General features: G+C 63.2%; 55 protein-coding genes and 1 pseudogene (1 of these 56 cut by a window edge). 27 read left to right on the top strand and 29 right to left on the bottom strand.

From position 1 onward, the window contains the following. The 4 genes from ltrA to EN859_RS31185 all read left to right on the top strand — a co-directional run. Window positions 1–1023, top strand: partial view of a group II intron reverse transcriptase/maturase gene (gene ltrA / locus EN859_RS31200; protein WP_127856448.1) — the 3' portion only. It extends 498 nt beyond the left edge of the window; the window shows 1023 of its 1521 coding nt (coding positions 499–1521); the start codon falls outside the window, past its left edge; the stop codon is at window positions 1021–1023. A gap of 57 nt (window positions 1024–1080) precedes the next feature. Next, entirely contained in the window at window positions 1081–1926 is an 846-nt protein-coding gene (locus EN859_RS31195; RefSeq protein WP_281015645.1) for an IS1380 family transposase, read from the top strand. Between the two features lie 845 nt (window positions 1927–2771). Beyond that, on the top strand, window positions 2772–3161 hold the full coding sequence (locus EN859_RS40570; protein ID WP_127856447.1) for a transposase: 390 nt from the start codon (window positions 2772–2774) through the stop codon (window positions 3159–3161). Next, entirely contained in the window at window positions 3158–3391 is a 234-nt protein-coding gene (locus tag EN859_RS31185) for a hypothetical protein (protein ID WP_127856446.1), read from the top strand. The genes EN859_RS40570 and EN859_RS31185 overlap by 4 nt, the downstream gene beginning before the upstream one ends. Window positions 3392–3454: 63 nt before the next feature. On the opposite strand, the gene EN859_RS31180 is transcribed toward EN859_RS31185, so the two are convergent. Both EN859_RS31180 and EN859_RS31175 read right to left on the bottom strand, forming a co-directional pair. Further along, window positions 3455–7696, bottom strand: coding sequence for an autotransporter domain-containing protein (locus tag EN859_RS31180; RefSeq protein ID WP_127856445.1), 4242 nt, complete (start codon window positions 7694–7696; stop codon window positions 3455–3457). Between the two features lie 316 nt (window positions 7697–8012). Then, complete coding sequence (locus tag EN859_RS31175; RefSeq protein ID WP_127856444.1) at window positions 8013–8975, bottom strand: AraC family transcriptional regulator; 963 nt, start codon at window positions 8973–8975, stop codon at window positions 8013–8015. Between the two features lie 188 nt (window positions 8976–9163). Here EN859_RS31175 and EN859_RS31170 point away from each other — a divergent pair, with 188 nt between their 5' ends. Next, window positions 9164–10312 carry a LuxR family transcriptional regulator gene (locus tag EN859_RS31170; protein WP_245525799.1) on the top strand — a complete coding sequence of 383 codons (1149 nt, stop codon included), beginning with the start codon at window positions 9164–9166 and terminating at the stop codon, window positions 10310–10312. A 399-nt stretch (window positions 10313–10711) separates the two neighbouring features. Then, on the top strand, window positions 10712–11572 hold the full coding sequence (locus EN859_RS31165; protein ID WP_245525798.1) for an outer membrane protein: 861 nt from the start codon (window positions 10712–10714) through the stop codon (window positions 11570–11572). Between the two features lie 110 nt (window positions 11573–11682). Here the strand turns inward: EN859_RS31165 and EN859_RS31160 are convergent, their stop codons facing one another. From EN859_RS31160 to EN859_RS31150, 3 genes are read right to left on the bottom strand one after another with little or no spacing between them, the layout of a single operon-like run. Further along, window positions 11683–14004, bottom strand: a complete 2322-nt coding sequence (locus EN859_RS31160) for a xanthine dehydrogenase family protein molybdopterin-binding subunit (RefSeq protein WP_127856443.1) — start codon at window positions 14002–14004, stop codon at window positions 11683–11685. After that, on the bottom strand, window positions 14001–14984 hold the full coding sequence (locus tag EN859_RS31155) for a xanthine dehydrogenase family protein subunit M (RefSeq protein WP_127856442.1): 984 nt from the start codon (window positions 14982–14984) through the stop codon (window positions 14001–14003). The genes EN859_RS31160 and EN859_RS31155 overlap by 4 nt, the downstream gene beginning before the upstream one ends. Continuing rightward, window positions 14981–15460: a (2Fe-2S)-binding protein gene (locus EN859_RS31150; protein ID WP_127856441.1), complete on the bottom strand. Its 480-nt coding sequence runs from the start codon at window positions 15458–15460 to the stop codon at window positions 14981–14983. Before EN859_RS31150 ends, EN859_RS31155 begins: the two co-directional genes overlap by 4 nt. 510 nt (window positions 15461–15970) lie before the next feature. Between EN859_RS31150 and EN859_RS31140 the strand changes: the two genes are divergently transcribed. Further along, window positions 15971–16582: a TetR/AcrR family transcriptional regulator gene (locus EN859_RS31140; protein WP_189502361.1), complete on the top strand. Its 612-nt coding sequence runs from the start codon at window positions 15971–15973 to the stop codon at window positions 16580–16582. A 45-nt stretch (window positions 16583–16627) separates the two neighbouring features. Here the strand turns inward: EN859_RS31140 and EN859_RS31135 are convergent, their stop codons facing one another. Next, a complete protein-coding gene (locus tag EN859_RS31135) occupies window positions 16628–18073 on the bottom strand; it encodes a PLP-dependent aminotransferase family protein (protein WP_127856439.1) in 1446 nt (481 codons plus the stop codon). 268 nt (window positions 18074–18341) lie between these two features. On the opposite strand from EN859_RS31135, the gene EN859_RS31130 reads away from it, so the two are divergent. From EN859_RS31130 to EN859_RS31100, 7 genes are all read left to right on the top strand, one after another. Then, a complete protein-coding gene (locus EN859_RS31130; protein WP_127856438.1) occupies window positions 18342–18818 on the top strand; it encodes an SRPBCC family protein in 477 nt (158 codons plus the stop codon). Between the two features lie 24 nt (window positions 18819–18842). Next, window positions 18843–19259 carry a GFA family protein gene (locus tag EN859_RS31125; RefSeq protein WP_127856437.1) on the top strand — a complete coding sequence of 139 codons (417 nt, stop codon included), beginning with the start codon at window positions 18843–18845 and terminating at the stop codon, window positions 19257–19259. Window positions 19260–19387: 128 nt separating this feature from the next. Next, entirely contained in the window at window positions 19388–20014 is a 627-nt protein-coding gene (locus EN859_RS31120; protein ID WP_127856436.1) for a LysE family translocator, read from the top strand. A gap of 99 nt (window positions 20015–20113) precedes the next feature. Further along, entirely contained in the window at window positions 20114–21118 is a 1005-nt protein-coding gene (locus EN859_RS31115; protein ID WP_127856435.1) for an NAD(P)-dependent alcohol dehydrogenase, read from the top strand. A 283-nt stretch (window positions 21119–21401) separates the two neighbouring features. After that, window positions 21402–22484, top strand: coding sequence for a substrate-binding domain-containing protein (locus EN859_RS31110; RefSeq protein ID WP_127856434.1), 1083 nt, complete (start codon window positions 21402–21404; stop codon window positions 22482–22484). Between the two features lie 85 nt (window positions 22485–22569). After that, the gene (locus tag EN859_RS31105; protein WP_127856433.1) at window positions 22570–24825 is read left to right on the top strand and encodes an ABC transporter permease; all 2256 of its coding nucleotides are present in this window, start codon (window positions 22570–22572) and stop codon (window positions 24823–24825) included. Continuing rightward, window positions 24818–25600 (top strand): ATP-binding cassette domain-containing protein, encoded by a 783-nt coding sequence (locus tag EN859_RS31100; RefSeq protein ID WP_127856432.1) that lies wholly within the window; start codon window positions 24818–24820, stop codon window positions 25598–25600. The genes EN859_RS31105 and EN859_RS31100 overlap by 8 nt, the downstream gene beginning before the upstream one ends. 272 nt (window positions 25601–25872) lie before the next feature. On the opposite strand, the gene EN859_RS31095 is transcribed toward EN859_RS31100, so the two are convergent. From EN859_RS31095 to EN859_RS31070, 6 genes are all read right to left on the bottom strand, one after another. Then, window positions 25873–26673, bottom strand: a complete 801-nt coding sequence (locus EN859_RS31095) for a class I SAM-dependent methyltransferase (RefSeq protein WP_189502359.1) — start codon at window positions 26671–26673, stop codon at window positions 25873–25875. Between the two features lie 684 nt (window positions 26674–27357). Next, the gene (locus EN859_RS31090; protein WP_127856430.1) at window positions 27358–28557 is read right to left on the bottom strand and encodes a hypothetical protein; all 1200 of its coding nucleotides are present in this window, start codon (window positions 28555–28557) and stop codon (window positions 27358–27360) included. Beyond that, window positions 28554–29642: a nucleotidyltransferase family protein gene (locus EN859_RS31085; protein ID WP_127856429.1), complete on the bottom strand. Its 1089-nt coding sequence runs from the start codon at window positions 29640–29642 to the stop codon at window positions 28554–28556. The genes EN859_RS31090 and EN859_RS31085 overlap by 4 nt, the downstream gene beginning before the upstream one ends. A 73-nt stretch (window positions 29643–29715) precedes the next feature. After that, on the bottom strand, window positions 29716–30291 hold the full coding sequence (locus EN859_RS31080; protein WP_127856428.1) for a dihydrofolate reductase family protein: 576 nt from the start codon (window positions 30289–30291) through the stop codon (window positions 29716–29718). A gap of 77 nt (window positions 30292–30368) precedes the next feature. After that, on the bottom strand, window positions 30369–30902 hold the full coding sequence (locus EN859_RS31075) for an SRPBCC family protein (protein WP_127856427.1): 534 nt from the start codon (window positions 30900–30902) through the stop codon (window positions 30369–30371). Then, the gene (locus EN859_RS31070; RefSeq protein ID WP_127856426.1) at window positions 30899–31285 is read right to left on the bottom strand and encodes a metalloregulator ArsR/SmtB family transcription factor; all 387 of its coding nucleotides are present in this window, start codon (window positions 31283–31285) and stop codon (window positions 30899–30901) included. Before EN859_RS31070 ends, EN859_RS31075 begins: the two co-directional genes overlap by 4 nt. A gap of 206 nt (window positions 31286–31491) precedes the next feature. Between EN859_RS31070 and EN859_RS31065 the strand changes: the two genes are divergently transcribed. Continuing rightward, window positions 31492–32346, top strand: a complete 855-nt coding sequence (locus EN859_RS31065; RefSeq protein WP_127856425.1) for an aldo/keto reductase — start codon at window positions 31492–31494, stop codon at window positions 32344–32346. A gap of 99 nt (window positions 32347–32445) precedes the next feature. On the opposite strand, the gene EN859_RS31060 is transcribed toward EN859_RS31065, so the two are convergent. After that, a complete protein-coding gene (locus tag EN859_RS31060) occupies window positions 32446–32751 on the bottom strand; it encodes a hypothetical protein (protein ID WP_127856424.1) in 306 nt (101 codons plus the stop codon). A gap of 168 nt (window positions 32752–32919) precedes the next feature. Between EN859_RS31060 and EN859_RS31055 the strand changes: the two genes are divergently transcribed. Then, window positions 32920–33243 carry an amidase family protein gene (locus tag EN859_RS31055; RefSeq protein WP_281015646.1) on the top strand — a complete coding sequence of 108 codons (324 nt, stop codon included), beginning with the start codon at window positions 32920–32922 and terminating at the stop codon, window positions 33241–33243. 75 nt (window positions 33244–33318) lie between these two features. Here the strand turns inward: EN859_RS31055 and EN859_RS31050 are convergent, their stop codons facing one another. After that, window positions 33319–33507, bottom strand: coding sequence for a hypothetical protein (locus EN859_RS31050; protein WP_127856422.1), 189 nt, complete (start codon window positions 33505–33507; stop codon window positions 33319–33321). Between the two features lie 489 nt (window positions 33508–33996). On the opposite strand from EN859_RS31050, the gene EN859_RS31045 reads away from it, so the two are divergent. After that, entirely contained in the window at window positions 33997–34821 is an 825-nt protein-coding gene (locus tag EN859_RS31045; RefSeq protein ID WP_127856421.1) for a methyltransferase domain-containing protein, read from the top strand. A gap of 37 nt (window positions 34822–34858) precedes the next feature. Then, on the top strand, window positions 34859–35248 hold the full coding sequence (locus tag EN859_RS31040) for a hypothetical protein (RefSeq protein WP_127856420.1): 390 nt from the start codon (window positions 34859–34861) through the stop codon (window positions 35246–35248). An 18-nt stretch (window positions 35249–35266) separates the two neighbouring features. Here EN859_RS31040 and EN859_RS31035 read toward each other — a convergent pair whose 3' ends face one another. Next, window positions 35267–37375, bottom strand: coding sequence for an acyltransferase family protein (locus EN859_RS31035; protein ID WP_127856419.1), 2109 nt, complete (start codon window positions 37373–37375; stop codon window positions 35267–35269). Between the two features lie 237 nt (window positions 37376–37612). Beyond that, window positions 37613–38815 (bottom strand): MFS transporter, encoded by a 1203-nt coding sequence (locus EN859_RS31030; protein ID WP_127856418.1) that lies wholly within the window; start codon window positions 38813–38815, stop codon window positions 37613–37615. A 237-nt stretch (window positions 38816–39052) separates the two neighbouring features. On the opposite strand from EN859_RS31030, the gene EN859_RS31025 reads away from it, so the two are divergent. Then, a complete protein-coding gene (locus EN859_RS31025) occupies window positions 39053–39472 on the top strand; it encodes a VOC family protein (RefSeq protein WP_127856417.1) in 420 nt (139 codons plus the stop codon). A gap of 73 nt (window positions 39473–39545) precedes the next feature. On the opposite strand, the gene EN859_RS31020 is transcribed toward EN859_RS31025, so the two are convergent. The 9 genes from EN859_RS31020 to EN859_RS30980 all read right to left on the bottom strand — a co-directional run bounded on the left by EN859_RS31020 (window position 39546) and on the right by EN859_RS30980 (window position 49127). Then, a complete protein-coding gene (locus EN859_RS31020; protein ID WP_127856416.1) occupies window positions 39546–40439 on the bottom strand; it encodes a carbohydrate ABC transporter permease in 894 nt (297 codons plus the stop codon). Between the two features lies 1 nt (window position 40440). After that, window positions 40441–41379: a sugar ABC transporter permease gene (locus EN859_RS31015; protein ID WP_127856415.1), complete on the bottom strand. Its 939-nt coding sequence runs from the start codon at window positions 41377–41379 to the stop codon at window positions 40441–40443. Between the two features lie 112 nt (window positions 41380–41491). Then, a complete protein-coding gene (locus EN859_RS31010; protein ID WP_127856414.1) occupies window positions 41492–42817 on the bottom strand; it encodes an ABC transporter substrate-binding protein in 1326 nt (441 codons plus the stop codon). Between the two features lie 27 nt (window positions 42818–42844). Then, window positions 42845–43927 (bottom strand): sn-glycerol-3-phosphate ABC transporter ATP-binding protein UgpC, encoded by a 1083-nt coding sequence (ugpC, locus tag EN859_RS31005; protein ID WP_127856413.1) that lies wholly within the window; start codon window positions 43925–43927, stop codon window positions 42845–42847. A gap of 196 nt (window positions 43928–44123) precedes the next feature. Beyond that, complete coding sequence (locus EN859_RS31000; RefSeq protein ID WP_127856412.1) at window positions 44124–44357, bottom strand: hypothetical protein; 234 nt, start codon at window positions 44355–44357, stop codon at window positions 44124–44126. Window positions 44358–44485: 128 nt separating this feature from the next. Then, complete coding sequence (locus EN859_RS30995) at window positions 44486–45076, bottom strand: DUF922 domain-containing protein (RefSeq protein WP_127856411.1); 591 nt, start codon at window positions 45074–45076, stop codon at window positions 44486–44488. Between the two features lie 87 nt (window positions 45077–45163). Further along, a complete protein-coding gene (locus EN859_RS30990; protein WP_189502357.1) occupies window positions 45164–46726 on the bottom strand; it encodes a winged helix-turn-helix domain-containing protein in 1563 nt (520 codons plus the stop codon). Between the two features lie 308 nt (window positions 46727–47034). After that, on the bottom strand, window positions 47035–47769 hold the full coding sequence (locus tag EN859_RS30985; RefSeq protein WP_127856409.1) for a gamma-glutamylcyclotransferase: 735 nt from the start codon (window positions 47767–47769) through the stop codon (window positions 47035–47037). A 152-nt stretch (window positions 47770–47921) separates the two neighbouring features. Next, window positions 47922–49127: an NAD-dependent formate dehydrogenase gene (locus EN859_RS30980; RefSeq protein ID WP_189502355.1), complete on the bottom strand. Its 1206-nt coding sequence runs from the start codon at window positions 49125–49127 to the stop codon at window positions 47922–47924. Between the two features lie 597 nt (window positions 49128–49724). On the opposite strand from EN859_RS30980, the gene EN859_RS30970 reads away from it, so the two are divergent. Next, window positions 49725–50846, top strand: a complete 1122-nt coding sequence (locus tag EN859_RS30970) for an NAD(P)/FAD-dependent oxidoreductase (RefSeq protein WP_127856408.1) — start codon at window positions 49725–49727, stop codon at window positions 50844–50846. Here EN859_RS30970 and EN859_RS30965 read toward each other — a convergent pair. Then, window positions 50837–51250, bottom strand: a complete 414-nt coding sequence (locus tag EN859_RS30965; RefSeq protein ID WP_127856407.1) for a BA14K family protein — start codon at window positions 51248–51250, stop codon at window positions 50837–50839. The two genes, EN859_RS30970 and EN859_RS30965, sit on opposite strands and share 10 nt — an antisense overlap. A gap of 304 nt (window positions 51251–51554) precedes the next feature. Here EN859_RS30965 and EN859_RS30960 point away from each other — a divergent pair, with 304 nt between their 5' ends. The 5 genes from EN859_RS30960 to EN859_RS30940 are packed head-to-tail and all read left to right on the top strand — an operon-like array spanning window position 51555 to window position 53916. Continuing rightward, on the top strand, window positions 51555–52019 hold the full coding sequence (locus EN859_RS30960; protein WP_127856406.1) for a signal transduction protein: 465 nt from the start codon (window positions 51555–51557) through the stop codon (window positions 52017–52019). Window positions 52020–52048: 29 nt separating this feature from the next. Next, window positions 52049–52426 (top strand): hypothetical protein, encoded by a 378-nt coding sequence (locus EN859_RS30955; protein WP_127856405.1) that lies wholly within the window; start codon window positions 52049–52051, stop codon window positions 52424–52426. Window positions 52427–52445: 19 nt separating this feature from the next. After that, window positions 52446–53042 (top strand): sigma-70 family RNA polymerase sigma factor, encoded by a 597-nt coding sequence (locus EN859_RS30950; RefSeq protein WP_127856404.1) that lies wholly within the window; start codon window positions 52446–52448, stop codon window positions 53040–53042. Then, complete coding sequence (locus EN859_RS30945; RefSeq protein ID WP_127856403.1) at window positions 53039–53515, top strand: hypothetical protein; 477 nt, start codon at window positions 53039–53041, stop codon at window positions 53513–53515. Before EN859_RS30950 ends, EN859_RS30945 begins: the two co-directional genes overlap by 4 nt. Then, on the top strand, window positions 53515–53916 hold the full coding sequence (locus EN859_RS30940) for a periplasmic heavy metal sensor (protein ID WP_127856402.1): 402 nt from the start codon (window positions 53515–53517) through the stop codon (window positions 53914–53916). The genes EN859_RS30945 and EN859_RS30940 overlap by 1 nt, the downstream gene beginning before the upstream one ends. Before the next feature lie 52 nt (window positions 53917–53968). Here EN859_RS30940 and EN859_RS30935 read toward each other — a convergent pair whose 3' ends face one another. Further along, window positions 53969–54499, bottom strand: coding sequence for an Hsp20/alpha crystallin family protein (locus EN859_RS30935; protein ID WP_127856401.1), 531 nt, complete (start codon window positions 54497–54499; stop codon window positions 53969–53971). Window positions 54500–54541: 42 nt separating this feature from the next. Next, on the bottom strand, window positions 54542–55006 hold the full coding sequence (locus EN859_RS30930; protein WP_127856400.1) for an Hsp20 family protein: 465 nt from the start codon (window positions 55004–55006) through the stop codon (window positions 54542–54544). Window positions 55007–55207: 201 nt separating this feature from the next. Here EN859_RS30930 and EN859_RS30925 point away from each other — a divergent pair, with 201 nt between their 5' ends. Together EN859_RS30925 and EN859_RS30920 are read left to right on the top strand one after the other, a co-directional pair. Beyond that, window positions 55208–55426, top strand: a complete 219-nt coding sequence (locus tag EN859_RS30925; protein ID WP_189502353.1) for a hypothetical protein — start codon at window positions 55208–55210, stop codon at window positions 55424–55426. Window positions 55427–55550: 124 nt separating this feature from the next. Continuing rightward, complete coding sequence (locus EN859_RS30920) at window positions 55551–55811, top strand: DUF982 domain-containing protein (RefSeq protein ID WP_127856398.1); 261 nt, start codon at window positions 55551–55553, stop codon at window positions 55809–55811. Window positions 55812–55862: 51 nt separating this feature from the next. On the opposite strand, the pseudogene EN859_RS39765 reads toward EN859_RS30920, so the two are convergent. After that, window positions 55863–56086 (bottom strand): annotated as a pseudogene (locus EN859_RS39765) (ISAs1 family transposase); the annotation flags it as partial.

Here is a 56086-nt window from a genome sequence, read left to right as displayed (position 1 = left end):
CAAAAGATCGGCAAGGACGGTCGCCGGGAGGGCATGCCGTACAACTGGGTCATCGAAGGGGACATCAAGGGCTGCTTCGACAATATCAACCATCATCACCTGATGAACCGGCTGCGCGCACGCATCGCCGACCGGCGGGTGACGGGGTTGGTGGGGCAGTTCCTCAAAGCCGGCGTTCTGGCGGAAGATCAGTTCCTCCGCACGAACAGCGGAACCCCTCAGGGCGGGATTGTGTCGCCATTGCTCGCCAACATCGCACTCAGTGCGATCGAGGAGCGTTACGAGCGGTGGACATGTCAACGCTCTAAGGCCCGGCCCGATAATCCCGAACTCGGGGTGATCGCGGCACGCAAAGCGCGGAGCCGGGACCGTGACGCTGGTCGCTGCGTGTTCCTGCCGATCCGCTATGCGGACGACTTCGTGGTTCTGGTCTCCGGTACGCAGAAGGATGCCATCGCGGAAAAAGCCGCGCTGGCCGAGTATCTGCGGGCGATCACGGGCCTCGAATTGTCACCCGAAAAGACAAAGGTCACGGCCATGACAGATGGATTCGAGTTCCTCGGATTCCATGTCGCCATGCGATGGGACAAGCGCTACGGCTACGACCCGCGCGTAGAAATCCCCAAAGCGAAAGCCGTCGATCTGCGTCGCAAGGTCAAGCAACTCACCAAGCGCAACTCGGTGATGGTCGGTCTTGGCACAAAGCTCCGGGAGCTCAATCCCATCCTGCGCGGATGGGCGAATTACTACCGCTACTGCGCCTATGCGGGCTGGGTGTTCACCGGTCTCGACTGGTACGTCCGGGATCGTATGTGGCGTTGGCTGCGGATGAAACGCCCGAAGGCGGGACTGCGCGACATGCGGGATGCGTTTTTGCCCAGTCGCGTGCGCCCGACATGGCGGGTCTGGCGGGAAGGGTCGGTCGAGCAGTATCTGCTCGCGTGGACCCCGGTCTGCCGATACCGCCTCGCATGGATGGGGAAGCCTGATTTTGCCATGTCTTCTGGAGAGCCGGATGCGTAACGAAAGGCGCACGTCCGGTTCGGGGAGGGGCGACGAGAAACCGACCGCTGAAAGGCGGTGTGGCGCTCGTCGCCTACTCTACCCAACTGCTACTGCTACCTGCCACTCTACGTCTTCTGCGGCCGGCACCTTTTGGCGGCCAAGCTGCGACGCTCCAACATCGACGCCAGCAAGGGCGCGGTCGAGCAGGTTGAGCGGATCGTGACCCAGATCCGCAAGAAGTGGCGCGCAGTGCGCATCATCCTGCGCGCCGATTCTGGCTTTGCCCGGGAAGAGCTGATGGCCTGGTGCGAGGCCAACGGCGTCGACTATGTCTTTGGCCTTGCCCGCAACGAGCGGCTGGAGAAGAAGATCGCTCCAGCCTTGCAGGAAGCTCGCCTGGCATCCAGGAAAAGCGACCAGGCCGCGCGCGTGTTCCGCGACTTCATGTGGTCGACGAAAGACAGCTGGTCACGCCGACGGCGGATCGTCGCCAAGGCCGAGTGGACGACGCAAGGCGCCAATCCGCGCTTTGTCGTGACCTCGCTCAAGCCAAAGCGTTGGGCGGCACGGGGGCTTTACGAGGATCTCTACTGTGCCCGCGGCGACATGGAGAACCGCATCAAAGAATGCCAGCTCGACCTTTACGCTGACCGCACCAGCGCCCACACCATGCGCGCCAATCAGTTGCGGCTTTGGTTTGCCTCGTTTGCCTATGTCCTGATCTGCGCCTTGCGTCGCCTCGGTCTCGCCCACACCCGGCTCGCCGAGGCCACCTGCGGCACGATCAGGCTTAAGCTGCTGAAGATCGGCGCACAGGTCCGCGTCTCGGTGCGCCGCATCAAGGTGGCGATGGCCTCGGCGTGTCCCTATGCCGACGAATTCGCACTGGCACACGCCCGAATACGCGCCGCGGCCCGATGACGCCGCAGGACGCGAACCCTTCCCGCCAACAACAGAGGATACATTGCACAAGCTCAAATCGCCGCACGCACGCGGCGCCGATTGCGCTCGTCTTCGGGATCGGGGCACCATGCCAGCACCTGGCCAGGCCAAAACACCGCCTAACGCCAGATGCGGTGAGAAAAGCGGGCTAGATGCGAACGAATGATTCCATCGAAGCCGACTGGCAGGCTCTGATATCGAGGCTGTCGCAATCCGTTGATCTTGACGCGACGGCGCGGGCGACGGGAGCGCTCCTGCGCCATCGCAATGTTGCGGACGCAGCGACATTGCTGCGCCTGGCGTTGGCTTATGGCCCCGGCGGGATGCGCCTGCGCTCGGCTGCCGCATGGGCCGGAGTGAACGACGTTGCGAGCCTTTCGGATGTTGCGCTTTTGAAGCGCTTGCGCGGAGCGGCCGATTGGCTCGGCGGCATTGCAGGCGCCTTGCTCGAAAACGCTTGCGCCAAAAGCGCCGCGCCGACAGGCGTCGGCTGCGCATTGCCGACGGCAGTTCGATCTCGCGTCCCGGCAGGGCCGGCACAGACTGGCGGCTGCATGCCACCTACGAACCTGCGCTTGCGCGCTTCACGCATCTGGAGATTAGCGACGTCCACGGTGGTGAAAGCTTCTGTGTTCCGCTTCGCCAAGGCGACATCGTTGTGTTGGTGATCGCGCCTACGCCCGCGCTCCGTCCCTTGAAAAGGTGGCGTCGGTGGGCGCCGACTTCATTGTACGCACGGGCTGGACCAGTGTTCGGCTGACTACACTCGACGGGCAACCGGTGGACTGGAACGCCATCTATGAGCCCATGCAGCCCGGTGAGGTTTGCGAGATGGACGTGCTCGTGGAGCATTCGGGCCGCCGCCGCAAGGGCCGAGGCAAGCCGCTCTTGCGGGCAAGGCTCATCCTCAAGCGCAAGGATGCGAAGGCCACGGAGAAAGCACAGAAAGTGGCAAGGCGGGGCATCAGCGACGCCGCTGTAACAACACACTGCAGCCGATGACCGTCACCGCGGCAGGCTTCGTCATGCTGCTGACGTCAATCTCGGCCGACGAGATGACGGCCGACAAGGTTCTGCAAACCTATCGGCTGCGCTGGCAGGTCGAACTCGCCTTCAAGCGGCTCAAGAGCGGAATGGGCATCCATAATATTCCCGCACGCGATGAGCGGCTCGCCCGAAGCTGGCTCATGGCCCATCTGATCCTGGCGCGATGATCGACGAGGCCGTCAACGACGTTCTCGACTCTCCCCCTGTGAAGACGAAACCACGGATGGCGCAATCGCTGTCTCTTTGGAGGCTGCATAGCCTCCTGCGTCCTGCCATCCTCAACGCCATACTGATGATGCTGCGACCGGCAAGTATCTCTGCGCGCTTCACCGAAATCATTCGTCACTCTGCGATCCGCCAAGACGGCGCAAAAGCCAATCCGCTGCAGCAAGGATAGCCGTCATGCCTTAAGTTAGCGCCTATGGGGCGCTGTCCCTCCAGCTTGTCAAATCTGTCCCTATCAGAACCTGACGTTGAGGTTGGCCTTGGCGCCGTTGTCGGTGGCGTGGGAGCCGAACTGGCCGGCATAGTACAGGCCGAGTGTGGCATTGGCCGACATCTGCAGGTCGAAGCCGGCCTCGATCACCGCGCTGTCCCTTGCGACAGGCACGCCGCCGATGGTGAAGGCATCGCCGCCGGCGAAGGCGAATGTCGAGGTCGGCGTGACATCACCGAAGGCGTGGCGCCAGCCGAGAGTGCCGCGCGCCGTCGCCTTGATCTCGCCGAGCCCCAGATCAGTGGAGGCACGCAGGCCGAGCGTGGTGAAGGTGACGTCGGTGTTGCTGCTCTGGCTGGTCAGCGCCGCGGCGCCGCCCTGTTCGGTGAAGCCGTCGGTCTTCACGTCGACATAGGTGAGATTGGCGAACGGCTCGAAGTGGAACCGGTCGGCATCCATCTTGTAGGCAAGTTCGCCGAAGACCTGCGCCGTGGCGGCGTCGTAATCGGCCGACAGGGCGTCGGCAAAATCGTTGAAGGCGACGGAGCGTTTCGTCGACATGCTGCTCCAGCTATAGGCAGCGCCGGTGCGGAAGGCGATCGCCCGCCAATTGGTGCCGCCATAGAGGCCAAGATGGTAGTTGTCGCTGGCGCCGCTGGACCGGCGTGCGTCGGCGTCGAAGGACGAATGGCTGTAGCCGCCGAGCAGGCCGACGCGCCAGTCGCCGACCAGGCTGTCGGCGCCCACCAACAGGCCGCCGGTCGAGCGGTCGAAGGCGGCGGCGTTGCCGTCGCTGTCGGTTTTTGCTCGCGAGCCGAAGGCCTGGCCCCAGACGGCGAAACGGTCGGTGTCGGCGGCGGCCATTTCCGGCCCGCCCTCGCCATAGGCCATGACCGGCAAGGCGGCAGTGCTTACATCGCCGAAGGCGGCGCTGATGCGGCTGGTGGCGGCGTCGCGGATGAAGCGGCTGTCCTCGATCAACATGCCCTTGGCCGAGGCATGGATTTCGCCAGAGACCGCGTCGTAGGCGGCCTGTGCTTCGGCCACGGTGCCAAGTGCATAGATTGCATCATAAAGCGCATTGCCGGCGCCGAGCGATTCCGCGCCTGCCGCGGCGGCCTTCTGGTTCGCCGTCAGCCCGAGATCGGCGAAGTTCAATTTGGCCAAATCGAGATAGACGTTGTTGGCGTCGTAAGTGAGCGTCGGTGCGATAAATATCGTGCCGCCGGCAAAGGCAGCGCTGTCGAAGCTGCCGGTGACACCGCCTGCCGCCGTCACGATCGTATAGGTGGTGCCGAGCGCGTAGTCGGGGTAGGCAATGACGTTGACCGAACCGCCATCGATGGTGACTGCGCCGCTGGCATTGATCAGATCCGACGTACCGCCGCTTTCCACTTCGACGGCATAGACCGAACCCGCCGAAAAGCTCGCGTTGGCGACATTGATCGTGCCGATGGAATTGCCCGGCGCAAAGGTCCCGCCAGAAGCAAGGGTGACGTCGCCTACCGTGCCCGACCCGCCAAGCAGGCCACCGGTGACATCGATCGCACCGCCGAGCGATCCGTTGACATAAAGCCCGCCGCCGGAAACGTTCGTCGTGCCGGTGAAGCCGGAGGAATTGCCGGTCAGCTTGGTCACGCCGGCGAGCTGATTGATCGCGCCTGCACCGCTGATGTCCGAGGCAAAACCGTAGTTCGTTTCGGAGTGGTTGAAGTTGAGCGTCCCCGTACCTGGGCCGAACTGTATTGCCGAAGTCATTACCGTTCCGGCTGCCGCAGCCGCCGATCCGGCCGCGCCGCCGATGTTCACTGTGCCGGTGGACCCGGCCTGATCAGCGATAAACAGGTTTCCGGCAACCGTAACCGCACCATCATTGGCGACGGTCAGGGTGCCAGTGCCGGCGATGCCGACGTAAAGGTCCGCACCGTTCGTCCATTTCGACCCACTGCCATCAACCATGACAGTGCCGATCTCACCGCCATTTGTCCCAACCTTGCCATTGGTATCGGTGATCTCGCCGCCATTGGTGACGGACACCGTGCCGACGCTTAAAACCGATAAATCGCCGCTGTTTAGCCACTTGGACCCAGAACCGTCGACTGTTGCCGAGGCGCTGGAACCACCGTAGTATCCGACAAATCCATCGACATCGGACACCAGGCCGCCATTGCTGATGGCAAGGACACCGTCCCCGGCCACTCCCAAGATCAAACTGTTGGTGATGGTCCAATTCGAGCCGACGCCATCGATGGCGGCCGTGCCGGTCGTTCCCGGATTGCTGCCTACACTGCCGCTGCTGCTGGTGACCGTGCCGCCCTGGGTAATGGCGAGGGTGCCGTTGCCGTCTACCCCAAGATAGCCGCTGTTGGTCCAGGTCGATCCCGGGCCATCCACGGTTACCACGCCTGAGGAATTGATATCAAACGCAACAAGTCCATTGACGTCAGACACAGCACCGCCGTTTGAGACATGGAGCGTGCCGGCGCCGCCCTCACCAACATGCAGATCGCCGCTACTGGCCCAGGTCGAGCCGGCGCCGTCGACCGTCGCCGTGCCGGCAGAGCCGACTTCGAGGCCAAGGTAGCCCGAGATATTGCTGACCGTGCCGCCGTTCGAGACTGTCAGCGTGCCCGTGCTGGCACGGCCGACGTAGAGATTGCCGTTATTCGTCCACTTCGATCCCGCGCCGTCGACCGCCACCATGCCGGTCGAGCCCGCCGTATTGCTGACATAGCCCGAGTCATTGCTGACAACACCGCCGTTGGTAATCGATAAAGTGCCGGTGCCGAGATCGCCGACACCCAGATTGGAACTGTTGGTCCAGGTCGAGCCGGCACCGTCGACGAATACAATGCCGGTCGAGCCTGCTTTCGCGCCGATAGTCGCCCAGCTGTCGCTGACAGCGCCGCCCTGGGTTATCGCCAGACTACCGGCCCCGAAATCGCCGACAAGCACGTTGGAGCTGTTTGTCCAGGTCGAGCCCGCACCATCGACGAACACTGTGCCGTTGGAACTGGCGTACGTGCCCACGGTCCCGTCAGCATTGCTGACCGTGCCGCCGTTCGAAATGTTCATTGTCCCGATGCCGTTAAAGCCGACGTACAGGCTGGAGTTGCCGGTCCAGTTCGACCCTGCACCGTCAACCATCGCGGTGCCTATTGAGCCTCCGACATAGCCGAGAAAGCCGGTGCCATAGCTGACCGCGCCGCCGTTTAGGATGCTCAGCGTGCCGGTGCCGTAGTTGCCGACGAACAGGTTGTTGGTTGTCCACTTCGAGCCCGCTCCATCGACCGTTGCGGTGCCAGTGGAGCCTGCATTCTCGCCGAGAAAGGCATCGTGATTGGTGACCACACCGCCATTGGAAACGATCATCGCGCCCGTGCCGCTCTTTCCGACCGTCAAATCGCCCGTGTTCGTCCATGTCGACCCTGCACCGTCGACCATCGCCGTGCCGTGGGAGCCGGCATTCGCAGCGACGATGCCGGTCACATCCGTTACGGTTGCGCCGCTGAAGACGTCCAGAAACCCGGTGCCCTGATCGCCGACGGTCACCTGGGAAGCGTTCGTCCACGTCGATCCCGCACCTGTAACCACAACGGCGCCTAATGCTGAGGAACCCCCGCCGATATTTGCAAGATCATCCGTCAACAGGCCGCCATTTGAAACGGTCACCGAGCCGATGCCGCCCAGACCGACATAGAGATTGCCCGTGCTGTTCCATTGCGACCCGGCTCCATCAACCGTGGCCGTACCGGAGGAGCCGGAAACGTAGCCGACAAAACTATTGAGATCATTCACAACACCGCCGCTGGCAACGTCCAGTGTACCGGTGCCGCCATATCCAACTGCGAAATTGGCGAAAGTACTCCACGAGGAGCCGGCACCCGTGACCGTTGCCGACGCATTGGCGGTTGCTGAATACGCCAAGGTGCCATCTTGGCTGGTGAGAGTGCCGCCATTCGAAATGGTTAGATTGCCGGTTGAAGAAAAGCCATCGGCTATGGTGAGACCGGCGGCAAAAGCATTTCCGGCGTTGATGACGGTCGGGTTGATGGCGATTGTGTCGATGGTGACATTATCGGCCGCTGACGGAACCGATGCGGGGTTCCAGTTTCCGGCGGCAAACCAATCCGTGGAGGCAGCACCGGTCCAGATCTCGGCAGCCGCTGCGGCGATCGGCTGGCCAAGACCGACTAGCGCGGTCGACGTCAGCAACAGATACTTCAATCCCGTCGCCTTGCGGCCTGCAAATGTATTCTGCGGCATCTAATCCCCTGACATGACTGTCGTTTCGCCCTGAGGCTGACATGTCATCGGAACCGGCTGCTGTCTTGGGCAGGACCGCACCGGAATTGGACTGGAGAGAACTGCCGTGCCTTTTCCGCGCACTGTGGTGATTTGGCACCATCGATCGCTTTGATACATGTCGCCCAAAAAAGCGGCTTTGCGACAATGACATAAAAACAAAGGCTTAACGCACGTCACATGAACGCCTTCCGACGCGACGCGCTTTAGGGAGCGGTGCGGTATCGGCCTCGCAGCAGGACAGTCGATTGCGGTGTCGAAAAAAACCGGCCGGCTTCTACCTGGCGCCGGTCGGCGTATAGCCGAAGCGACGACGGAAGCAGCGATTGAAATACGACACGTCGCTGAATCCACATATCAGGGCAATTTCGCTGACCCGCATGCCGACGTTGCGTCGCTGCGAGAGCATCTTGTGTGCTTGCTGCAAGCGCAGTTCGAGCACGCGCTCGGCAAAGCTGATGCCGGTTTCCTGAAGGAGATCATGGACATAGCGCGCCGACAGGCCGAGTTCTTCCGCCACGCGTTGCGCCGAGATGCCAGGGTTGGCAAAATTGTCCGCGATCTTCGCCAGAACAGCCTGCAACCTGGCCGCTCGCACACCGCGCAGGCCGGCCAATTCCGCCGCCTCGCCTTTTGCCCCGGTCGCCAGGCCGATCAGATCGACGATCGTTTCCGTGGCATGGGTTATCAGTTCCGGGGCGACGAGAGGATCGCCGGCTTCGAGAAACTGGCAGTAGCGCTTGAGCAGCGCCAGGGCCTCGTTTTGACTGTCGATCTTCAGCGCCAGCCTGTCATCGATGTGCGGGAAGGCATGTGTGAGGATGGCACGCGGGATCACCACGTTCATCCACACGTTCTTGTCGCTGCCGATCATTTTCAGAGGCTCTGCCGCCGTGACCAGGGCCGCTTCACCCTGTCCGACACCGTAGTCACGGCCGACCTGGGCTCCGGTCAGTATGGTGTCGGCCTTGTTGATCAGCAGAAGGTAGCCGTCATTATCGTCATCGGCGATGTTGTTCGCCTTCCGCGTCGCATGCTTGATCGTTCCCGACATCTGGCCAAGAACCACCGGCCCGATCGCTGAGGCTTCGATCGTCGCCTCGAAAGGCAGATTGTCGGAAATTCCGTATTCGACGGACCATATCTCCGAGACATGGATGTCTTGCCAGAGGGAAAATCGATCGCGTTCGTTAAGATGCGGGGGCAATTGAGCAGATGAAAACACCGTCTTTTGTGACAATGGCGTACCCCTGCGGCTTCAAAAAAATATCGAACGCGATGCTTTCCATTCCAGGAATAACCGGCGACATTGATCGCGGCGTTCAACTGACCGAATTCAATCCTTAATCGAGCTCAACCACACGTGGCGTCACCCAAAAGTGTGACGCCGCGAAATCCTCCGAAGCGGGGCTGTAAGGAATAGGAGGCGTGGTGGAGAGACTGAGCAGCGAAGTACTTGGTTCGATTATCGGTGATATCTATGATTGCGTGTTGAATCCGGAAGGCTGGGCCGGGGTAATGACCCGGGTCACAACGGCCGTCGACGCGGCCTATACCACCATCGCGCTTGCCAGCACCGCCGACAATCATGGCCGGTTCACGGCTCAATCGCCGTGGGATCCGATGCAAATGCGCGCGCTCCAGGAGGACTATGACTTTGATGGAATTCCTGGGCTGAAGGCAGCGGTCGTCGGCGACATCGACACGCCCGTTGCGACCCTGTCGCACATGAGTGAAGCCGAACTCCAGCAAACGCCATTTTATCAGAATTGGGCCAAACCGCAGGGATTGCGCGAGGCTTGCATCACCAAATTCGTCCACACACCAGACCGGATCGGGCTCATGGGCTGCACCACCCGGGCCAGCAGGGGGATCATATCAGTTGAAGAGCAGCGTTTCCTGGCATTGCTCTCGCCGCATCTGCGCCGTGCCTCTCTGATTGGAGATCTGCTCGATCAGGCCCGCGTTACCGCCAATCTTTATCGCGAGGCCCTCGACCACCTCGCTGTGCCTGTCGTTCTTACTGGCGCCAATGGAGCAATCCTGCATGCGAATGGGGCTGCCGGTCAGATGTTCTCCATGCAAGGTCCTATTCTTTCCAGGAAGGGCCTGCTCCAGGCGCAGAACCCGGCCGTGGCACGCGCTCTGCTGGAAGCAATTGCCAGTGCCGCGGGCGCAGATGCCTCGCTTGGCTCCCGCGGCATAGGGTTGCCCATTTCAGCCCCCGGTCAACCGCCCGCCGTCGCCTATGTATTGCCGTTGACCGAAGGAACAGCGCGCGCGGCTTTCCGGCCCGCCTGTGCGGCTGTCTTCGTGTCGACCACGACGTCGTCTTCTCCGCTCCCGGAGGCCGTTCTCACAACGCTATTCGACCTCACTCCTGCAGAGGCGCGTGTCCTCCTGCGGATCGGTGGCGGATTGACTGCGTCCAAAAGCGCGTTGTCGCTCGGTATCGGCGAAAACACTTTGAAGACCCACCTCAACCGTATCTTCGCCAAAACCGGCACGAGGCGCCAAGCCGATCTCGTCAAACTCATTTCGGACATCGGCACGCCCCTCGCACCTGGCGGATCATAATGGTGGGCCCGGAGGCCGATCAGCAGCTTCATTGGTCGCGCCCTTCCGGCAACGTTGGAGATTGGCGAAAATATCGACGACGGCCGATCTCCCCCAAGTGGGGGAGATGTCCAGCAGGACAGAGGGGGCGCTGTCCTGGGCGCTGTCCCTCCGGCCTGTCAGCGAATCCCAATTTTGCGTCCTACGCCGGTCTCAGCTGGTCATCGGTTGACCAAGGGCTGGCGATCATTCGCGCCCCCTCTGCCCTGCCGGGCATCTCCCCCACATGGGGGGAGATCGGCCGTCACCTTGGCTTTCGCCAATCTCCAACGCCTAGCAGTTCCAGCCTCTCGCTCCCCCTGAATCAGCTCCGCCAGTGTCATCGGCAGGCCGCGCAGCCTTTTGCCGGTGACGTGCGGAATGAACCGGTCGACTGAGGCCGCAAGGCCACACCGGCCGGGAAATTTCCGCGGCGCGTTCCAGGACAATTCGGGTGCGGTGCTGCCGAAGACGCGGGTGGCGGACAATGCCACACCGGGTCTCCACAACAGCTGGATCTCCACGGAGCATTTCCGCGGTGGGGAACGCAACACCTTTTGGGGCAGCAAACGAACAATGAAAATTCTTCTCGCTACAGCCTTCATTCTCGTGCCTGTCGGAGTGGCATGCGCGGCGGACATCAACGAAACTCTGCCTGTTGCCGCCGCCTATGACTGGTCCGGACTCTATGCCGGCGTTCACTTCGGTTACGCCGCCGGAAAATCCAATTTTTTCCTCGCCGGCACAGGCGATAGTTCTCTAGATCCGGACGGTTTTATTGGCGGCATCCACATCGGGTTCAATCAAGAAATGGCGAACCGCTTCGTGCTCGGTGCCGAGGCTGACATTGCGTACAATGATGTAGATGGACTATCGGTCTTCCCCGATGGCAGCGCGCTGCTTAAGAGCGAACTGAAGTGGTCGGGGTCGGCGCGGCTGCGGGCCGGCTATGCTTTCGATCGGACGTTGCCTTACATCACTGCAGGCGTGGCCGCCGCCAAGTATGAAGTGACTGGGATCACCGGCAGCGGCAGCAGTGAAATTCCACTCCACGACGAGACCCATATTGGCTGGACGGTTGGAGCCGGCGTCGAGCACGCCTTCACCGACAAGTGGATCGCTCGGGTCGAGTATCGCTACTCCGACTTCGGCAGCCAAGATCTCTCGGTCGGTCTTGGCACGGTGGCGACCGTCGACCTCAAGACGCACGACGTCCGGGCTGGCCTTAGCCACAAGTTCTGATCTGCCAGACGGAACAAAACCCCGGCGTTTCCCGCCGGGGTTTTGTGTGTGCGGGCGCATCTAATACCGACCCCGGGCTCGTGCCGGGGTGCCGCAGCCCGCCTGTCGCCCTAGATCAGCTTCTCCAGCGTGATCGGCAAATCCCGCACCCTCATGCCGGTGGCGTGGAACACCGCGTTGGCGATCGCAGGCGCTACGCCAACGATGCCGAGTTCACCCACCCCCTTGCCGCCGAGCGCCGAGGAGTGCGGGTCGGGGATGCCGACCGAGATCACCTCGATGTCGGGAATGTCGGCATTGGTGGCGATGAGATAGTCGGCCAGGTTGTTGTTGACGATGCGGCCATGGCGGCGGTCGACGATGCCTTCCTCCAGCAGCGCCTGGCCGATGCCCATGATGATGCCGCCCTTCCACTGGCTTTCGGCGAGCTTGGGATTGTAGAGCCGGCCCGAATCCAGCGCCGACACCACGCGCGACACGCGAACCGTGCCAAAATCCTCGTCAACGCGCACCTCGATGAAATGCGCGCACCAGCTGTGGCGGGAATAATCGCCCTCGGTGTGCGGTAGCGCCATGGCGATGGTGGTGTAGTTCTTGTAGCGCTCCTCCGGGGTGGAGTTGGCGGGCATGGTATCGCCCTTCGCCTCGATGCGGTCGCGTCCGACGCTGCCGAGCAGCTCGGCGATTGGGACATCCGGTCCGTCGCCGCGCGGCGATGAGATGCGGCCCTCGGTGACGACCAGCGTGTTGGGCTGCAGCGCATGGAACGGCGAGCGCGGATCGCTGATGGCCAGCCCGACCAGCTGGTCGAGCGCGGCGGTCGCCGCCTTGTGCACGGCGCCGGTCATCACCCCGGCAAGCCGCGAGCCGCCGGTGACGCCGGCGCGGGCATAGCGCGAATCGCCAAGCTTGACGACGACATTGTCGGCCGGCACGCCCAGCGTTTCGGCGGCGGTCTGCGCCAGGATCGTATAGGTGCCCTGACCCATGTCGATGCTCGAGCTTTCGACCTCGACCGAGCCGTCTGCGAGGATGCGCACGACCGCCTCGCCATAGGCGCGCCGCACCGGATAGGTGCCGGCGGCAACGCCCCAGCCGATCAGCTGGTTGCCGTCACGCATCGAGCGCGGCTCTGGGCTGCGCTTCGACCAGCCGAAGGCTTCGGCGCCGGCGGCGAAAGCCTCGCGCAGCTGCCGTGTCGACCACGGCTTCTTCGCCTCCGGATCCTGTTCGGCATAGTTCCGGAGCCGGATCTCCAGCGGGTCGATGCCGACCTCGTAGGCGAGCTCGTCGATCGCGCATTCGATGCCGAACGCGCTCGGGTTCTCGCCCGGCGCCCGCAAGGCCCCCGGCACCACCGAATTGACCCGCACGACATTCTGTCGCGACGAGAAATTCGGCGTCGCATACATGATCGAGGTGACCGAGCCCAGCGGCTCGACCCACATGCCGTCGACGGAGGTTTCGTTGACGCCGCGATGCACGATCGACTGGATCTGTCCCTCTGCGTTGGCGCCGAGCGCCACCGTCTGGCGGGTCGCCGCCCGGCCGCCATAGGCGGTGAAGGTCTGCGGCCTGGTGACCGCCAGCTTCACCGGCCGTCCCAGCATTTTCGCGGCCATGGCCGCCACCGCGCCGTAGCCGTAGGCGAACGCCTTGGAGCCGAAGCCGCCGCCAATATAGGGCGAGACCAGGCGCACATTTTCGAACGGCACGCCGAACCATTCGGCATAGGTTCGCGCCATGCCGTCGAGCCATTGGCTGGGCTCCCACACCGTCAGCTGGTCGCCCTGCCATTGCGCGATCAGTCCGTGCGGTTCCATCGGCGCCTGGTATTCGCGCGGCGTGTTGTAGGCGGCGCAGATCCGCACCGGGGCGGCGGCAAAAGCGGCTTCCGCGTCGCCCCACTCTTTGGTCATCGCGTCGACCGGAATGCCGTCGCCGGCCTTGGCATCGCTGAGGTCGGCGATAACAGGCGCCTCGTCATAGCTGACCTTGACCAGCGCCGCCGCCGCGACCGCCTGTTCGAAGCTCTCGGCGACCACTGCCGCGACATGCTGGCCGCTGAAGGTGATGTCGCGCGCCAGCGGGCAATAGGGGACATCCGGCGGCGGCGTGCCCAGCCAGTCCGTCGCGGTGTTGAGGCGCAAGGCATTGTCCGGCGTCAGCACCTTGAGCACGCCGGGTGCGGCTTGTGCTGCCGCCGTATCGATCGAACGCACCCGGCCGGCGGCAATCGTGCTCTCGACGAGCACGGCATGGCTGAGCCCGTCGAGCTGCTGCTCGACCGCGTATTTTGCAGCGCCGGTGATCTTGGCCGGGCCGTCGACGCGCGATAGCCGCCCGCCAACCTGGCCTGCGAGGGCGCCGCCGTCGGAAGCGTCGCCACGTTTGGAATCAGCAGGTCGGGTTCTCAACTCGTGAACGGTCATGCCGTTTCTCCAATCTTGAGGATGGCGCGGGCGACGACGCGCGGCGCCAGTTCGATCTTGTAATGGTTGGCGCCATGGTCGACGGCGCCCTCGACAGCAAGCAGGCTGGCGCGCCGGACGGCGTCCGGTTCCAGCAGCTTGCCCTTCAGGGCTTCTTCCACGGCCCGCGCACGCCATGGCTTGGTGGCGACGCCGCCGAGTGCCACGCGCAGGTCGCGGATCGTGCGGCCGTCGGCCTCGAACTCGATGCCGACGGCGGCACTTGCGGCAGCGAACTCGTAGGACTGCCGGTCGCGGACTTTCAGATAGGTCGAGCGCCTTGCTGCGGCCGAAGCCGGAATGCTGATCGCGGTGATCATCTCGCCTGGCTCGATCGCATGTTCGCGCTCGGGCGTGGCGCCCGGCAGGAGAAAGAAGTCGTCGACCGCAAGCTGGCGCTCACCGAGATGGACTGTGGCGTCGAAGGCGACGAGTGCGACCGTCAGATCGCCGGGATAGGTGGCGATGCAGGCCTCGCTGGTGCCGAGCACGGCATGGCCGCGGGTGACGCCGCCGATCGCCGAGCAGCCGCTGCCGGGCGAACGCTTGTTGCAGGCGGGGAAATTCGCCGGGTCGCGGAAATAGGGGCAGCGGGTGCGCTGCATCAGATTGCCGCCGATGGTTGCCATGTTGCGCAGCTGCGCCGAGGCAGCCTGCCACAGCGCTTCCGAGACGGCGGGGAATCGGCTCTTGATGTCGGCATGATCGGCGACGTGGCTCATCTTTGCCAGCGCGCCGATGGTGGCACCCGCCCCATCGACCGAGATCCCGTCCAGTCCCTTGAGATGGCTGATGTCGACCACGGTCTCGGGCTCGGCGACGCCGCATTTGGCGAGATCGATGAGCGTGGTGCCGCCGGCGAGCAGCATGGCGCCCGGCAGCGCCCCCGCCTGGCGTGCGGCATCGGCGGTATCGGCACGGAGATAGGAAAAGTCCCTCATGATGCGGCCTCCATGGCGGCCTGGCGCACGGCGGCGACGATGTGCGGATAGGCACCGCAGCGGCAGAGATTGCCGGCCATGTATTCGCGGATCTCGTCATCCGAGCCGGCATGGCCCTCGCGGATGCAAGCCACCGCCGACATGATCTGTCCCGGCGTGCAGTAACCGCACTGGAAGGCGTCTTGTTCGAGGAAGGCGGCCTGCACCGCGTGAAGCGTGCCGTCCTGTTCGGCAAGCCCCTCGATGGTGGTAATGCTGCGGCCCTGAGCTTGAGCCGCGAGCGTCAGGCAGGCCAGCACGCGCTGGCCGTCGACATGCACGGTGCAGGCGCCGCATTGGCCCTGGTCGCAGCCCTTCTTGGTGCCGGTCAGCCCGAGATGGTCGCGCAGCGCGTCGAGCAGCGTGACACGTGGCTCGACCTCCAGTTCGTGGTCGTGGCCGTTGATGGTGAGATGGATGGAAGTTCGGCTGGTCATGGGCGTCTGGCTCCAGTTGCTTGACGCGAAGTCGGAAGGGGAATGATCTGGCACCCGGCGGGGAGGGCAAGATCACCGGATGGCTAGGTGTGAAATGCGAAGGCGTTGGTGACGGCCAATCTCCCCCCTCGTGGGAGAGATGCCCGGCAGGGCAGAGGGGGGCGCGAAGGGTCGCCGACTTTGCAGTTTAGCCCAGATGGAAACCGGTCCGACGAAACGACTGCGATTAGCTGACAGGCTGGCGGGACGGCGCCCCCCTCTGTCCTGCCGGACATCTTCCCCACTTGGGGGGAGATTACGCGCTCGTCTGTCTTCGCCAATCTCCAGCGGGCAGGGGAGGCTGTAGGCTTGCAAGCTCTCAGGACGTGACATACTCGATCCCGTGACTATATTTGTCGAAGGCGCTGATGAAATCGGAGGAGCCTCCGCTTACTTACCTAGGAGCTTGCCGTATCCGCTTCAAGCCCCGGATCGATATTGGAAAAAAAATTGACCTCGCAGCCGCCCGCAATGTCCGCCGACAAGGCCGAAGCCGCCGCGTCAAAACCGCTGCGCGCCGACGCCCAGCGCAACCGCGACGCGCTGGTCGAGGTCGCGGCGACGGCCTTTGCTGCGCATGGTGTCGATGCCTCGCTGGAGGAGATCGCGCGCCAGGCCGGCGTCGGCATCGGCACGCTCTACCGGCACTTTCCGACGCGCGAGCACCTAGTCGAGGTCGTCTATAGGCGCGAAGTGGAGGGGCTGTGCGCGGCCGCCGACGAACTCGCTTTGCACCACCCGCCCGACGTTGCGCTGGAACAATGGATGCAGCGCTTCGTCGACTACATCGCCACCAAGCGCGGCCTGGCGACCAGCCTGCGCATCCTGCTCAACACCAACTCAACCCTGTTCTCCGACACCTCGGGCAGGGTGTCGCTCGCCTTGCGGCGGCTGGTCGAGGCGGCGGTTGTATCAGGCTCGATCCGCAGCGACATCGACAGCTCCGACGTGCTGCATGCGCTGGGCGGCATCTATTCGGCGCCCGACACCAAGGACTGGCGCGACCGCTCGCGCCGGCTGGTGTCGCTGCTGATGGACGGTTTGAGGTTTGGAGCTGGCAAGCGCGCCAAGGGCAGCGATTGAAGGGGCAGCCGGCATTCGCGACGGTCCTCAATTGACATGGATCCTTCAAGCAGAGCTGCTCGGTACCATGGCTTTCGCCAACTCTCCCACGCGCCGCAGCGCGTGACGATGCGCATCGTCCCAGCGGCCGCCAAGCCCAAGGCGAATGCAGTGGCGGAAGTGGTCGGTGGCACTGAACATCTTGCCCGGGGCGATCACGATGCTCTCCGCCAGGCAGGTCTGAAACAGTTCGAGGGTATCGATTCCATGCGGTAGCTCGACCCACAGAATGAAACCTCCCTGCGGATCGGTGACACGCGTGCCTTCCGGAAAGTGTTGCGCGATCAGCCCACGCGCTTCGTCGACCCGCGCTGCGATCGTTGCGCGGATCTGACGGTACCCGGCTTCGATGCCGGGTTGCGCCAGCAGATCGGCCAACGCGCGCTCAATTATCGCCGTCTGGCTGCCGCTGGTCGATTCCTTCATGCGCACAAGCTTGGCGCCCCAGCGTCCGGCGTCGACCCAGCCAAGACGAAGCCCAGGCGCGACCGTCTTGGAGAACGAGCCGCATATCATCACGTGGCCCGACGTGTCGAACGAGCGCACCGCCTGGCGCTGGTCTTCGTGTTCGGCAAGATCGTTGTAGAGAACATCTTCGATCAGCGGGATGCCGCGTTCGGCGATCATTTGCGCGAGGCGGCGCCGATCGGCCAGTGGTATGCTCGATCCGATCGGATTGGAGAGCGTGGGCACCGCAAGCACAGCCTTGATCGGCTGCGTGTCAAAGGCGAGTTGTAGGGCGTCGAGCGAGAACCCGGTGCGCGGATGCGTCGGAATCTCGAGCGCGCGCAGATGCAGGTTCTCGAGGATTTCCAGAAAAGCGAAGAGGGTCGGCGATTCGAGCGCGACGATGTCGCCGGGTCGCGTCACCGCGCGCAGGCACAGCGTAATCGACTCGAGGCAGCTGTTTGTCACCACGACGTCGCGCGGGTCGATCTGGCACCCCATGCGCAGCGCATGCCGTGCAATTGCCCGGCGCAGGCTCTCGTCGCCGTAACCGGTCGTGTACCGACACAATGTCGCGCGATGGCGTTGCACGGCGCGGCTGACCGCACGGCGCACCCGCTCCTCGGCGAACAGGTCCGCGCCCGGACAGGCAGCGCCGAACGATGCGTAACCGGGATCGTGCGCGAGGTGCATCACGCGCACCGCGAGTGAACTGACGTCCACTGCCATCGAGTCCGCCGGAGGGTTTGAGGTCTCGGGTTCGGGGAGGCTCGGCGGCCGCGCGGCGACGAAATAGCCCGAACGCGGCCGCGCCTCGATCAGGTGTGCGTCCTCCAGTATCCGGTATGCCTGCAGGACAGTGCCAATAGAGACGTCGCGGCTGCGCGCCAGTTCGCGCACCGAGGGGATGCGTTCGCCGCGAATGAGCGTTCCGGCGCGGATCGGTGTTGCGAGCGATTCTGCTACCTGCAGATACAGAATCTCGACGGGTTCTTGATCTTGCATGCTCCTTACCTACCGCGAATCCTCCGACGCCGACTGGTACAGATGGCCGTCTTCTTGGATGGTACAGTTCGCCCAAACACAACGCTGTACCATATCAGATGCCTGGTCACTGTGACTGTCCGCGCCACGGGTGGGGATTTATCGTTCATCCATGTCCGGCAAGCAGCCGAGCGTTGCGATCGACGCGATCAATCGCGACACGATTGTCACTCACGCGAGTACGGTTTCCCCATCTACCTACACTCGTGAAACAAAAAGGAGCGCAACAATGACCAAGGAAACGACCAGCTTTACTTATACGACCTATATCGTCTCCACACCGGTAAAGGTGTTCGAGGCCATAACGAAACCAGACCTCGCACGGCGCTACTGGGGCCACGAGAACGTCTCTGACTGGAAGCCCGGTTCGAGATGGGAGCATATCCGCGCCAATGATGAACGGACCGTCGAGCTCGTCGGCAAGGTCATCGAGGTCTCCCCGCCGACCCGTCTCGTCATCACCTGGGCAAACGCTTCGCAGGCGTCGGATCCGGCGAGCTACAGCCGGGTGACTTTCGAGCTCGAGGAATACGAGGCCATGGTCCGGCTGACTGTCACCCATGACGAACTCGAAGCCGACAGCGGCATGGCGAACGGCGTCAAGCGCGGTTGGCCGATCGTCCTCTCCAGCCTGAAATCCTTCCTCGAAACGGGTCAGGCGCTCGATGTCTTCGCGAAGCCGCGCGCGTCCGAACTGGCAGCCTGAACCCCGGATCATGGAGCCGAGCACATGAGCACTTCTTATACCGGCGGATGCGCGTGCGGCGCCGTCCGCTACGAGGCAAAGGCAGCCCCCATCTTCGAGAACCACTGCCAGTGCCGCGATTGCCAGAAGAGAAGCGGCACCGGTCACACATCCTATCTGACGTTTGCGTCGCGGGCAGACATGAAGATCACCGGCAAGGCGACAGACTGGCACGTCGCCGGGGACAGCGGGAACGAGAACATCCATTCCTTTTGCCCGATCTGCGGAACACCTGTCTACCTGGGCTTCGCTACCAAGCCGGATCTGATCGCGGTCCATGCCTCGAGCCTTGATGACCCAAGCCGGTTCAATCCGACTGTTGTGACCTACGGCGTCCGCGGTCTCGCCTGGGACACGATGGATAGCGCGCTGCAGACATTCGAGCGAATGCCGCCCGGCTAAGTACCGCCCGGCGCCACCCTAGAGGAAAGCGAACCATCACAATCCCGGAACCTGCCTTCGGGAATGGATCGGACGCGCCCCAAGGCGCGGCGGTCGACCGCTGGCCCTAAGGCAGAGAGGACAAGACCATGTTTCCGATCCAAATCTGGCTGGCCTACACGCTTGCAAGCGTCCTGATCGTACTGGCGCCAGGCCCCGACATCATCCTTTCCATCGCGCGCGGGCTGAGCCAGGGTCGCCTTGCGGCAACGCTTTCGGCTCTGGGAGCCGGTACCGGCATCCTGGTCCACTCGGTCGCCGCCGCCTACGGCCTCGCCTTGATCATCCAGGCGTCCACGATCGCCTTCCTGGCGGTCAAGCTGATCGGCGCGGCATATCTCGTATGGCTGGGCGCCAGGGCACTGCTCTACCGCAACCTCGTCACCTTCGCGCCGACCGCCAGGCGGCCGCTGCATGCGATCTACCTGGCCGGCCTGATGTCCAATGTGCTCAACCCGAAGATCGGATTGTTCGTCCTTGCGTTCATTCCCCAGTTCGTCAGTGCCGACCGCGGCCCGGTGACAATGCAGATGATGACCTATGGTGCGTGGCTTGCAGTGATCGCGGTCGTCGGTCTCTCGCTCATCGGCAGCTTCGCTTCGGTGCTCAGCGGTTGGCTGCTTCGCCGCCCGCGCATGGTGGCTGGGATCAATATCGGCGCAGGCATCACCTTCGTCGCGACAGGACTGTCCGCCGCGGCAATCAAGCACCGCTGAGCAATCACGGGCGGCGGCCGAAGGAAAAGCGCAACACCGGCGAGGCCATCACGGAAAGCGCGCAGGCGCCTGCCGGATGGACGGTCAAAGGAGATATCCATGAGGCTGGTTAGGCTGAGAGTGCCCGGAGGTTTGGAGAATCTCGAATTGGTCGAGGAAGATCATCCCCAACCAAGGCCGGGTGAATTGCTGGTCAGGATCCGGGCCTGCTCGTTGAATTTCCGTGACGATTTCGTGGCGCAGGGGAAAACACCATGCGCCGACGGGCGCGTTCCGCTGTCCGACGGCGCTGGAGAGGTGGTTGCGCTCGGGGACGATGTCGACGAGTTCAAGGTCGCAGATAGCGTCGTCAGCACGTTTTACCCCTATTGGCTGGGAGGCGAAATGACGCCGGCTACCAAGCGGGACATACCGGGAGAAAGTTTTGACGGCTATGCCAGCGAGTACGTGTGCATGCCGGCGCACGCCTTCACGAAGGCACCGGCAGGCTATACGCATCTAGAGGCGGCAACGCTCACCTGCACGCGAGTCACCGCCTGGAGAGGCCTGGTGGTGTGCGGCAAGGTGAAGCCCGGTGATACGGTGCTGATCCTCGGCACCGGTAGTGTATCGTTGTTCGCGCTGCAATTCGCGAAAGCTGCGGGCGCCCGAGTAATCGCTACGTCTTCCCTAGAGGAGAAGTTGGGACAGCTTAGGCGACTCGGGGCCGACACCGTCATTAATTACAAGGCCGTGCCGGACTGGGGTCAGAAGGCAAAGGATTTGACGGACGGACGCGGTGTCGACCAGGTGATTGAGGTCGGCGGACCCGGCACCTTGACGCAGTCAATTACAGCCTGCAGGGCGGGCGGGCATATCGCTCTGATCGGCGTCTTGACTGGTTTCGCGGGAGAAGTGTCGATCCCGGCTCTGTTTTCGAATCAAATTCGTATCAGCGGGATCTCCATTGGCAGCAGAGACGATCAAGAGGACATGATTCGGGCGATAACGGCGAATCGTTTGAAGCCCGTTATCGACAGCAGTTTTCCGCTGCAGGAAATCGGTGCTGCCTTCAAGTACTACGAATCCCAAAAGCACTTTGGCAAGGTTTGCCTCGAACTTTAAGATCCCCTGGCCACGCATGGGATCATGTCGATCCAAGCTTGCCGACGTTTGAAAAAGATGCCGCCGCGCTGAAGACGCACCCACAACACCGTCGGCTCGATTACAAAGACATCGACGGCGCGGATGCCTCGCGCTCCGAAACAAATCGGCCGTGAAAATTGGGAGGCTATTTACTTGCACACACTTTGGGCAGAAAATCGCAAATTGGGAGGAAGCAGTCGGATATCTCCTGAATAGTTGCGCTCGAACGGCTTCCGCCCGTTGAATGCAAGGGAGGAAAATCATGAGACGTACTTTCCCGCTCGCGGCATGCGCCGCGGCGTTGTTGCTCGGCGTTCCGTCCGCATTCGCACAATCCGGCAGCGTCGAGAAAGCAGTCGGCGGCTACAACTTCGAAGAAGCCGCAACGGAGGCCGCCACCACCAAGGACTTCCATTCGGCCGATGGTCACCTCACTTTCGCGATCGTGACACACACGGCCGGCAACGGCTTCTTCGATCCGGTCTATGTCGGCGCGACCGTCGCCGGCAATCTGATCGGCGCCAAGATACTGCTGCTCGGCTCGGAATCGCCGACCGACGACCCGGCCCGCGAGATCGAAATCCTGAACCAGATCGTGCAGGATCCGACGATCGACGGGCTGATCATGACCACGCCACAGGTTGGCGCCTATAACGACATCGTCAAGGCCGCCGAGGCCAAGGGCATACCGGTAGCCACGACCAATTCCTTCGACGGCACGATCCTCGACCGCAGCAGCCTCAGCCACACTGGCCAGGACGCCTCCGCTGCGGCGATCGCCGGCGAGGCGCTCGTCAAGTGCCTGGCGGACAAGGGTATCGAGAAGGGCTCGATTGTCCTGCCGTCGTCGACCGCAATGGGCAACATCGAGGTAAACAATCGCGTCACCTCGGCCTTCAACGCGATCGTCAAAGGCCTGAAAGACGCCGGCAAGCTTGATGCCTTCAAGGTCGACGCAGGTCCCGAGAACACCGGCATCGACACCAATCCGAACGATCCGGTGAACGGCATCGTGACGCTGTTCGAATCGCGCGGTGACGTCGTCGGCGCGTTCGCCGGCAACAACGTGTTCACGCCGGCGCTCGCCAAGGCCGTCGCCCAGACCGGAAAGACCGGCAAAATCTGCGCCTATGGCTTCGACCTCGGTCCGGCCCAGCAGGATGCGTTGAAGAGCGGCGACCTGACCGGCGCGCTCGGTCAGCAGCCCTTCTTGCAGGGCTTCTATCCGGTCATGCAGCTCTATCTGCAGATCGACCGCGGCATTGCGGCCGCCAATCTCGACACGCGCGCCCAACTCGTGACGCAGGAGACTGTAGGAAACGTCGGCAAGCGCTTCGAGAACTGAGCCCCGCTCGGACATCTGAAATCGCTGCGGGAGGGCGCAGGCTTCCCCGCAGCGCGGCAGCAGGAAAATCGACCAGAAGAGACCAATGGTGTTTATCGCGACCACCTCGCTCGGCCGTGCTCCGTCCCAGATTGTCGGCGGCTGGGAGGCGGGGCTGCTCGCCCTGCTCTTGCTGCTATATATCGGCGGCGCTTTCGTCAATCCCGCGTTCTTCGGGTCGACGGAGGCGTTCCACGCGCTGCTTCGCGACACCTCGCGCGTTGCCATCATCGCGGTCGGAATGACCTTCGTCATCGTCAACAAGGACCTCGATCTCTCGGTCGGTTCCACCTACGGCCTGGTAGCGGTGGTTTTCGCCAGGCTGTTTGCGCCAGGCTTTCTCGATCTCGACGTCATCACGTCGGTGATCCTTTGCGCGCTCCTGGGCACGATGATTGGCCTCGTCAACGGCGTGCTCGTCACCATCCTGAAAGTGCCGGCGTTCATCGCCACGCTGACGATGCTTTTCATCGGCCGCGGCTTCGTGCTCGCGCTCACGCACGGCCAGGCAATCTACTATCCCGCCAAGGCGAGAGATTATCCGATGTTCTTCCACCTTGGCGAGACCAATGTCTTCGGCTTCAACAACCAGATTGTAATCTTCGCCATAGTCGCCGTGATCGGCGCCTATGTGCTCGCCAAGACACGCTGGGGTTACGAGACCTTCGCTACCGGAGGCAACGAGCAGGCGGCGGTCTATGCTGGCATACCGACGAACTGGGTGCGTGTCCGGGCTTACCTGATCTCCTCGCTGTGCGCGACCCTTGCCGGATTGCTGTCGGCTGCCCAGGACAAGGGCGTGACCCCGCTCTACGGCGTCAGCGGCGAGCTGACCGTCATTGCCGCCGTGATCATCGGCGGCGCCTCGATCCTCGGCGGCCGCGGCCGGGTCGCCGGCTCCTGTCTTGGCGCCCTGCTGGTGGTGCTGCTCGACAAGGTGCTGCGCGAGGGCTGGCCGATCACGCGCATCATCAAGATCGGCGACGAGGAAATAACCGTCAACGCCGTCTACTCGCTGCCGGTCGGCGCTGTGCCGGTCTTCCTTGGGCTGCTTCTCGTCATCGCAGTGCTTATCGAGCCCTATCTCATTCGCCGCCAGGTCGCGGCGCGTCTCTGGGCATGGCTCCGCGGCGGGTCGCCACCCCCAGCCTACGAGATCGGCGGCGTCGCGCTCGAGGGTGTTCAGACCAAGGGGGCAATGGCGACCGACATGGCGCTGTCGGCGGCCGGGCTCGGCAAGTTTCTCGCCCGGCGCGATGCGCTCGCCATCATCCTGACTGTGGTGCTGTGGCTGACAGGCTTCGCCCTCCGGCCGGACTATTGGTGGAACCTGTCCAACAGCTTCGCGATCCTGCTCAACTATACGGAACTGGCGCTGATCACGATCGGGCTCACCTATGTCATCGCCGCAGGCGATATCGATCTCTCTGTCGGGGCGGTGCTTGCACTCGCCGGCAGTACTGCGGCCTATTTCCTGAAAGTCCTCGGCGCCGACCCCCTCACCGCCGTTGCGATGGGACTGCTCGCGGGGATGGCCGCCGGCTTCGTCAACGCCGTCGTCACGGTTGGATTCAAGTTGCCGGCCTTCATCGTCACGCTTGGCATGTTCTACATCGCCCGCGGCCTCGCCGCCTGGTTCGTCGCCGGCCAGCAACTAACCGGCTGGCCCGAGGGTTACAGCCTGCTCGGGCGCAAGGTGAACGACATTCTCCTTCATTACCGCATTTTTCTTCCCGACGGCATCTTCCGCACGGTCGCCGAGGTGGTCAGCATCCAGACCATCTGGATGCTGCTCGTCGCGCTCCTCGCCGGCATCGTCCTGGCCTATACGCCGTTCGGGCAGAAGGTGTACGCGACCGGCGGCAATGTCCGCGCTGCCGCCTATGCCGGCATCAACACCAACCGGGTCCGCTTCGTCGCGCTTATGCTGGCGGCGCTCTGCGCAACCATGGCCGGAATCATCAACGTCGCCTATTTCCGCAGCTTCAATCCGGTCGCCGGCCAGTTCCGCGAACTCGACGCCATCGCCTCCGTGATCATCGGCGGCGGGTCGATTTTTGGCGGCCACGGCACCATCATCGGCGCGCTGGCTGGCGCGGCGGTGATCACCCTGGTCCGGGCGCTCCTGCAGCTCAATGTCCAGGGCTTCAGCATGCCGCAGCACTGGATCAACGTCTTCATTGGCGGGATCCTCATCATTGCGGTGCTGATTGACATCTGGGTGCGCCAGGCCAACATTTTCGGCCGCCTGCGGGCGCGCCGCGCAAGAGGCGTACGAACACCGGAAACCACTCATGCGTGATGGAAAACCATCCGAGCCGATCGTGGAAATGCGTGGCATCGAAAAGGCCTTCGGTGCGGTGCAGGCACTCCGCAATGTCGATCTCGTGCTTTATCCGGGCGAGATCCTTGGCCTGGTCGGCGACAACTCGGCCGGCAAGTCGACTCTCATGAAGATCCTGACCGGCGCTTATCAACGCGATGCCGGCGAAATCTTCGTTGCCAAACAACCAGTGCACTTCAAGAGTCCGCATGAAAGCCGCGATGCCGGTATCGAGATGATCTACCAGGATTTCGCTCTTTGCGGGAACATGGATGTCGGCCAGAACATCTTTCTTGGCCGCTGGCCGCGCAAAGGCCCTTTTGTCAATCGCCGGAAAATGTACGCGGAAGCCGACAGCGTGCTGAAGCGGCTCAAGGTCGACGTGAACTCCGTCTACCAGAAGGTCGAGAGCCTGTCGGGCGGCCGCCAGCAATCCGTGGCGATTGCCCGCGCGATCTCGTTCGAGCCACGCGTCGTGATTCTTGACGAACCGACCGCTAATCTCTCGGTGATGGCGACCGAGCGGCTGCTCGAGACCATGCTGGAACTGAAAAAGCAGGGCGTTGCCCAGATCATCATCTCGCACCGGCTCGTCGACATTTTCGCAGTGGGCGACCGTGTCATGGTGCTTAAGCGCGGCGAGAACGTCGGCGACCGCCACGTCAAGAACACCGACGAGCATGAGGTCCTGGAGATCATCGTCTCCGGCACGCGGGAGCAGGCGCTCACGGCCGATCAGGCAAGGGCAGTCTGACCAATCATGGGCGGCCTGCGCTTCGGCGCCGCCAAATCCGCGAAGGGCAGAGATTGAAGGGTAGCGATCACCGTCTTCGCGACGGGCGCGTGAGCCAATCATCTCCCGAGAAGAGCGTCAAAAGACCGGGGCGAGTGGGAAGCGGGCGGGCGCCAATGTCCCGACAGCCGAAAGCCGCGGAAGGAACGCGGCCATTTCAAAAGGACGGCACGGCCGAGCGAAATGTTCCGGCGCCAGAACCTTGCAAAGCCTTGGGTTCACTGGCCGTCGGGTCAGGGAACGATACCCCGGCAGGCCCAGGCGACGTTCGCAAAAGATCTCGGGCCGTCGGGCCGGCCGGCCTCGTAGGCGTCGCGCACGGCGGCGTCGGTGCGCGCCCGCTCCGCGGTGTCGAGCGTGGCCACATATTTGCCGAGCGGCCCTTCGCCCGCGGCAATCGGCGCCCAGTAGTCGTCGAAGCTTTGGTAGTCCATGCGGATCATCAGCTGCGTTTCCGTAACGTCCGCGAGGCCCTGCTCGACAAAAGTCCGTTGCATTTCGCCCGGCTGCATCATCGGCTGGAAGCAATAGCGGCTGCGCAACTGGCGCCCACCTTCGCTGAGCACGGCCACCGTGTCGACCATCATGCGCATTCCGGGCATGCCGCCGAGATGGTCCCACACGGCCGCCGCGACCACGCCGCCCGGCCGCACGACGCGACGCATCTCGGCGACTGCCTTGCCGGCTTCGGGCACGAAGTGGAGCACGAGCAGCGCCAGGGCGCGGTCGAACGTGCCGTCCTCGAAGGGCAAGGCGCAGGCATCCGCCTGCCGGATTTTTATCCGCGGATCGGTGTTGCGCCGGATCGCCGCCTCGACGAAGATCGGCGAAAAGTCGATCGCGGCGATCTCGCCGAGATCGGCGGACCCGGCGAGCGCGAAGGTCAAGCTACCGGTGCCGCAGCCGACATCGAGTATCTTTTCGCCGTCGGCAAGCCCAGCGAAGTCGATGAATGGGGGCGCGAGTTTCTGGCTCCAGCGGCCCATGAGCTGCTCGTAGCCGGCCGCATCGTGAATGTTGAAGGTCGATGTCATCGGAGCCCCCATGCGCTGGCGTATGCTAGACCTCGGCAGGGTGGTTGCCAAGGCGGGCGAGCATTCGCATCGTCACGACAGCCGCTTGATGGCGAGGTTCAACTCCCGCCTCAGGTCGTGGGTGAATTCGACCGGGAATTTCCGCAACGGGTCGACTCGAGCGCAGCCCTGAGGCCGACTTCGGACAAGCACCACGAATATCGACCCCTGCCGCCAAGAGCCGACATTCTTTAGCCTTCGGAGCCGCGACGACTACCCTTTTTTCGCCAGCCCAGGAGGCTCACTGTGCGTATGGTTGGTATCGCCAAACCCCCAACCGGGGCGACCGCCTGACGCCGCCACAGCCGGCGAGTTCATGCTGACATCGAGCAGCATCGTCACCGTCGCTGGCGTAAGGACCGCGAATTTTCCTACCCCTTTTACGAAGTCGCGCCGCCCCAGCTCAGAGCCGGTGCCTGCATTTTCTTCACCTTCAACTCCCCGCATAGGTTTGCTCCATCTCTTCAATTTATTCGTCTGGAACACAACTTTGCGTTTATTAGCTTGGAACGGACACCGGCGGACAGTCAGGCTTTCCCCTGTTGAAGTCCAAACGTGCTGTTCAAAAATCTTCGAAGCGGCACTTCTTCGCTGTACGTCGGGCCGCGTAGCGCCGCATTCGTCCCGGCAAACATCGGTCCCGGCTTACGCCGGCGCCAGGTTCATCCTTATCCATTCCGCTGCTGTGCTGGCGTCGCCGTAGTCGATCTGGATCACCACCGCGCCATCGAGCAGCGTGCACAGCGCGACAAAACCGTCGGCAGTCAACCAATGGCTGGCATTGATCGCCTCCTCGAGCAGCGACGTGAGCCCGGCTACCTTGCGCAGTTGAGTGATTTGCAGCGCCGCCAAGGCCGAAAATCGCGGGAAGATGACGGCGCAAACGCTGCTGGCCTGCTCGCAGACGCGAACCGGTTCGATGTATTTCACCTTGCGCCCGTCTGGACGCTGAAATTCGGCAAGCCGGTCGAGGGCCGGAAACCAGGTCCGAAGCACGGCCAAGCTGCCTGGCTTGGCGGCAAAGGCGAAGGGCAACCCCGAGATTGCCGCAGGCCTGACCGACACAAGGGCCACATCGTCGGCGATGGCAGGCATTCCCGATGCGTTCAGCACAGCCGCCAGCGTGGTCTTGCCATGGCCCGACGAGCCTGCAAGCAGGACCGCGCTCGATCCGCAGGAAAGCATCGCTGCATGAAGTGCAATCCAGTCTGGCCGGCGCTCGAGCACCGCATGCAGGACGGCTTCCTTCAGGCCGACGGCCACTGCCGCCGGATCTGCGAAATCCGGCTGGTCTCCCGCCTGGCCGAGCATCCGGTAACCGCCCTCGAACGGCTCTATCGCGAAGCCGGCTTCCGCCACGCCGGTCGGCTCTGCGGTTACGTCATGTCGCAAGTGACCGGCAATGGCATCCCAGGCCTGCCTGGAGGCGACGTCGGGAAAGGCAATGGCGATCCGAATCCCCGCCATCTGGTAGACGGGGCCAGTAGCCGGAATGGAGGCTGGTTGGTCGCGCCCCGGTATCGGTTGAGCCGGTTCCTGCGGCATCCGGCTTAGGAAACCCAGCTCCTGCCATTCCGCCAGACAGTTCAAGACGCAATCGCGCGCCTCGTCCAATGTGCATCGCGTCTCAGCGGCGAGGCGTCGCGCGATCCTGCCTAGCGTCTCACCGGCTGTGACGCCGAACCAAACCGACCCCGACGTCGCGTCGAACTGATAGACGCGTTGCTGCGGCTCCGAAAACAGCACGACATCCCTGTCGAGCCTGCAGGCGATAATGCCGCAAGCCGGCCGAAGCGCCGCCGGCCGTCTTGCTGCTGGCAAGTCCGGAAGCAGGCCCCGGCTCATTGCCGTTCTGCTCTGGAGAGCTTCAGGAACTTCCAGCTCCCGCCCAGCATGGACAATCCGAAGCTGTCCAGACTTCTGTATGTGGCGTTGCGCCGTAACGCGATCTGACGGCTGTAGAGGAGCCTCGGCAGCAATCCGCCGGCGCCGCCATCGACCTTCACACCGGCAAAGCGCTGCAGGTTCAGGAAAAACAGGTTGCGCGCCAGCGCCATCCGGCCCGACGGCAGCCTGTCGCGGATCGCACCCCAGTCGATATCGTACCCCAGGCGGAGGATCTCGCGGCAGTCGAGGAGGCGCCTTAGACTGACATCGCCGGTGCGCAGTCTGCGATCCTGGATCATGTCGTGCACGATCAGGTGCGTCACCCATTCGGCAGGCGTCGGGAGTTTCAGCCGAACCCCCTGCACCTCGACGCTCACGCTGCGCAGAGTTTCATTTGCCGCGAAAAGATGTGCGGGTCCCGGTGGTCGCCAATGCAGGTCGACGGAACCGACATCGGAGGGCCGGTAGAATTTCCCGCGCGCATGCGCGCCGGGATCGTCTGCCAGCGGCTGGTAGCCGATGCCGAGAAGCCGCGCGACGCAGGCTTCGACAGCACCCTTGTCGACCACGAGGTCGAGATCGCTGATCATGCGGGTGCCGAGACGACGCTCCGGCAGGATCATCAAGAGCGCCGACCCCTTGATGAGGAGGGGTTCGATGCCCGCTTCGTTCAGAGCACCGATTGTTTCGATGGCCTGCTGCCGCAGCCGCCGGTTTCGCATCTCATTCAGGTCGTGAAGAAAACGCAGGTACTCGTCAACCTCAGCCGGAATGAGACTAGGGAAAGGGTAGTCCCGCAGGCAGGCATACAGGGCCGGGGCGACGAGGTGCCGGTTCGCCTCCTGGATGACGGCGCTCCACTGACGCGGACTGGCAATGTCCCCGTTCAGCACCGCAACCAACATTTGGAGGCCGGAATCCGAGCCTGCCGAGATCAATTCTATCGCCCCGCGCGAGCCCGCAGTGTGCTCCCGACGTTTCAAACGATCAAGGGCAATCAATTGGCAGCGGTTCGTCGCGCCGCGCGTGGGTGATCGTGCCACGCTGCTGGTTCGCCGGGGCGATCGACGGAGCCAAATCCGCGAAGGGCGGCTGACGCCTCGACGGCTTCCTCCCTCAGCCAATCCCGTAGATCAGGCTCACGCGCCCGTCCGGAAGCTGCTGAACCTTCCGCAGTTCGAGCCCGCGGCGATTTTGCGTCGTCGCAAACAGCGCCTTCCCTTCACCGACGAGCAGCGGATAGAGGATAAGCCGGAGCTCATCCACCAGCCCAGCATCGATGAGGCTGGCCGTAATCCGCGCGCCTCCCATGAGATAGATGTCCTTGCCGGGCTGCTGCTTGAGGGCGGCGATGTCTTCCAGGTTCCGCACGAAGCGCGTCTTGGGCCAGACAGCCGAGGTCATGGTGTTCGACAGCACATAATGCGGGGTCTGCGCGGCGAAACGGGCCCATTCGAGCTCGGCCGGGGTCGGCAATTTGCCGGTCATCGGCAGCGGCTTGTCCGGCTCGTTCTGGATCGCGCTCCAATAGCGCTCATAGCCGGCGTACATGGCGCTCCCGAGCAGGCAGGCATCGATTTGCGGCGTCAGGCCATATTCATCCGACCACGCGTCCACCCAATCCGCGTAACCCTCGGGACCTTCCATCTTGCCGTCGACAGAAATCTTCATTCCAGTGATCAATTTGCGCATGACTTCCTCCTTCCGGCTCGCGCGAGGCAAGCCCGGTTCATCGTTCATCGTTGAGTGTGCGAGCCTTGAACTGTGTGTCAGGCCGGCAGGCGGCGGTCGTATTCTTCCCGCAGGCGGCTCCAGCCATCCCAGAACGAGGTCGGCGTCTTGCCCGCGAGGCGGGCGGCAAGCAGGTCGAGGTGTATGTGCCAGCCGGCGGTGATGTTGAGCTGGATCGCGCGTTCCGGCAGCCGGCGATGGACGATGGTGAGCAGCACATCGTTGCCCTTCGGCTCCAGCAAGAAGGAAACGCCGCCGGTGTTTCCCCAGGTGATGGCGAGCTTGCGCGGCGGATCGAGCTCTGTAATCCGGCCCTCCATCCGATGCTCTTCGGGGAAGCCGGCGGGGCGCTGGCCAGGCGGGTCGGTCAGCTCGTCGTTACGCCAGACGAACTCGAATGACGTGCCGGCCTTCATTTCCATCTGGCCCGCAGCCATCCACTGCCGGCGCAGGTCACTCTCGGTGAGATAGGCCCAGACGCGCTCGATGGGGCCAGGCAAAAGGCGCTGGATGGTGAATGTCGCGGGTTCGGTCAGCTCGCCATAGGCTTCGAGGTTTTTCATCTGGTTCATTGGTCGTCTCCCTTTGGTGGTGTTGGCGTTGTCGGCGCTGAAGTGGATTTGCGTGCGTCCTCCTCGCGAAGGAGGCGTTCAAGAATATCGAGGCGGCCGGTCCAGAAGCGCTCGTAGAAGGAGAGCCACTGGTGGGCGCTGGCCAGCGGTCCGGGGTCGAGGCGGCAAAAATGCGTGCGGCCGCGCACCTCGCGCCGGATCAGCCCGGCATGCTCCAGCGCCTTGATGTGCTTGGAGGCGGCCGCCAGCGACATAGTGAAGGGTTCTGCCAACTGGCTCACCGTTTTCTCGCCGCCGACGAGATCGCGAAGCATCCGCCGGCGTGTGGCATCGCCAAGGGCGTGAAAGACCGAGTCCATCTGGGGCGTCTCTAATTCAACCATGTAGTTGAATATAGAGGTGCGTTTCAGATAGTCAACCGTTTGGTTGAATAATTATTAAAGCCGAGAATCTCCCGCCGCGCGAAGGGAGATTGGCAGCGTCAGCGTCCAGCCTTCGCACTTTCTGTTAATGTCGACTCGCCTTGGCAAACATCGAGCCTAGATAAGGCGTGCGCCGGGGCGGCGGAGCGATGCAGAAGGACCTGAATATGCCTGAACAGATGACCCTGAATAAGCCTGAACAGATCGCATTGAACGACGGCTCCGCCATTCCCCAGCTCGGCCTTGGCGTGTGGCAGGTCGATCCAGCCATTACCGCCCAGGTGGTGGGTTGGGGGATCCAGGCCGGCTACCGGTTGATCGACACCGCCGAGGGCTACCAGAACGAGGAGGGGGTCGGGCAGGCGATCCGCACGGCCGGTGTGCCGAAAGGCGAGTTGTTCATCACCTCGAAGCTGCGCAACGGCGGCCATCAGCGCGACGCCGCGCTGCGGGCTTTCGACGAGACGATGAGCAAGCTCGGGATCGAACAACTCGACCTGTTCCTCATCCACTGGCCGGTGCCCAGCCAGGGCAAATACGTCGAGGCATGGAAGGCGCTGGTCGAACTCAGGCAGGCCGGCCGGATCAAGTCGATCGGCGTCTCGAATTTCAACCTGGATCATCTGGAGCGGATCATCGGCGAGACCGGAGTCATGCCCGCGGTCAACCAGATCGAGCTCCATCCCCGGTTCCAGCAGCGCGACATCAGAGAATTTCACATGAGGCACAACATCCGCATCGAAAGCTGGAGCCCGCTGGGCAGCGGCCGGCTGTTGAAGGACCCAACCCTTGAAGGCATCGCCAGGAAGCATCGCAAATCCGTGGCGCAGGTGATGATCAGATGGCACCTTCAGCAGGGCCTGATCGTCATTCCGAAGTCGATCCACCAGGACCGCATCGCCGCCAACTTCGATGTCTTCGATTTCGAGCTGGAAGCGGAGGATATCAAGACCATCCGAGGCATGGATTCGCCCGACGGCCGGAACGGTCCGAACCCCGCGACGGCGGCGTTCCTGTTCTGAGGAGTGGGGCATTGAAGCTGCCGATCTCCCCCACTTGGGGGGAGATCGGCAGCTTCGCCGATTTCGCCAGTCGCCAACAGGGGTGGCAACTTCGCCCCCTCAAATCCCCGAACCATCCAGCAGAGGCACATCGTCCCCCTCCCAGGGGTCGGGCAACGAACCCTTGCTCAGATTGGCTGATGGAAGCGGCATCCAGCACTTCAGCTCCGGTTCGGCATATTCGACCACGCGTCCAGGAGAAGAGTCGGAGGCGCGCCAGCCTTCGCTGCCGAACTGGTCGGCTCGCGCCCAATAAGCCATGTCGACTTCCGCGGGCCCCTGTTCGGACGGCCGAACCGTGACAAGGATCCTGCTGCCGTCCCTTGGCGCACTCGACATGTGGCACCACCGATCGGGTTCGTCCATCGCATTTCCTCCTGCACCCTGCGCCGGCATCACGACCTTGACCGTCGCAGGTGGATAGTCGCTTCGCGTCCAGGAGCGGTCAACCCGAACTTTTCGCGAGAAGATCATGGGAGCGTCAGTGAAAGACCCACGCTCGCATTCTCTTCCGGCGTCGCGTTCCAGTAGTTCATCGTCTCGTGGGAACGGTTCTTCGACGACTGGGATGTGCTCATCTGCCCGGTGATGATGTGCACTGCCTTCCATCACCGCGAGACAGGAACGTCTATACCCGTCGACGGCGTCGATGTCCCGTACTGGACGGCGCTCAGCCATGTCTGCCGGTTCAATCTCACCGGCCATCCGGCGGCCGTCATCCCGATCGGCCTCGATCGCGAAGGCCTGCCGATCGGCGTCCAGATCGTCGGTCGCCGCCATTCCGACCTGCGGCTGCACGCAGCCGCCAAGGCGTTGTCGCGGCTCACTGACGGTTTTCTCAGGCCGCCAACGCCCTGAGCGTTTGGCGGCCCGAGTGTATGGATCGTCACATGGTGCTGAAGCGTGCCTTTTCGGGCTGCGTCAGGTCGTGGGCTATTGCTGCCTTGCGGACCTCGGGAATTCGACCACGTCCGCGGCCGGCCGTTTGTATTGGGCTGCGACAATTGCCTCGATCAGAAGGTCCAGGGCCGCACGAGACTGGCAGCTCGTTTCGTCATCACCGCGCAGGTAATGACAGGCTCGTTCGAGATGCAGGTGTGCGGCGGCAAAGTCGCTATTCATAAGCTTCTCCTTTTTGCCCGCCGTTCGGCAAGGATGGCCGTTTCGATTTACTCCAAGGCAAATATCCACAGCCGGATTTGAATCGAATTGTTCGGTTAACCCAATCTTCACGATGTCGGGGCCACCTTGCTGTCGCGGCCATGTGTTGAGTTCCGCCTCAGGCAGCAACCCGCCCCGGTCCCCGGGGCGGGTTTTTCGTTTGAACGGCAGCTTCGGATCGGGGCCAACAGCCGCGGTTGGCCGCGTTTCGCAACGGTTTCGTCATCTCTGGCCGAGCGGGGAGCGAAGCGACTTGCGCGGAGACACTGACGCCAATCCCGTAACTTTTGAGTGATGCCGCGATATAGAATGTGAACCGGGCTGCTGCGCTGGCGCAGACGAGCTAGCGATCTACCTTGTTTTGGTGGCTGGTTGCTGGTGACATGCACGCGCTCTATGATCGTTGCTCCGAGCTCTGATCGGGCCGGCTCGTTGTGCGGGAGAGGCTCTATGGCCCAGCAGGAGCAGTGGCAGTTGGAGGGGAGCGCCGCGGAACTCTACGAGCGCTACCTAGTCCCGGCAATTACCGCCCTGTGGGCTGCCGACCTGGTGGATCGTGCTGCGCCTCAATCTGGTGAGCGGGTTCTGGACGTAGCCTGCGGCACCGGCGTGGTGGCGCGCTCGGCGGCCGAACGTATGGGCGATGGGCAGGTCGTCGGCCTCGACATTAACACGGGCATGCTTGCCGTTGCTCGATCAATCCCGAGAAGCGCTGGACCGAATATCGACTGGTACGAGGGAAGCGCACTCGAAATGCCGTTCCCCGACGCCACATTCGATCTGGTTCTTTGCCAGCTCGGACTGCAGTTTTTCCCCGACCGATCGAGTGCGCTACGTGAGATGTTCCGGGTGCTGGTGCCTAACGGCCGACTGGCGTTAAGCGTTTTTAGCGCTATTGAGCATACCCCTGCGGCGAAAGCGCTGGCGGATGCCTTGGATCGACATGTCGGGCCTGGCGCTTCGGCAACGAAACGTTCCGAGCATTCACTCGCCGATGCGGACGAGCTTTACCGATTGGTGGCTGGGGCGGGCTTTCGTCATGTGACCATTCACACCACGACCCAGAACATCCGCTTCCCCTCGCCAAAGGAATATGTGCGGCTACAGCTAGCAGCGACTCCCCAGGCCGGACTGGTGAGTGGAATGGATGCCGGACATCGCGACGCAATGACCACAGCGATCACGAGTGATCTAAGGTCGTCGCTCGCAGCCTATTCAACTGGAGGGGAGCTGATGTTCCCCCAAGAGGCTCACGTCCTGCTCGCACGCAAATAGCGCAGGTTGTTGCAGCGGTCTCAAAGGAACCGTCCAAATGCACCGTACTTTCCGGGGAATCTTGCCGGCAATGTTGATTGCCTGTGGTGTCGCAGACGCTGTCGGCTACGCGCAGGCGCAAAATCCGCTGATCATCACCGCACCAGTCTCCGGTCAGACCGTTGATGGGACGCTCTCCTTTTCCGGGACGGCTTCCGTCAACAGCATTACACGGCGCGGTACAATTCGCGGACAGACCAATACCGGGGTCGAATGCCGAGGCACGACCACTGCCAACCTTACCTTCTCGCATGGAGAAGGAACGATGGCTTGCGGGCAACTCTCAACCCGGTTCGTGTTCTCGCTGACCAGCAGACAACCCCCAGTCGGCACAGGAACGGGAACCCTTTCCGATGGGCGCAAAGTGGTATTGAGTATTGGAGGATGACCAAAAAACCTAAACGCGTCATTTCTGCGCCAGGCTCGCCCCGTCGATGAACGGGGCGAGCTGAGTTCGAAGCTCAGTGCTCAACGTGCGCATGTAGGTCGCTGTCACATGATGCTTGTCGTAGTAGACCAGCACATTGCCAATGACGGGAGGGCAGGTTTGGCCGGTGCAGAAGAAATCCGTGAAATCCAGAAAGTGCAGATGATCGTCGGGAGGGACCGCCGACGTCGGGCTAACCGGTGACAGCACCCGATCCCGCTGCACTGCGCACTTTGGCGAGAAGCGCCCGTTGATTTCGACGCACTCTGGTATATCGAAGCCGAACCAGGGCGTGTCGCGCACCGCTATTATGTGGAGCCCGGCCGCGGCGAGCGTCTGCCACTGCTCACGATAGCCGACCGGTGTCTCTTCGATCCCGTCGACCACGCGTGTCGATGTGGTAAAGACCAGATCCGGCTTGTCCGTCACCAACCTTGCCATCAGCCGTTCATTCCACCTAGTGCAGGCCCGCTGGTATTCCGGCGCCTCGGACGTCGGCCGCGAACTCAATACGCAGCTGCTTTTTGTGTAAGTGACAATTCTCCAATCCGGATATCTGCCCAAGGCGCTCTGCAGGGCCGGCAGCCAATGCACGCTGTGTGATCCGCCCACGAGTGCGAGAACGTGGGTCGCATCCTTCGGCCCGAAACTGCAACTCAGCAAGGTGTCGCCCGGCAGGGATTGATGGCAACCCTGGCGATACACGTCCGCATCGTCCCACCTGGCGGTCATCGGACCGGGGTTGACGGGAATATCGCTGGAGAAAACGACAGATGCTTTGATAGCCGCCGCACCGGGATAATGCTCGACATCCGCAATGCGAAGCCGTTCCTCGGCCATGAGCCGACCGGCCTGCGTGTTCCAGATCGACAGAACGGCGCCGATCGCGGCAAGAGCGCCGGCTGTTCCGAACACAGTCCGCAACTTGCGCTCTTCCTGCCTCGGCGTCGAAAAGCGTGCCTCGACGAATTGCGTCGTCAGATAAGAAAGCAGGACTGAGACGAGCATCACGACAATGCCGCCGACCACCCCGGCCGATGTCTGGTAAGAGAGCGTGAGATAGAAGACCAGGATCGGCCAGTGCCATAGATACAGGCTGTAGGAGATGTTGCCGAGCCAGCTCAGCGGACGTGCGCCCAGCAATCTCGCAACGCCGAAACGCAGTGGCGGACCGTCGCCGCAAACGAGGATCGCTGCCGCGGCAAGTGTCGGCCAGAGCGCTGCGTAGCCAGGAAAGACCGTCGATACTTCGAGCAGGATGCCGCAGCTCAGGATCGCCGCCAGACCGACCCACCCGCCGATCGTCCGCTGCATCGGCGTGAGTTTTATCTTGGGTAGCAGCAGTGCGGTGATGCCGCCGAGCGCGAACTCCCAGATGCGCGCAAAGGTGTCGAAATACGCGAATGTCTGATTTGTCGCCGTGCTGTAGATCGAATAGGCGAGCGACAGCGCGAACACGCTCATCAGGAACGCCAATATGTCGGTCCGCGATGGCCGGCGCCTTATCAAGGTGAAAGCGGCAAGTCCCGCAGCCAGGATCAGCAGCGACTGAACCTGGGCGGAGAGCGCCCAATAATGCTGCAGCGGACTCCCCACCTGGTCGCGTGCGAGATAGTCGATCGCCGCCTCCGCCAGATACCAGTTCTCCAGATAGACGGCGCTGGCGGCAAGCTGGTGGATGACTGTCTCCCATCGCATCTTGGGCAGCCAGAACGGCGCCGATATCGCAACGATCGCGATCACCGATATGGAAGCGGGCAGAAGCCTGCGGGCCAGTCTGGTGGCAAAGTCGACGAGATCGACGCGGTGCCTCGATTCCGCCTGCCGCCCCAGCGACCCGATGAGCAGATAGCCGGATACGATGAAGAACACATCGACGCCACCGGAAACCCGGCCGACCCATATGTGATATACCGCGACCAGGAATACGCCGATCGCCCGCAGACCCTGAATGTCGTCGCGCCGTGCTGTGGCGGGGATTTTTCGCGCAACGACAGCTGTGCCGTCATCCGGCCGTGGCCGGAGAAGGAAACTCGTCCGCGCTGAAAAAAGGCCGCGGAGACCTTCAACTGTGCCGATTCGAGCCATTAAGCGTCACTTTCGAGACCGAAATGACGCCGCATCTGACAAATTGTAAAATGCTGCAGTGCACAAAAGCAATCAAATTGTGCTCGGACGGCGGACCAATTTCTGCGACACATGCAATGAAGTGACAGCGACCGGTTCAATTTACGTCGCGCCGACTGGTTGAGAAGGTCTGCCACGGGCAATCACAAATAGTCGGTGACGGCCGCTCCCACCGAAGCGGCCGCCGCTTGATAACCGCTATGCCGGCTGCAACTCCTTGCGTGGCAGCGGCGGGAAGGCGATCGCCACCGCCACCGCACCGAGCCCGACGAGGGCCGAGCCGATGAACAGCCAGGAATAGTTGGCGTAGGCATCGAACACCATGCCGCCGGCGAGCGGGCCGAAGGCCATGCCTATGCTCGACAGCATGGTCGCGGCGCCGAACACCGTGCCGATGATGCGCGGGCCGAAATATTCGCGCGCCAGCACCGCATAGAGCGGCATCACGCCGCCATAGGTGGCGCCGAAGATGACGGCGAGCGTGTAGAACTCACCGAGTTGGCTGACGGCGAGATAGGCCGAAATCACCACCGCCTGGATCGCCAGCCCGGCGATCAGTACCGGCTTGACCCCCAGCCGGTCGGCAAGCACGCCGTAGAGCAGCCTGCCGCCCAGGCCGGCCAGGCCCTCGACGCTGTAGATGCTGACCGCCGCCATGGGCGCCACGCCGCACAGCATCGCGTAGCTCACCATGTGGAAGATCGGTCCCGAATGCGCTGCGCAGCAGGCAAAGAAGGTCAGCCCCAGGACGATGAATTGCGGCGAGCGCAGCGCTTGGCCGACCGACATGCCGTGACCGTTGGCGGCAAGGTTTGAGGCGGCGTCGTCGGCGGCAGGCTTGGGCGGCTGGCGCACCAAAAGGGCGGCCGGCAGAAGCAGCACCCACGCCATGACGCCGATGTCGAACATCGCCGTGCGCCAGTCATAGGCCGAGATCAGCCAGCGTGCGAAGGGCGAGATGGTCATCGGCGCCACACCCATGCCGGCCGAGACCAGCGAGACGGCAAGGCTGCGGTTCCTGTCGAACCAGGCGGTGGTCAGCGCGATCATCGGCGCGAAGAAGGCGCTGGCTGCGAGGCCGACGAGCACGCCATAGGTGATCTGGAAGACTAGCAGCGAGCCGGTGCGGCTGGCCAGCACCAGCGCCAGCCCGAGCAGCACCGCGCCGGTCATGACGACGATGCGGGCGCCGAAGCGGTCGTAGATGGCGCCCCAGGCGAAGCCGCCCAGGCCCATCACCAGGAAGTTCAGCGTCATCGCGCTCGACACGCCGGCGCGCGACCAGTTTGTGTCGAGCGTCATCGGTTCGAGGAAGATCGCCAGCGAGAACATCGCCCCGAGGGCGACACAGGTCATCAGGGCGCCAGCAGCGACGATGACCCAACGATAGGAAAGGCTCATGTTCGGTTTTCTCCCATGCCGGAGGCATTGATCGGACGGCGTGCCATTTCGAGCTTTGCAGCGCCGCTTGCGTCCGAAGGACGCTGGCGCCGTTTTCAATCCTACAATCCGGTTGCATTTGTTATCCAGTCAGGACGGCGGCGCCACTTGATTGAGGCGCCACTTGGTTGACTGGCCGAGTTGACCGGGCACCGTCGAAGCCTAGATTAGATCGATTGCGATCAGGAGGCATTTAGCATGGAACTTCATCGCGGCCGTCTCATCGACCACCTTCAACTGGTGGTCAGGGATCTCGCGGCCAGCCGCCGTTTCTACGAGGCTGTTTTCAACGTGCTCGGTATTCCGATCGGCGGCGAGGCTGAGGATTATTTCTGGGCCGACGAGCTGTTCTTCTCAAGCCTCGACAGCCGAACGGCGAGCGGAGAGCTGACAGGCCGCCACCATCTCGCCTTCCAGGCCAGGGACCGCGCCATGGTCGATGCGTTCTACAAGGCAGGCCTCGAGGCCGGCGGCAAGGACAATGGCGCGCCGGGCGAGCGGCCCTACCATCCCGGCTACTACGCCGCGTTCCTGCTCGACCCTGACGGCAACAATATCGAGGCGGTGTTTCACGGACCGGCCGCGCGCAGTGCTGCGTCGGTGACGATCACGTTTTAGGGTGCGTGGGGACCATTGAGGTCAATGCTCTACGTCACCCCCCTCTGTCCTTCCGTGATGCCGCGCAGGCTCATCACTCCTTCACCGCGCCGGTCATCGAGGAGACGTAGTGCTCGACGAAGAACGAATAGAGCACGACCACCGGCAGCGAGCCGATCAGCGCTCCCGCCATCAGCGCCCCCCATTCATAGACGTCGGAGCGCACAAGCTCGGTCAGCACCCCGACCGGCACGGTCTTGGTTTCGGACGACTGGATGAACGTCAAGGCATAGATGAACTCGTTCCATGACAGGGTGAAGGCGAATATGCCGGCGGAAATCAGCCCCGGTACCGACAGCGGCAGCACGATCTTGGTCAGGATCTGCCAGCGGCTCGCTCCGTCGATCAGCGCGCATTCCTCCAGTTCGAACGGGATCGAACGGAAGTAACCCATCAACAGCCAGGTGCAGAACGGGATCAGGAAGGTCGGATAGGTGAGGATCAGCGCGAACGGTGTGTCGTAAAGCCCGAGGTTGAACACCATCACCGACAGCGGAATGAACAGGATCGAGGGCGGCACGAGATAGGCGAGGAAGATCGCGAGGCCGACCTGCCGCGCCCCGGAAAACCTGAGCCGTTCGATCGCGTAGGCGGCGAACACCGACGCCAGCAGCGACAGGAACGTGGCGGCGGTCGAGATGATGATCGTGTTGAGCAACCAGCCCGGATAGGACGTCTCGAAAAGAAGATAGCGGATGTGCTGCAATGTCGGATGCACGACCCAGAACGGATTGAAATTCACATAGTCGGTCATCTCGAGATTGGGCTTAACCGCCGTGATCGTCATCCAATAGAACGGGAACAGCAGCACGATGACGAACACCAGCAACGGCAGATAGACCGTCACCACGCGGCGCGGCAGGCTCTGCAGGTAGCCCATGCCGCCTTCGTCGAGTTCCGGACGTTTTTCCCTCTTGATCACGGCCATGTCAGTCTCCGCCGCCCTGCTGCCATTTGCGGCGTTGCAGGCCGAAGTAGCTGAACAGGATCGCCGCCAGCAGGAACGGGATCATGGCGACCGCGATCGCGGCACCCTCGCCAAGCTGGCCGCCGGAAATGCCGCGCTGGAACGACAGCGTCGCCATCAGATGCGTGGCATTCACCGGGCCGCCGCGGGTCAAAACATAGATCAGCTGGAAATCGGTGAAGGTGAACAGCACCGAGAATGTCATGGTGATGGCGATGATCGGCGTCAGCAGCGGCAGCGTCACGAAACGGAACAATTGCCAGCGGCTGGCGCCGTCGAGCGTGGCAGCCTCGTAAAGCGACTGCGGGATCGTCTGCAGGCCGGCCAGCAGCGTGATCGCCACGAAAGGAATGCCGCGCCAGACATTGGCGGCGATCACCGAGGCGCGCGCGTTTTCCGGATCGCCGAGGAAATTGATGCGATGGTCGATCAGGCCCATCTGCTGCAGCGCCCAGGACAGGATCGAGAACTGCGAATCGTAGATCCACCAGAAGGCGATGGCCGACAGCACCGTCGGCACCACCCACGGCAGCAGCACGATCGCGCGAAAGAACGACTTGAACGGCAGGTTCTGATTGAGGATGAGCGCCAGCCAGAGGCCGAGCACGAACTTCAGGATCGAAGCGCTTATCGTATAGAGCAGGGTGTTGAAGACGGAGAGCCAGAAGACGGCGTCACTCCACAGATATTCATAATTCTCGATGCCTATGAAGATGCCGGGACGGCCGATGCGGGCATCGGTGAAGCCGAGCCAGACGCCGAGCCCGAGCGGATAGGTCAGGAAGACCAGCAGCAGCGCCGCCGCCGGCAGCATGAAGCCGAAGCCAAGCGCGTTCCTGCTTTCGGCCAGGCGGGACAGGATCGACGGGCGTGGCTGAACGGCGATGGATGACACGGCCATGGGACGGCTCCTTACGAGGTCTCGTTGATCGGCCCGAACGGCCGCGACACGCTTCCGGACCAGGCCGGGCGGCGCGGGCGCGGCTGCCCGGCTCAGCTGTGATCAAACGTGCTCAAACGCGGTAGTAGCGGTTGGCGCGCTTCTCCGCCTCTTCCATCGCCTCCTGCGGCGTGGCCTGACCCGTCACCGCCTTGGCGAACATGTCGACCAGCACATAGTCGGCCATGGTCGCCGCCGAGGCATAGCCGAGCGGCCCGGCATAGCCGTTGGGACGCAGCGTCGCCGAGGCCTTGGCGTAAGCGGCATTGTTCGGATCGGCCTTCCACACCGGATTGTCGTCGAAGGCCTTGAGCGTCTGGCAGCAGTAACCGGCCGACGAGGTGATCCAGTCCGACATCTGCGGCTCCTCGAACATGAACTGCAGATAGGCCTTGGCCGCGTTGGGGTAGGGCGTGTAGTCGAAGATGACCGCCGTGGTCACCTGGAACAGCTCGACGGATTTTCCGACCGGACCGATCGGCAGGTTGGTGGTGCGGATGTCCTTGGCGATCTCGGCCAGTTTCGGGTCCTTGTCCTTGTTGATCTTGGCGGTGTTGTAGGCGGAAATGCCGTTGGCGATGACGCTCAGCTCGCCGGCCAGGAAGGCGCGGTTGTTGTTGACGTCGAGCCAGCTTTCGGTGCCGGGGATGAAGGTCTTGTAGAGCGCCTGCGCGTATTCGATCGCCTTCAGCGTCTCGGGGCTGTTGATCGTCACCTTGCCGCTCTCGTCGACCATCTTGCCGCCGTGGCTCCACAGCAGCCAGTGCGCATAGTTGTTGCCGTCGCCGACGCCATGGCCGTGCGTGAAGCCGGCCGGATGGCCCTTCGCCTGCAATGCCTTGCAAAGCTCGAGCAAGCCTGCCGTGTCCTTCGGAAATTCGGAGAAGCCGGCCTCCTTCACCCAGCTTTCGCGATAGACGATGGCATTGCCGATGGTGGCCAGTGGCAGGCCGAGGAATTTGCCCTCGCGCGTCGCATATTGGTGCGGTCCGTCGTACCAGCCACCGTATTTCGAGCCGAGATACTCACCCAGTTCCGTCACGTCATGCAGCTTGTCGGGATACTGGTGCGGGTCGTCGAACCAGACGAACATCAGGTCCGGGCCGGAGCCGACATTGGCGGCGACCGCCGCCTTGGGGCGGATGTCTTCCCAGCTTTCCTTATCGATGCGGACCTCGACGCCGGTCGCTTCGGTGAACCGCTTGGTGTTGGCCAGCCATTGATCCTCGTCGCCCTGCACGAAGGGCGACCAGCGCAGCAGCCGCAGCTTGGCGCCGTCCTCGGGCTTGTACTTCAATCCCTCCTGGGCAAAGGCGGAAGAGCCGAACCGGCTTCCCAAGGCTCCCGCCGCCGCCACGCCGGCGGTGGTGCGGATTACGTCGCGTCTGGTGAATTTCATGCTCGTTTCCTCCTCTGTTTTCCTCGTCTACTGCTTGATGCGCGTTTCCAATCGTTGCCCGGTCTCGCCGTGAAACAGATGGATGAGGCCGGGCTCGGCGGAGAGCCGCACGGTTTCGCCCGGCGTGAAGGAATGACGTTCGCGGAAATTGGCGACGATCTCTTCGCCGCCGGCGGTCCGACCGATGAGCTGCACCTCCGACCCGGTCGGCTCGACCACCACGACGGTGACCGGAATGCCCTGGTCGGACAGCCGCAGATGCTCCGGCCGTACTCCCAGCACCACCGGCTCGCCGCTGTGGGCGGAAGGTACCGTAGCCAGCGGCAGCGAAATTCCGCCGGAGCCCCGGAATGAGGGTGAGCCGTCGGTTACGATTTCGCCCCTGAGCATGTTCATGGCGGGCGAGCCGATAAAGCTGGCGACGAAGAGGTTGTTCGGTCTGTCGTAAAGCTCCAGCGGCGGCCCGATCTGCTCGACGAGGCCATCATGCATGACGACGATCTTGTCGGCCATGGTCATCGCCTCGATCTGGTCGTGGGTGACATAGACGGTCGTGGTCTTCAGCCGCTGGTGCAGCTCCTTGATCTCGGCGCGCATCTGCACCCTGAGCTTGGCGTCGAGATTGGACAGCGGCTCGTCGAACAGGAAGACCGCGGGATCGCGCACGATCGCCCGGCCCATGGCGACGCGCTGGCGCTGGCCGCCGGATAGCTGGCGAGGATAGCGCGACAGCAACGGCACCAGCCCGAGGATTTCGGCGGCTCGCTTGACGCTGACGGTGCTCTCGGCTTTCGCAACACCCTTGAGCATCAGCGAGAACGCCATGTTCTCGGCGACGGTCATGTGAGGGTAGAGCGCATAGTTCTGGAACACCATGGCGACGTCGCGTTCCTTTGGCGCGACGTTGTTGACGACACGCTCGCCGATCGCGATCTGGCCGCGCGAAATCTTTTCCAGGCCGGCGATCATCCTGAGCAGTGTCGATTTTCCGCAGCCCGACGGCCCGACCAGCGTGACGAACTCGCCGTCGTCTATATCGACGCTGACGCCGTGCAGAATCTCGACGGTTCCGAATGATTTGTAGACATCGCCAATTGCGACAGACGCCATCGATCTCCTCCCGACTGGTTCCTGCGAAGGAAACCGCTGTCCCAAGCTCCCCCCTGGTTACGCGATGGGGAAACGGTAGCGGTACCAAACCGGCCTGTAAAGCCGTGGTGAGACATGCGCTCTACTTCGTCGCTCATGGTAAATGCGATCTGCACCGAACAGGCCGCGCACGCTTCGGTGCGCTCGATCCCGTGGATCAGATCGCCGGTACCCATTTCCAGAACACGCCTTCCATGCGTTCGGGGTAATATTTGAACTCACACTCGAAGCGCCGCCCGTAAGTGCTGGCCGCGGCGAGCGCTTCCCTGCTGACCGGGTTCATGCCCGTTCCCGGCGCGAACCAGTCTTCCAGCAGGTCGTCGGGGATGTATGCGCCGATCCGCAAAGGCAGCTTTTCGAGGACAACGTCCATTTCCTCCGGTGCGGACAACGCTTTCTCCCCTTTTCGGATCATGCTGGCAGAGAAATCATCCAGAGCCGATCGGGTTCCATCGCTGAGGTTGACACTCCACGCCGCGCCCCTCTGTCCTGCCGGCCTTGCGGCTATGCCACAAATGCCTATCCTCCAGTCACCAACGCCAGCACCAGCTTCTGCAGGTTGCCGCCAGGGCCGAATTCTATGCGGTCGAAATCGCGGCTCGCCTGCCGCTGCGCCAGCGACAGTTCGGCAAGCCGCCTGGTCAGCTCGGTCCTGATCTTGCTGCAGCCGGGGTCGCCGGCAACGATCAGGCCGACGCTAACGGCCTCGATCTTGCGCACCATGTCGACGATGCTGTTGCCATGCACCTTTTCGTGGGCGCTCAGGCCGGCGATGAACACCTCCCAGTTCTTGCTGATGGCGGCCGGCAGCGGCCCGGCCGGCTTCGGCAAGGTGTAGGTGATGATGAGCTTTGGCCGCGCCGTCACCAGTACGCAGGCATCGCCTTGCGGCTGGTAGTCCCGCTCCCAGGTCAGCTTGAAATTGGTGTGCGCGATGGCGCGGGCGATGCCGAGCTTTGGCCCGCGCTTGCCGATCGAAGCATAGAGTTCGAGGCCGGTTTTCCCTGATATGGCGTAGGTCTCGACCTTCTCGACGTGCTGCCAGTCCGCATACGCCGGCGACGAAAGGAGACAGGCCGCCAGCAGGCACAGGCGAATCAGTATTTTCATGCACACATCAAAGGCGCTGGCTGCTGGCGAGAAAAGAGACCTTCGTTCGAGCGGCTCCAGTCGGTTGCCGGGTTCAAAAAGCAGGTATCACCCCTTCAGTGGTGTCGCGGGCAATGACGTTTCCTCTTCGCCCCAGCCGGCAAGTTCGAGGCCTGTCCGTATTCGGTCCCGATTTTCGAGACTCTGCAGGCGAAGGTCTGCAATAATCGCCTGGACAGTCAAGCCAGGTTCGAGCCGCCGTCCCTCCCTTGCGCAAAAGCGCGCCTTGTCGAGGTCGCCGTCGAGGCCGTAACATGCCGCCAGCCGGGCCAATTGCCAGGCACTCTTGCGTGGCAGGCAGGAGAACGAAACAGCGGCTTCTCGATACCGACCCACATGAAGCAGGGCTTCGCCCCGGTCGTAATAGTACCAGGGCGGGTGCATCGGATTGAGATCAATGGCCTGATCGAGGAGCGCCAGGCCCGTCTCGGCATTTCCGCGCAGCGTGTGGAAAAAGCCCGTCTGTGCCAATGTATCGGCATCGTAGGGGTTGAGGTCCAGCGCCCGAGCCAAATGCTGCGCTGCGGCCTCGAAATCGTGCCGGTAGAGCAGGATCAATGCAAGGATCCGGTGGCATCGTGCCTCGTCGGGACTGAGGGCCATCGCGTGGAGAGCCCGGTCGCGCGCCTGATCGAGCACGGACCGCGGCGCGCCGGTATACCCACCGATGATCGTGTCCGCCAGAGCGAGGTAGGCGTGGGCGAGGCCCGACTCCGGATCGAGTTCCAGCGCCTTCAGCAGATGCGCGCGCGCTTGCTGGTTCACCCCCTCGCCATAACTGCGCAGCAGCGCAATGCCGCGCAAAATATGGACATACGCCTCGACATTGGCGGCGGCTGCGGGAGATACACGCCGCATCGCCGCACTCTCTATATTGGCGACCAGCGCCGTCGCGATCCGTTGCGCCACCGTTCTTTGAAAAGCGAAGATCTCACTGGTCCTGAATGAAAACGTCTGCGCCCACACGCGTCGGCCGGACGCTGTTTTGGACAGCACGACGCGCACGTTATAGCCATCGTCAGCGCTTTCGACAGCGCCTTCCGCAACATAGTCGGCTCCGAGACGCTCGGCGGTCGCCCAGATGTCCTGGTCGGAGTATTGGGCAAGCGCGAAGGCCGAATGGCGCGCCAGCACCGCGATGGTCTTGAAGTAGGAAAGCGCGTTGATGATCTCCTCGACCGCGCCATCGAAGAGCGGCTTTGCCGCCGCATCGTCAGTGTTGACGCGAAACGGCAGGATGGCAACCATCGGTTCGGGAGGGCGTCCGGCTGGAACCGCAGCGGGGGCGGCCGGCGCAAGCGAAACGGCCGCGGTGTCGTCGCCAGGTTGGAACATATAGCCGCGCCGAGGCACGGTTCGGACCAGGGACTGCGTCTCGTCGCCTATGCATTTGCGTGCGTCGCGGATGCATTGGGTGAGCGAATCCTCGGTGACGATGATGCCCGGCCAGACCGCTTCGAACAGTTCGTCCTTGCTCAGCACACGGCCGCGGTTGCGCACCAGGAAGGCAAGCAGGTCGAAGGTCTTTGGCCTGACCGGCACGATCTCGCCATCGCGCTGCAATGTGCCGCGTTCGAGATCGAGAACCGAGCTGCCGATCTGTTGTGCCAAACCCCTACACCATCGCTGCGCCCAATTGCGCAGCGATCATCGGAGCCGCAGAAGCCGGTAAAGGTCAAGCCCGGAAGACCCTGGCCCGCAAAACGCCGGCCCGAAAGACGCTCGCCTGAAAGAGCCTGGTAAGGCGCTGCCTGAGGCCCGGCTGTGCTTCGCCAGGGAGCATTGTCGGGTCGCGGGGCGTCAGAGCGTCGAGATAGTGCAGCATCTGCACCGTTTCGCCGCCACAATATTCAACACTGCCCGTCGACAAGATCCGATGCACGGCTTCCTGTGCCATGATCGACGGGGGAAAAGGTCCTTCAGCCTTCGCATGCATGATCGATCTCCAGGGCTGGTGGTGGCAAGGGCGTGCTGGATTGCAATGACGCCAGGTAGGCGGCGACTTTGCCCTGCAGCCGCCATAGCGTCGCGTCGCGGATGTTGCGGGCTTCGAGCTGAACGACGGTGCGGCGCAGATAGTCGGCGCAGCTGCCGATGTGGCCGGCGGCAAGCGACAGGATTTCGACGGTGATCTGCTCGGGCAGGGCAGCCGCATAGGCGGGGCCTGTCCGGTCGACGACGAAGGCGATGGCCCGCAAATTTCTGCCCGCACTTCGAACCGAAACCCAGCGCGGAATGTTGGTCGGCGGGTTGGCTGACATCTCCCGGCGCAGCAGCCGGTCGATCGCCGCATCGACGTCACGGTCGGGGATACGGTAGATGGCACCGCGGCAGCTGCCGCCGCGGTCGAGTGCAAGCATCAGTCCGGGCCGTTCGCGCGTGCCGCGCCACCGGGTCAGCCACAGTGAAAATCGCCGATGCCAACCATGAACGGTCGCTGGTGTTTCCTCGACGAATTCGAAGCACGGGTTCCACAGCAGCGAGCCATAAGCGAACACCCACACGCCGCCGTCGCGGGACCGGCCGGCTAGCAGCTGCCTGCGAATTTCGAAGTAGTCGCGATCCTCCAGGCTCCGCAGCCCGGGCGCCGGGCCGGCGTCCTCGATCTTGCGTTCGGTCCTGGCGAGGAGGTCTTCTGTAAGGGCGATGTTCATGGCCGCTCATCGGGTTTGTCTCCCGAGAGCATCGCAGAGGCTTGGCCTCCGCGTCCTGAACGGATGCTGATATTGTTCTGAATTCCAATGCGGAGCCGCAGCGGCCCCTCTCGATCGCCTGCCAAATCCGCTGCGGAACTGCTACGTCCCCTTCACGCCTTGGCCCTGAAGCGCGCTGCCTCTTCCGAACCGCTTGTGGCGTCGCCCGCGCTGTAGGAATGCGCGCCGGCGCCGGCGAGCTTGCCGCCGTCGACGATCAGATATTCCTCGCGGATCGGCCGGCCTTCGAACCAGCACTCCAGGATTTCGCGGGTGCCTGCGGCGTAGCGCGCCTGGGCGGAGAGCGACGATCCCGAGATGTGCGGCGTCATGCCGTGATGCGGCATCGATCGCCACGGATGGTCCTTGGGCGCCGGCTGCGGGAACCAGACATCGCCGGCATAGCCCGCGAGCTGCCCGCTTTCCAGCGCGCGGGCGACGGCGTCGCGATTGCAGATCTTGCCGCGCGCCGTGTTCACCAGATAGGCGCCGCGTTTCATCCTGGCGATCATCGCCTCGTCGAAGAGGTTCTCGGTCTCCGGATGCAGAGGCGCATTGATCGTCACCACATCGCAGATGCCGACCATCGATGCCGCATCCTTGTGGAATGTGACGCCAAGGTCCTTCTCGACCGCCTCGGGCAGGCGGTGGCGGTCGGTGTAGTGCAGCTTGACGTCGAACGGCCTCAGCCGGCGCAACACCGCGCTGCCGATCCGGCCGGCGCCGACAGTGCCTATCTGCATGCCCTCGACGTCGTAGGAGCGCGCCACACAGTCGGCGATGTTCCAGCCGCCCTTGGTGACCCACTGGTAGGAGGGGATGTAGTTTCGCACCAGCGCCAGGATCATCATCACCACATGCTCGGAGACGCTGATCGAGTTGCAGTAGGTCACCTCGGCGACGGTGATGCCACGCTCCATCGCGGCCTGGAGATCGACATGGTCGGATCCGATGCCGGCAGTGATCGCAAGCTTCAATTTGTTCGCTTTGGCTATTCGTTCCTTGGTCAGATACGCCGGCCAGAACGGCTGCGAGATGACGATTTCGGTGTCGGCGAGCTCGCGTTCGAAAACGCTGTCGGGACCGTCCTTGTCCGACGTCACGACCAGGCTGTGGCCGGCGCCTTCGAGAAATTTCCTCAGCCCAAGTTCGCCGGAAACGCTGCCGAGAAGAACCCCCGGCTCGAAGTCGATCGCCTTTGGCGTGGGAAGTGTCTGGCCGCCGGGATAGCGGTCGAGCCTGGGCAGCCCGTCCAGCGCGTAGTTTGACGGGTAACCGTCGACCGGATCGTCATAGAGGACGCAAACGACCTTTGCCATTTCTATCTCCCTTCGTTTGGCAACGAAGAGGAAGACGTCGGTTGTTGACGCCCGCCAAAACGACAACGGGCGGGTATTCCGAGGTGTCCGAGGCCAGCAGGTCAGCAACTCCTGGCGCTTCCTCGTTCGGCACGTTGTGCACTATGGCGAACTAGATGGAGGAGCCGGACCCGGTTTCAAGGCTGGTGGCCGGCGCCCGTGATTATCAATGCGTTCTCAACCTTCGGTCGGGTTCCGGCCGCCGGCGCGATGCCGAGGCTGCCGTTGGTGTGCTGAAAAAGCATGTCGGCGAAGGCATGGAAACGCCGGCCGAGGCGGGGATGGCAAGGAAGGGTCGAGCGCCCCTTCTCCCCTTGTGGAAGGTGTCGCCGAAGGCGACGAATGAGCGGTGCTGGAAGAAACGCGGATTTTAAGCGTTTACATCTTCAAGGCGGCGATCCTGCCAACACCCTCATCCGACCGAGCTTCGCTCGGCCACCTTCTCCACAACAAGGGGAGAAGGGAGGGCGGCGTCGATGCTGCCGATCTCCCCGCAAGGAGGGAGATTGCGCGCTCGGCCGCTTTGCGCCAAGCTTCCATCAGGGGAGGGACCATCGCTTGGATACCAATGTCGTCATCGTCGGCGCCGGACCGGCGGGGCTTGCCATCGGCGCTTGCCTGAAAAAGGCGGGGCTCGATTTCGTCATCCTCGAAAAGGCCCATGAGGTCGCGCCGGCATGGCGGCGGCATTACCGGCGGCTGCATCTGCATACTGTGAAGTCGTTCTCCTCGCTGCCCTATATGCCGTTTCCTAAAGCGTATCCGCGCTACGTGCCGCGCGAGAAGGTGGTCGCCTATCTCGATGCCTATGCCGAGCGTTTCGAGCTCAGGCCACGCTTCGGCGAGACCGTCAAATCCATCCGCCGCGAGGACGGGCGCTTTGTGGTCGAGACCGCGGCGCACACGCTTTCGGCGCGCCATGTCGTCATCGCCACCGGCAACAATGCCGAGCCGATCGTTCCCAGCCTTCGCGGGATCGAGGCTTTCAAGGGCAGGCGGCTGCACAGCGCCGACTATACCGAGGCCGCGCCCTTTGCCGGCCAGTCGGTGCTGATCGTTGGCATGGGCAACACCGGCGCCGAGATCGCGCTCGACCTTGCCGAGACAGGCGCCCGCCCGACGCTGTCGGTGCGCAACGGCGTGCACATCGTGCCGCGAGAGCTGTTCGGCGTGCCGATCCAGATGGTCGGCATCGCCAGCCGGCCGATGCCGCAAGCGGTGAATGACAAGCTGTTCCCGATCATACTCGACCTGGCGCTGGGCAAGCTCCGGAAATACGGCATCGTCAGGCCGAGAGAGGGTATCCTCAAGCAGATCGACGCCGGGCGCATCCCGGTCATCGATGTCGGGACGGTGGCGGCGATCAAGTCCGGCGCCATCAAGGTGGCGCCCGACATCAAGCGCTTCACCGAGCACGGCGCCATCTTCGTCGACGGCAGGCAGGCCGAGTTCGACAGCGTCATCCTCGCCACCGGCTATCGACCGGCCTACGAGAAATTCCTGCCGGCGGAATTGCGGCCTAGCAAGAGCGGCGTCACTCGCCGGGCCTCCGAGCTTGGTCTCTATCTCGTCGGCTTCCACAATCCGGTCACCGGCCTGCTCAGGGAAATCGGCATCGAGGCGCTCGCCGTCGCCGCCGACATCGCGCGGCGGGGCGCCTCCCGTCGGTCTCAGCTGTAGGGCGACCAGCACTGCTGGCGAGGTCCGGCATAGGGCTGGTAGCTGTTGTCCCAGGCGCGGTAGGAGACATAGCGTTCGTGGCACCAGCGAATGTGGGCCGCGGCCAGCAGTGCGGCTGATCGCGGCGGCACTGCCACCGCAACGCCCGCGGCGAAGGCGGTGGCGGGGAACCAGTAGCCATTGTAGTAGCGATAGCCGGGCCTGATGCGCACATAGCCCCGGTAGCCATTGTAGTAATAGGCGCCGCCGACGACGTAAAAGCCGCGCCGGTAGCGGATCGGCTCAGGCGCGGTCGAAGCCGATGTCAGGCCCGAAGCGGGCACGCCCGGCAAGGCATTGGCAGGTGAGGCAAGCACCGAAGCGCCGAGCATCAGTCCGCAAAACGCTGTGATTGTCCGTTTCATCAAAGTTTGTCCTCTCGAATCGCTGGTCGAATGGCTGCCGGTCACTGACGTCTGAGCATCCGCAGTTCCAGGAGCTAAAGCGTCCCTTGCGCAGCCTTCTACGCAGCGTCTCGTCACGTCCTACGCTGCGCGCGCCGATTTTTTGCATGGGCGAACGACGCTGCCTTGCGGCGGCTTCGGCATCGCCGTGGCGTGAAATTTTCTTGCCGGAAAGCGTAGGGGCAGGACCCGGGCTGCGTATCGGTCAGCAGTCGCCCCCCAAACCAACGACAGCGCGACCAACGACAGCGAAAGGACAATCATCATGAAACGCTTTGCACTCTCTGCGGCCCTGCTTCTCGGGCTCACACCGCTCTCAGCCGCGCATGCCCAGGACATGCCGGGCAAGGAAATTCCGGGCAAGAACATGCCGGGCCAGCGCATCCTGCAACGTCTCGACATCAATGGTGACGGCTCGATCTCAAAGGACGAGATGCTTGCCGCCCGCGAGCGCCAGTTCAAAAAGCTCGACCGCAACGGCGACGGCGCCGTAGACGAGAACGAGATCGAAGGCGCTCGCGACGCCGTTATGGACCGCGCCGAAGCCGCGCAGGCCAGGCTCGGCAATCGCGGGCGGCGCATGGACGCCAATGGCGACGGCAAGGTCTTCGAGGACGAGTTCCGCAGCCGCATGCCGCTGTTCGACCTCGCCGACCGCAATGGCGACGGCAAGCTCTCGGCCGACGAGATCGCCGTCATCCGCAAGCACTTCGCCGGCCGCGCCGGCTGACGCCGCGTTCTTCCCATCTGGAGCACGACATGCTCTCTTCAGCGAAATTGTTTTGCCTCGGCGCCATTCTTGTGGCGTCGGCTGCGACGCCGGCCGCCGCAGAGGAATGGTTAAGGCCGACTGGACATGGCGGCGAGATCAGCCGCAGCGTCAGCAGGGACGGCAACACCTATACCGGCTCGACCACGCGCACCGGTCCCAATGGCGGCACCTACACGTCGAGCGCCAAATGCGTGGCGGGCGTTGTTGACCGCTGCGCCAGAAGCTATTCTGGCGCCGGGCCGGACGGGCAGTCCTTTTCCGGGAAACGGGTGTCGGCGCGTGGGCCGTTCCGTGGCCGCTCGGCCGGCAGCTTCACCGGCCCGAACGGCAACACGGTCTACGGGTTCCGCCGCTGGCGCCGTTGATAGTCAGGAGCCCGCCTCGGTGCAGCATGAGGAGCCGCGTGAGGACGACGAACTGCTGGCGCGCGTAGCCGCGGGCAACCAGGGCGCGCTGTCGCAGCTCATCGCCCGCCACGGCCGCGGCTTGCGGATCTTTGCCGCGCGCTACCTCGGCAATACCGGCGACGCCGAGGATGTCGTGCAGGAGGTGTTCGTGACCGTCTGGAAACAGGCCGCCCGGTTCGATCCCGCCAGGGGCCGTGCCTCGACCTGGCTGTACAGGATCACCGCCAATCGCTGCATCGACCAGCGCCGGCGCCGCGCGCTGCGGGCCTTCATCGGCCTCGACGATGTCGGGGATTCGGTGCCTTCCGAGGAGGCCGATGCCGAAACGGCGACCGCCGCGCGCCAGGAGCTTGCGATCGTCCGCGACGGCCTGTCGCGGCTGCCGGAGCGGCAGCGCACGGCCGTGCTGCTGCGGGCGGTCGCCGACCTCGACATCGCGGCCATCGCCGAGGTGATGGGCGGCAGCGCCGGCTCGGCGGAGCAACTGCTGGTGCGCGGGCGGCGCGCCCTACGTGACCACTTGAGGGATCATCTGGCAATGGCGGCCACGGGCCGTGAAAGGAAGTCCTCATGACACGGGACGAGTTCGAACGAAACAAGCGTCGCTTCGGCGACGATGTCGATGTCTGGCCGGCTCCCTTCCGGCAGCAAGCGCTGGCCTTTATGGCGGGCGAAACGGGGGCCAGTGAATCGGCGGCGGACGCATCGCCGCAAGACGATGCAGACCGCGCGCTCGACCGCCTGGTGCTCGAGGCGGCGCTGGTCGACAGCGACGAACAGGCGCTGGCACGCAAGGTCCTGGCCCGCATCGATGCCGGCCGGGCGCGACCGTCGTTCCTGCCGCGGTTCCTGCTTGCACCGGCCGGGCTGGCGGTGTGCGCGGCGGCTCTTCTCGTGGCCGTGACGCTGGCCGGCTACCAGCTGGCGCGGCTGCAGGACGACCTGCCGGATTCGGAGCTTCTGGCGCTCGCCTCCGGGGCGCGGCTGGCCGACGACGGCGTCTCCGGCATCGGGGCCGATCCGGCGGCAGGGGAGGGTTCGCTCTGATGAAGCGCTCCTGGATATGGACAACGACGCTGGTGCTGCTCGGCCTTTCGCTCGCCCTCAATTTCTTTCTGATCGGCTATGCGGCGCATGGCCTGCGGCAGGGCGCGGCAGGGCGTATGCTGATCGCCGAGATGGCCGGTGCCTACCCGCCCGAGGTGAGAAAGGAGTTCCGCGGCATCCTGCGTGAAAACCGTCCACGCACGCTCTCGGCACTGGCCGAGGTGCGCGCGGCGCGCGCCAGGCTGGCGGCGGCTGAAAAGGCTTCGCCCTTCGACGAAGCAGCGGTGAAGGACGCGATGGCGGCTGTGCGCACCGCCACCACAAACCTTCAGGCGACCATGCAGGACTACCTCTTGACCGCGATGAGGAACGTCAAGGCAAAGCCCGCCGCCGGTGGCTGATGGCTGGTCGGCAGCGTAGCCAGGCGCCATGTGCGCCCGGCTACCAATGTCATCAGTGCTTGCTCTTGCCGGAACTGACGGCACTGCTGCTGATCGCGATGCGCTTGGCCTTCGCCAGCGCACGCTGGGTCTTGGGCAGCGTCACGGTCAGCACGCCGTTATGGAAGGCAGCGTTCACCTTGTCCTCCTCGACTTCGTAGCCGATCGGGATGCGGCGCTCGAAGCGGCCGTAGAACCGCTCGGAGAACTGCCTGTCCTTGTCCTCGGTTTCGGAGCGCTTCTCGCCGCGCAGCATCAGCACGCCGTCATCGAGCAGCACTTCGATGTCCTTCTGATCCATTCCGGGAATTTCGGCGGTCACGCGGATCTCCTTCTCGCCGTCGGAGATTTCCACGCTCGGCCAGCTGCCGCGCGCCGAGGAAAATCCGCTGAGCGACGGCATGCGCGTTTCGAAACCGCGGAATGTGTCGTCGATCAGGCGGTTCATCTCGCGATGCAACGCCATGAACGGGTCTCTGTCATCGTCACGATAGAAGCTGGGACTGTTCTCCCGGCTCCAGGGGATGAGATCACGAATAGCCATTGGTGTTCTCCTTTCTCGACTGGTTGTGGCGCTCACCTTCGCTCAGGCGACCTGCTTTGGTGCTTCGACCGGCCCGGCCTTGGGCGCGCCGTCTTCCTTGGCGATCGTAATGCGACGCGGCTTCATCTCCTCGGGCACTTCGCGCACAAGGTCGATGACGAGCAGGCCGTGGTTAAGCGAGGCGCCGATGACCTTCATGTGATCGGCAAGCTCGAAGCGGCGCGTGAATAGTCGCGCCGGCAGGCCACGGTGCATATATTCCACCTTGTCCTGTTCCTTGCGGTCGCCCGAGGCGATCAGAAGGTTAGGCTCGTGGCTGACGTCGAGGTCTTCTGCGGAAAAGCCGGCAACGGCGATCGTCACGCGATAGACGTTCTCGCCGCACCGCTCGATGTCATACGGCGGCCAGCTATCGACTGCCTGAGGCGCGTTTTCCAGCAGGTTGAAGACACGATCGAAACCGATGCTCGACCGATAGAGCGGGGAAAAGTCGAATGCGGTTCTCATAGCTACGTCCTCCATCGAGCGACATAGATACAAGGAACGCCAAGAAGCCGGCGCTCCTTGGTTCCGCCGGACCATTCGACGACCGACACCATTAATTTGGTTATTGTCAGCCTGAAATCAAGACCCAGATTCTGTCCCGTTGCCAGATTCTGTCTGGTGATGCCGGCTTCAGCCGCGCCGGCACCCCGCATGGAGGACATCATGACCCTGACCCGCGACGACATCATTTCGGTGCTAGGCCCGGTGGACAACGCCATCATCGCCGACATCGCCTCGACCGGGGCGACGATCGAGGAGTTGCGCGAGGCTTTTGCCTGGGTCGGAGCCGATGAGGCGCTGGTGAACGAGGGCCGTCCTCTGCCGTCTGCAAGGGTGGCGACGCTGATCGGGCTTCTCGAGCCGCCGGACGACGACATATAGCCGGCCGTTGCCTCGGCTCCTGAGGCCTTGAAGTGCGCGAGCAGGCGAACCATCTTCTCGACCGGCGCCGAATGGACATCGGCCGCCGTCCTGCTTGCTCTCAAAAAAGAAGAAGGAGGAAGTAATGAACGACGTCCCGTTTCCCGACCCGATCACGCTCAAGTTCCAATCCATCGGAGAGCGCAAGGTCGCAAGCAGCTGGGAAGCTATCGAATGCATGCATCAGCAATGGCCGGACCGGGCCCGCGGCCGAAGCTGGCGCGCAGCCTATCGCGCCTGCCGCGACGCGCTCGACGGTTGGCGCACGGCCCGCGAGGCGCGCAAGGCCTTCGTCAAGGCGGCCCGCACGGCCGGACTGCTTGTCACGGGACGTAAATCCGGCTGAACGCCGTTCCAGCAGCATTGCGCTCTTCCTTCTCCCCCTGGTGGGACAGGGCTATCGCATATGAGTGATCGCATTGATGAGATAGTCGTCATTCCAGGCGCATTTCTTGATGCGATGGCTGATGGGAACTTTGGCGGTATCGGCGGCTTGGAGGATGTTTCTGGCGAGGCGATTGAGAAGGGCTGTGTTGGCGGGAGCATTGTCCTTGCGGGCACGGCTGAGGTCCTCATCGAGATGGACATCGAGCATCCAATGCAGGCCGTTCTCGATCTGCC

The organism is Mesorhizobium sp. M00.F.Ca.ET.216.01.1.1 (assembly GCF_004010325.2).
GTDB lineage: Bacteria > Pseudomonadota > Alphaproteobacteria > Rhizobiales > Rhizobiaceae > Mesorhizobium.
The sequence above is the reverse complement of the archived record's forward strand: the minus strand, read 5'-3'. Positions and strand labels throughout refer to the sequence as shown.

Excerpts from the sequence above, each read along its gene's own strand:
- EN859_RS31185 (WP_127856446.1), top strand. The coding sequence starts at position 3,158 with ATGATCGACGAGGCCGTCAACGACGTTCTCGACTCTCCCCCTGTGAAG.
- EN859_RS31180 (WP_127856445.1), bottom strand. The coding sequence starts at position 7,696 with ATGCCGCAGAATACATTTGCAGGCCGCAAGGCGACGGGATTGAAGTAT.
- EN859_RS31165 (WP_245525798.1), top strand. The coding sequence starts at position 10,712 with ATGAACCGGTCGACTGAGGCCGCAAGGCCACACCGGCCGGGAAATTTC.
- EN859_RS31160 (WP_127856443.1), bottom strand. The coding sequence starts at position 14,004 with ATGACCGTTCACGAGTTGAGAACCCGACCTGCTGATTCCAAACGTGGC.
- EN859_RS31155 (WP_127856442.1), bottom strand. The coding sequence starts at position 14,984 with ATGAGGGACTTTTCCTATCTCCGTGCCGATACCGCCGATGCCGCACGC.
- EN859_RS31150 (WP_127856441.1), bottom strand. The coding sequence starts at position 15,460 with ATGACCAGCCGAACTTCCATCCATCTCACCATCAACGGCCACGACCAC.
- EN859_RS31140 (WP_189502361.1), top strand. The coding sequence starts at position 15,971 with ATGTCCGCCGACAAGGCCGAAGCCGCCGCGTCAAAACCGCTGCGCGCC.
- EN859_RS31135 (WP_127856439.1), bottom strand. The coding sequence starts at position 18,073 with ATGCAAGATCAAGAACCCGTCGAGATTCTGTATCTGCAGGTAGCAGAA.
- EN859_RS31130 (WP_127856438.1), top strand. The coding sequence starts at position 18,342 with ATGACCAAGGAAACGACCAGCTTTACTTATACGACCTATATCGTCTCC.
- EN859_RS31125 (WP_127856437.1), top strand. The coding sequence starts at position 18,843 with ATGAGCACTTCTTATACCGGCGGATGCGCGTGCGGCGCCGTCCGCTAC.
- EN859_RS31120 (WP_127856436.1), top strand. The coding sequence starts at position 19,388 with ATGTTTCCGATCCAAATCTGGCTGGCCTACACGCTTGCAAGCGTCCTG.
- EN859_RS31115 (WP_127856435.1), top strand. The coding sequence starts at position 20,114 with ATGAGGCTGGTTAGGCTGAGAGTGCCCGGAGGTTTGGAGAATCTCGAA.
- EN859_RS31110 (WP_127856434.1), top strand. The coding sequence starts at position 21,402 with ATGAGACGTACTTTCCCGCTCGCGGCATGCGCCGCGGCGTTGTTGCTC.
- EN859_RS31105 (WP_127856433.1), top strand. The coding sequence starts at position 22,570 with ATGGTGTTTATCGCGACCACCTCGCTCGGCCGTGCTCCGTCCCAGATT.
- EN859_RS31100 (WP_127856432.1), top strand. The coding sequence starts at position 24,818 with ATGCGTGATGGAAAACCATCCGAGCCGATCGTGGAAATGCGTGGCATC.
- EN859_RS31095 (WP_189502359.1), bottom strand. The coding sequence starts at position 26,673 with ATGACATCGACCTTCAACATTCACGATGCGGCCGGCTACGAGCAGCTC.
- EN859_RS31090 (WP_127856430.1), bottom strand. The coding sequence starts at position 28,557 with ATGAGCCGGGGCCTGCTTCCGGACTTGCCAGCAGCAAGACGGCCGGCG.
- EN859_RS31080 (WP_127856428.1), bottom strand. The coding sequence starts at position 30,291 with ATGCGCAAATTGATCACTGGAATGAAGATTTCTGTCGACGGCAAGATG.
- EN859_RS31075 (WP_127856427.1), bottom strand. The coding sequence starts at position 30,902 with ATGAACCAGATGAAAAACCTCGAAGCCTATGGCGAGCTGACCGAACCC.
- EN859_RS31070 (WP_127856426.1), bottom strand. The coding sequence starts at position 31,285 with ATGGTTGAATTAGAGACGCCCCAGATGGACTCGGTCTTTCACGCCCTT.
- EN859_RS31065 (WP_127856425.1), top strand. The coding sequence starts at position 31,492 with ATGCCTGAACAGATGACCCTGAATAAGCCTGAACAGATCGCATTGAAC.
- EN859_RS31060 (WP_127856424.1), bottom strand. The coding sequence starts at position 32,751 with ATGGACGAACCCGATCGGTGGTGCCACATGTCGAGTGCGCCAAGGGAC.
- EN859_RS31050 (WP_127856422.1), bottom strand. The coding sequence starts at position 33,507 with ATGAATAGCGACTTTGCCGCCGCACACCTGCATCTCGAACGAGCCTGT.
- EN859_RS31045 (WP_127856421.1), top strand. The coding sequence starts at position 33,997 with ATGGCCCAGCAGGAGCAGTGGCAGTTGGAGGGGAGCGCCGCGGAACTC.
- EN859_RS31040 (WP_127856420.1), top strand. The coding sequence starts at position 34,859 with ATGCACCGTACTTTCCGGGGAATCTTGCCGGCAATGTTGATTGCCTGT.
- EN859_RS31035 (WP_127856419.1), bottom strand. The coding sequence starts at position 37,375 with ATGGCTCGAATCGGCACAGTTGAAGGTCTCCGCGGCCTTTTTTCAGCG.
- EN859_RS31030 (WP_127856418.1), bottom strand. The coding sequence starts at position 38,815 with ATGAGCCTTTCCTATCGTTGGGTCATCGTCGCTGCTGGCGCCCTGATG.
- EN859_RS31025 (WP_127856417.1), top strand. The coding sequence starts at position 39,053 with ATGGAACTTCATCGCGGCCGTCTCATCGACCACCTTCAACTGGTGGTC.
- EN859_RS31020 (WP_127856416.1), bottom strand. The coding sequence starts at position 40,439 with ATGGCCGTGATCAAGAGGGAAAAACGTCCGGAACTCGACGAAGGCGGC.
- EN859_RS31015 (WP_127856415.1), bottom strand. The coding sequence starts at position 41,379 with ATGGCCGTGTCATCCATCGCCGTTCAGCCACGCCCGTCGATCCTGTCC.
- EN859_RS31010 (WP_127856414.1), bottom strand. The coding sequence starts at position 42,817 with ATGAAATTCACCAGACGCGACGTAATCCGCACCACCGCCGGCGTGGCG.
- ugpC (WP_127856413.1), bottom strand. The coding sequence starts at position 43,927 with ATGGCGTCTGTCGCAATTGGCGATGTCTACAAATCATTCGGAACCGTC.
- EN859_RS30995 (WP_127856411.1), bottom strand. The coding sequence starts at position 45,076 with ATGAAAATACTGATTCGCCTGTGCCTGCTGGCGGCCTGTCTCCTTTCG.
- EN859_RS30985 (WP_127856409.1), bottom strand. The coding sequence starts at position 47,769 with ATGAACATCGCCCTTACAGAAGACCTCCTCGCCAGGACCGAACGCAAG.
- EN859_RS30980 (WP_189502355.1), bottom strand. The coding sequence starts at position 49,127 with ATGGCAAAGGTCGTTTGCGTCCTCTATGACGATCCGGTCGACGGTTAC.
- EN859_RS30965 (WP_127856407.1), bottom strand. The coding sequence starts at position 51,250 with ATGAAACGGACAATCACAGCGTTTTGCGGACTGATGCTCGGCGCTTCG.
- EN859_RS30960 (WP_127856406.1), top strand. The coding sequence starts at position 51,555 with ATGAAACGCTTTGCACTCTCTGCGGCCCTGCTTCTCGGGCTCACACCG.
- EN859_RS30955 (WP_127856405.1), top strand. The coding sequence starts at position 52,049 with ATGCTCTCTTCAGCGAAATTGTTTTGCCTCGGCGCCATTCTTGTGGCG.
- EN859_RS30945 (WP_127856403.1), top strand. The coding sequence starts at position 53,039 with ATGACACGGGACGAGTTCGAACGAAACAAGCGTCGCTTCGGCGACGAT.
- EN859_RS30940 (WP_127856402.1), top strand. The coding sequence starts at position 53,515 with ATGAAGCGCTCCTGGATATGGACAACGACGCTGGTGCTGCTCGGCCTT.
- EN859_RS30935 (WP_127856401.1), bottom strand. The coding sequence starts at position 54,499 with ATGGCTATTCGTGATCTCATCCCCTGGAGCCGGGAGAACAGTCCCAGC.
- EN859_RS30930 (WP_127856400.1), bottom strand. The coding sequence starts at position 55,006 with ATGAGAACCGCATTCGACTTTTCCCCGCTCTATCGGTCGAGCATCGGT.
- EN859_RS30925 (WP_189502353.1), top strand. The coding sequence starts at position 55,208 with ATGACCCTGACCCGCGACGACATCATTTCGGTGCTAGGCCCGGTGGAC.
- EN859_RS30920 (WP_127856398.1), top strand. The coding sequence starts at position 55,551 with ATGAACGACGTCCCGTTTCCCGACCCGATCACGCTCAAGTTCCAATCC.